This is a genomic window from Streptomyces sp. NBC_00076, from assembly GCF_045041235.1.
Lineage (GTDB): Bacteria > Actinomycetota > Actinomycetes > Streptomycetales > Streptomycetaceae > Streptomyces.
The window spans coordinates 7,931,600-7,987,860 of the sequence record NZ_CP108242.1; the positions used below are offsets into that span (position 1 = coordinate 7,931,600).

At 69.7% G+C, this 56,261-nt stretch carries 61 protein-coding genes, 2 other RNA genes and 1 pseudogene (2 of these 64 running past the window's edge); 55 read left to right on the plus strand and 9 right to left on the minus strand.

The annotated features are described in order from the left end of the window. From OHA64_RS35695 to OHA64_RS35850, 32 genes are all read left to right on the plus strand, one after another. Nucleotides 1-464, plus strand: the 3' portion of a protein-coding gene (locus OHA64_RS35695; RefSeq protein ID WP_405620292.1) for a phiSA1p31-related protein. The gene continues 292 nt to the left of window position 1, outside the view; only the last 464 of its 756 coding nucleotides appear in the window; its start codon lies beyond the left edge, outside the window; the stop codon is at nt 462-464. A gap of 74 nt (nt 465-538) precedes the next feature. After that, entirely contained in the window at nt 539-1,264 is a 726-nt protein-coding gene (locus tag OHA64_RS35700) for a phiSA1p31-related protein (protein ID WP_405620294.1), read from the plus strand. 69 nt (nt 1,265-1,333) lie between these two features. After that, a complete protein-coding gene (locus OHA64_RS35705; protein WP_405620296.1) occupies nt 1,334-1,687 on the plus strand; it encodes a hypothetical protein in 354 nt (117 codons plus the stop codon). Beyond that, complete coding sequence (locus OHA64_RS35710) at nt 1,684-1,878, plus strand: hypothetical protein (protein ID WP_405620298.1); 195 nt, start codon at nt 1,684-1,686, stop codon at nt 1,876-1,878. Before OHA64_RS35705 ends, OHA64_RS35710 begins: the two co-directional genes overlap by 4 nt. Further along, on the plus strand, nt 1,878-2,177 hold the full coding sequence (locus tag OHA64_RS35715) for a hypothetical protein (RefSeq protein WP_405620300.1): 300 nt from the start codon (nt 1,878-1,880) through the stop codon (nt 2,175-2,177). Before OHA64_RS35710 ends, OHA64_RS35715 begins: the two co-directional genes overlap by 1 nt. Further along, on the plus strand, nt 2,177-2,398 hold the full coding sequence (locus OHA64_RS35720) for a hypothetical protein (protein WP_405620302.1): 222 nt from the start codon (nt 2,177-2,179) through the stop codon (nt 2,396-2,398). Before OHA64_RS35715 ends, OHA64_RS35720 begins: the two co-directional genes overlap by 1 nt. After that, complete coding sequence (locus OHA64_RS35725) at nt 2,395-2,532, plus strand: hypothetical protein (RefSeq protein ID WP_405620304.1); 138 nt, start codon at nt 2,395-2,397, stop codon at nt 2,530-2,532. Before OHA64_RS35720 ends, OHA64_RS35725 begins: the two co-directional genes overlap by 4 nt. Before the next feature lie 5 nt (nt 2,533-2,537). Beyond that, the gene (locus OHA64_RS35730) at nt 2,538-2,792 is read left to right on the plus strand and encodes a hypothetical protein (protein ID WP_405620306.1); all 255 of its coding nucleotides are present in this window, start codon (nt 2,538-2,540) and stop codon (nt 2,790-2,792) included. Next, nucleotides 2,789-2,992, plus strand: coding sequence for a hypothetical protein (locus OHA64_RS35735; protein WP_405620308.1), 204 nt, complete (start codon nt 2,789-2,791; stop codon nt 2,990-2,992). Before OHA64_RS35730 ends, OHA64_RS35735 begins: the two co-directional genes overlap by 4 nt. A gap of 289 nt (nt 2,993-3,281) precedes the next feature. Then, entirely contained in the window at nt 3,282-3,440 is a 159-nt protein-coding gene (locus OHA64_RS35740) for a hypothetical protein (RefSeq protein WP_405620310.1), read from the plus strand. 82 nt (nt 3,441-3,522) lie between these two features. Then, a complete protein-coding gene (locus OHA64_RS35745) occupies nt 3,523-3,831 on the plus strand; it encodes a hypothetical protein (protein WP_405620312.1) in 309 nt (102 codons plus the stop codon). Next, complete coding sequence (locus OHA64_RS35750; protein WP_405620314.1) at nt 3,828-4,034, plus strand: hypothetical protein; 207 nt, start codon at nt 3,828-3,830, stop codon at nt 4,032-4,034. Before OHA64_RS35745 ends, OHA64_RS35750 begins: the two co-directional genes overlap by 4 nt. A 94-nt stretch (nt 4,035-4,128) precedes the next feature. Further along, a complete protein-coding gene (locus OHA64_RS35755) occupies nt 4,129-6,627 on the plus strand; it encodes a phage/plasmid primase, P4 family (protein WP_405620316.1) in 2,499 nt (832 codons plus the stop codon). Continuing rightward, the gene (locus OHA64_RS35760) at nt 6,624-8,552 is read left to right on the plus strand and encodes a DNA polymerase (RefSeq protein ID WP_405620318.1); all 1,929 of its coding nucleotides are present in this window, start codon (nt 6,624-6,626) and stop codon (nt 8,550-8,552) included. Before OHA64_RS35755 ends, OHA64_RS35760 begins: the two co-directional genes overlap by 4 nt. Before the next feature lie 101 nt (nt 8,553-8,653). Continuing rightward, nucleotides 8,654-8,959: an HNH endonuclease gene (locus OHA64_RS35765; protein ID WP_405620320.1), complete on the plus strand. Its 306-nt coding sequence runs from the start codon at nt 8,654-8,656 to the stop codon at nt 8,957-8,959. 597 nt (nt 8,960-9,556) lie between these two features. Beyond that, entirely contained in the window at nt 9,557-9,778 is a 222-nt protein-coding gene (locus OHA64_RS35770) for a hypothetical protein (RefSeq protein ID WP_405620321.1), read from the plus strand. 161 nt (nt 9,779-9,939) lie between these two features. Beyond that, nucleotides 9,940-10,710 (plus strand): sigma factor, encoded by a 771-nt coding sequence (locus OHA64_RS35775; protein WP_405620323.1) that lies wholly within the window; start codon nt 9,940-9,942, stop codon nt 10,708-10,710. A 34-nt stretch (nt 10,711-10,744) separates the two neighbouring features. Next, nucleotides 10,745-10,891, plus strand: coding sequence for a hypothetical protein (locus OHA64_RS35780; protein WP_405620325.1), 147 nt, complete (start codon nt 10,745-10,747; stop codon nt 10,889-10,891). 51 nt (nt 10,892-10,942) lie between these two features. Then, entirely contained in the window at nt 10,943-11,494 is a 552-nt protein-coding gene (locus tag OHA64_RS35785; RefSeq protein ID WP_405620327.1) for a hypothetical protein, read from the plus strand. 117 nt (nt 11,495-11,611) lie between these two features. Beyond that, nucleotides 11,612-11,899, plus strand: a complete 288-nt coding sequence (locus tag OHA64_RS35790) for a hypothetical protein (RefSeq protein ID WP_405620329.1) — start codon at nt 11,612-11,614, stop codon at nt 11,897-11,899. After that, nucleotides 11,898-11,961: hammerhead ribozyme type II (locus tag OHA64_RS35795), an RNA gene on the plus strand. Before OHA64_RS35790 ends, OHA64_RS35795 begins: the two co-directional genes overlap by 2 nt. A 12-nt stretch (nt 11,962-11,973) precedes the next feature. Further along, nucleotides 11,974-12,192, plus strand: coding sequence for a hypothetical protein (locus OHA64_RS35800; protein WP_405620331.1), 219 nt, complete (start codon nt 11,974-11,976; stop codon nt 12,190-12,192). Beyond that, an RNA gene (locus tag OHA64_RS35805) (hammerhead ribozyme type II) lies at nt 12,191-12,254 on the plus strand. Before OHA64_RS35800 ends, OHA64_RS35805 begins: the two co-directional genes overlap by 2 nt. A 12-nt stretch (nt 12,255-12,266) precedes the next feature. Beyond that, a complete protein-coding gene (locus OHA64_RS35810; protein ID WP_405620333.1) occupies nt 12,267-12,422 on the plus strand; it encodes a hypothetical protein in 156 nt (51 codons plus the stop codon). Nucleotides 12,423-12,544: 122 nt separating this feature from the next. Beyond that, nucleotides 12,545-12,685 carry a hypothetical protein gene (locus tag OHA64_RS35815; protein ID WP_405620335.1) on the plus strand — a complete coding sequence of 47 codons (141 nt, stop codon included), beginning with the start codon at nt 12,545-12,547 and terminating at the stop codon, nt 12,683-12,685. 5 nt (nt 12,686-12,690) lie between these two features. Then, on the plus strand, nt 12,691-12,846 hold the full coding sequence (locus tag OHA64_RS35820; RefSeq protein ID WP_405620337.1) for a hypothetical protein: 156 nt from the start codon (nt 12,691-12,693) through the stop codon (nt 12,844-12,846). Between the two features lie 94 nt (nt 12,847-12,940). After that, nucleotides 12,941-13,480 carry a hypothetical protein gene (locus tag OHA64_RS35825; RefSeq protein ID WP_405620339.1) on the plus strand — a complete coding sequence of 180 codons (540 nt, stop codon included), beginning with the start codon at nt 12,941-12,943 and terminating at the stop codon, nt 13,478-13,480. A gap of 71 nt (nt 13,481-13,551) precedes the next feature. Beyond that, entirely contained in the window at nt 13,552-13,761 is a 210-nt protein-coding gene (locus OHA64_RS35830; RefSeq protein ID WP_405620341.1) for a hypothetical protein, read from the plus strand. 255 nt (nt 13,762-14,016) lie between these two features. After that, nucleotides 14,017-14,463 carry a hypothetical protein gene (locus OHA64_RS35835; protein ID WP_405620343.1) on the plus strand — a complete coding sequence of 149 codons (447 nt, stop codon included), beginning with the start codon at nt 14,017-14,019 and terminating at the stop codon, nt 14,461-14,463. An 82-nt stretch (nt 14,464-14,545) separates the two neighbouring features. Continuing rightward, a complete protein-coding gene (locus OHA64_RS35840; protein WP_405620345.1) occupies nt 14,546-15,193 on the plus strand; it encodes a DUF2637 domain-containing protein in 648 nt (215 codons plus the stop codon). 9 nt (nt 15,194-15,202) lie between these two features. Further along, a complete protein-coding gene (locus OHA64_RS35845; protein WP_405620347.1) occupies nt 15,203-15,619 on the plus strand; it encodes a hypothetical protein in 417 nt (138 codons plus the stop codon). After that, entirely contained in the window at nt 15,616-15,858 is a 243-nt protein-coding gene (locus tag OHA64_RS35850) for a hypothetical protein (RefSeq protein ID WP_405620349.1), read from the plus strand. Before OHA64_RS35845 ends, OHA64_RS35850 begins: the two co-directional genes overlap by 4 nt. Before the next feature lie 367 nt (nt 15,859-16,225). Here the strand turns inward: OHA64_RS35850 and OHA64_RS35855 are convergent, their stop codons facing one another. Further along, nucleotides 16,226-16,441: a DUF397 domain-containing protein gene (locus tag OHA64_RS35855; RefSeq protein WP_405620351.1), complete on the minus strand. Its 216-nt coding sequence runs from the start codon at nt 16,439-16,441 to the stop codon at nt 16,226-16,228. Beyond that, entirely contained in the window at nt 16,438-17,292 is an 855-nt protein-coding gene (locus tag OHA64_RS35860) for a helix-turn-helix domain-containing protein (RefSeq protein WP_405620353.1), read from the minus strand. The genes OHA64_RS35855 and OHA64_RS35860 overlap by 4 nt, the downstream gene beginning before the upstream one ends. Before the next feature lie 679 nt (nt 17,293-17,971). On the opposite strand from OHA64_RS35860, the gene OHA64_RS35865 reads away from it, so the two are divergent. From OHA64_RS35865 to fxsT, 8 genes and pseudogenes are all read left to right on the plus strand, one after another. Further along, on the plus strand, nt 17,972-18,190 hold the full coding sequence (locus OHA64_RS35865; protein ID WP_405620355.1) for a hypothetical protein: 219 nt from the start codon (nt 17,972-17,974) through the stop codon (nt 18,188-18,190). 786 nt (nt 18,191-18,976) lie between these two features. Beyond that, nucleotides 18,977-19,810: pseudogene (locus OHA64_RS35870) on the plus strand (LLM class F420-dependent oxidoreductase); the annotation flags it as partial. Between the two features lie 86 nt (nt 19,811-19,896). Further along, entirely contained in the window at nt 19,897-20,781 is an 885-nt protein-coding gene (locus tag OHA64_RS35875; RefSeq protein ID WP_405620357.1) for a DUF4232 domain-containing protein, read from the plus strand. 129 nt (nt 20,782-20,910) lie between these two features. After that, the gene (locus OHA64_RS35880) at nt 20,911-22,380 is read left to right on the plus strand and encodes a 3' terminal RNA ribose 2'-O-methyltransferase Hen1 (protein WP_405620359.1); all 1,470 of its coding nucleotides are present in this window, start codon (nt 20,911-20,913) and stop codon (nt 22,378-22,380) included. Further along, nucleotides 22,377-24,932, plus strand: coding sequence for a polynucleotide kinase-phosphatase (locus OHA64_RS35885; RefSeq protein WP_405620361.1), 2,556 nt, complete (start codon nt 22,377-22,379; stop codon nt 24,930-24,932). Before OHA64_RS35880 ends, OHA64_RS35885 begins: the two co-directional genes overlap by 4 nt. A 177-nt stretch (nt 24,933-25,109) precedes the next feature. Beyond that, nucleotides 25,110-26,657: an effector-associated domain 2-containing protein gene (locus OHA64_RS35890; RefSeq protein WP_405620363.1), complete on the plus strand. Its 1,548-nt coding sequence runs from the start codon at nt 25,110-25,112 to the stop codon at nt 26,655-26,657. Next, nucleotides 26,654-27,718, plus strand: a complete 1,065-nt coding sequence (locus OHA64_RS35895; protein WP_405620365.1) for an AAA family ATPase — start codon at nt 26,654-26,656, stop codon at nt 27,716-27,718. The genes OHA64_RS35890 and OHA64_RS35895 overlap by 4 nt, the downstream gene beginning before the upstream one ends. After that, nucleotides 27,719-32,320 (plus strand): FxSxx-COOH system tetratricopeptide repeat protein, encoded by a 4,602-nt coding sequence (fxsT, locus tag OHA64_RS35900; RefSeq protein ID WP_405620367.1) that lies wholly within the window; start codon nt 27,719-27,721, stop codon nt 32,318-32,320. It abuts the gene before it with no gap. A 390-nt stretch (nt 32,321-32,710) separates the two neighbouring features. Here the strand turns inward: fxsT and OHA64_RS35905 are convergent, their stop codons facing one another. Beyond that, a complete protein-coding gene (locus tag OHA64_RS35905; protein WP_405620369.1) occupies nt 32,711-34,060 on the minus strand; it encodes a cation:proton antiporter in 1,350 nt (449 codons plus the stop codon). Between the two features lie 152 nt (nt 34,061-34,212). On the opposite strand from OHA64_RS35905, the gene OHA64_RS35910 reads away from it, so the two are divergent. The 6 genes from OHA64_RS35910 to argF all read left to right on the plus strand — a co-directional run bounded on the left by OHA64_RS35910 (nt 34,213) and on the right by argF (nt 41,163). Beyond that, entirely contained in the window at nt 34,213-35,409 is a 1,197-nt protein-coding gene (locus tag OHA64_RS35910) for a hypothetical protein (protein ID WP_405620373.1), read from the plus strand. 14 nt (nt 35,410-35,423) lie between these two features. Further along, nucleotides 35,424-36,554 (plus strand): effector-associated domain 2-containing protein, encoded by a 1,131-nt coding sequence (locus OHA64_RS35915; protein WP_405624252.1) that lies wholly within the window; start codon nt 35,424-35,426, stop codon nt 36,552-36,554. Between the two features lie 107 nt (nt 36,555-36,661). Next, nucleotides 36,662-36,892 carry a hypothetical protein gene (locus tag OHA64_RS35920; RefSeq protein WP_405620375.1) on the plus strand — a complete coding sequence of 77 codons (231 nt, stop codon included), beginning with the start codon at nt 36,662-36,664 and terminating at the stop codon, nt 36,890-36,892. Between the two features lie 72 nt (nt 36,893-36,964). Then, complete coding sequence (locus OHA64_RS35925) at nt 36,965-38,743, plus strand: aKG-HExxH-type peptide beta-hydroxylase (protein WP_405620377.1); 1,779 nt, start codon at nt 36,965-36,967, stop codon at nt 38,741-38,743. Between the two features lie 106 nt (nt 38,744-38,849). After that, on the plus strand, nt 38,850-40,073 hold the full coding sequence (locus OHA64_RS35930; RefSeq protein ID WP_405620379.1) for an arginine deiminase: 1,224 nt from the start codon (nt 38,850-38,852) through the stop codon (nt 40,071-40,073). A gap of 82 nt (nt 40,074-40,155) precedes the next feature. Then, entirely contained in the window at nt 40,156-41,163 is a 1,008-nt protein-coding gene (gene argF / locus OHA64_RS35935) for an ornithine carbamoyltransferase (protein WP_405620381.1), read from the plus strand. Between the two features lie 58 nt (nt 41,164-41,221). Here argF and OHA64_RS35940 read toward each other — a convergent pair whose 3' ends face one another. Next, on the minus strand, nt 41,222-41,680 hold the full coding sequence (locus tag OHA64_RS35940; RefSeq protein ID WP_405620383.1) for an ATP-binding protein: 459 nt from the start codon (nt 41,678-41,680) through the stop codon (nt 41,222-41,224). Nucleotides 41,681-42,055: 375 nt separating this feature from the next. On the opposite strand from OHA64_RS35940, the gene OHA64_RS35945 reads away from it, so the two are divergent. Next, nucleotides 42,056-42,883 (plus strand): enoyl-CoA hydratase family protein, encoded by an 828-nt coding sequence (locus OHA64_RS35945; protein WP_405620385.1) that lies wholly within the window; start codon nt 42,056-42,058, stop codon nt 42,881-42,883. Further along, a complete protein-coding gene (locus OHA64_RS35950; protein ID WP_405620387.1) occupies nt 42,868-45,252 on the plus strand; it encodes a bifunctional salicylyl-CoA 5-hydroxylase/oxidoreductase in 2,385 nt (794 codons plus the stop codon). Before OHA64_RS35945 ends, OHA64_RS35950 begins: the two co-directional genes overlap by 16 nt. A gap of 128 nt (nt 45,253-45,380) precedes the next feature. On the opposite strand, the gene OHA64_RS35955 is transcribed toward OHA64_RS35950, so the two are convergent. After that, on the minus strand, nt 45,381-46,208 hold the full coding sequence (locus OHA64_RS35955) for a PaaX family transcriptional regulator C-terminal domain-containing protein (protein WP_405620389.1): 828 nt from the start codon (nt 46,206-46,208) through the stop codon (nt 45,381-45,383). Between the two features lie 15 nt (nt 46,209-46,223). Then, nucleotides 46,224-47,840 (minus strand): AMP-binding protein, encoded by a 1,617-nt coding sequence (locus tag OHA64_RS35960; protein ID WP_405620391.1) that lies wholly within the window; start codon nt 47,838-47,840, stop codon nt 46,224-46,226. A 148-nt stretch (nt 47,841-47,988) separates the two neighbouring features. On the opposite strand from OHA64_RS35960, the gene OHA64_RS35965 reads away from it, so the two are divergent. Together OHA64_RS35965 and OHA64_RS35970 are read left to right on the plus strand one after the other, a co-directional pair. Further along, nucleotides 47,989-49,218, plus strand: coding sequence for an acyl-CoA dehydrogenase family protein (locus tag OHA64_RS35965; protein WP_405620393.1), 1,230 nt, complete (start codon nt 47,989-47,991; stop codon nt 49,216-49,218). Then, complete coding sequence (locus tag OHA64_RS35970) at nt 49,215-49,613, plus strand: RidA family protein (RefSeq protein ID WP_405620395.1); 399 nt, start codon at nt 49,215-49,217, stop codon at nt 49,611-49,613. The genes OHA64_RS35965 and OHA64_RS35970 overlap by 4 nt, the downstream gene beginning before the upstream one ends. Before the next feature lie 34 nt (nt 49,614-49,647). Here OHA64_RS35970 and OHA64_RS35975 read toward each other — a convergent pair whose 3' ends face one another. After that, on the minus strand, nt 49,648-49,842 hold the full coding sequence (locus tag OHA64_RS35975) for a DUF5999 family protein (RefSeq protein WP_405620397.1): 195 nt from the start codon (nt 49,840-49,842) through the stop codon (nt 49,648-49,650). Between the two features lie 226 nt (nt 49,843-50,068). On the opposite strand from OHA64_RS35975, the gene OHA64_RS35980 reads away from it, so the two are divergent. Then, nucleotides 50,069-50,506, plus strand: coding sequence for a DUF6299 family protein (locus OHA64_RS35980; protein WP_405620399.1), 438 nt, complete (start codon nt 50,069-50,071; stop codon nt 50,504-50,506). Nucleotides 50,507-50,581: 75 nt separating this feature from the next. On the opposite strand, the gene OHA64_RS35985 is transcribed toward OHA64_RS35980, so the two are convergent. After that, complete coding sequence (locus tag OHA64_RS35985; protein WP_405620401.1) at nt 50,582-51,034, minus strand: flavodoxin family protein; 453 nt, start codon at nt 51,032-51,034, stop codon at nt 50,582-50,584. Nucleotides 51,035-51,362: 328 nt separating this feature from the next. Between OHA64_RS35985 and kdpF the strand changes: the two genes are divergently transcribed. Genes kdpF through OHA64_RS36005 form a run of 4 tightly spaced genes read left to right on the plus strand, consistent with a single transcriptional unit; the run spans nt 51,363 to nt 56,011 of the window. Next, nucleotides 51,363-51,452 (plus strand): K(+)-transporting ATPase subunit F, encoded by a 90-nt coding sequence (kdpF, locus tag OHA64_RS35990; protein ID WP_037655415.1) that lies wholly within the window; start codon nt 51,363-51,365, stop codon nt 51,450-51,452. Nucleotides 51,453-51,484: 32 nt separating this feature from the next. Next, a complete protein-coding gene (gene kdpA, locus OHA64_RS35995) occupies nt 51,485-53,185 on the plus strand; it encodes a potassium-transporting ATPase subunit KdpA (RefSeq protein WP_405624254.1) in 1,701 nt (566 codons plus the stop codon). Between the two features lie 29 nt (nt 53,186-53,214). Then, complete coding sequence (gene kdpB, locus OHA64_RS36000; protein ID WP_405624255.1) at nt 53,215-55,320, plus strand: potassium-transporting ATPase subunit KdpB; 2,106 nt, start codon at nt 53,215-53,217, stop codon at nt 55,318-55,320. Nucleotides 55,321-55,342: 22 nt separating this feature from the next. Then, nucleotides 55,343-56,011, plus strand: a complete 669-nt coding sequence (locus OHA64_RS36005; RefSeq protein ID WP_405620404.1) for a potassium-transporting ATPase subunit C — start codon at nt 55,343-55,345, stop codon at nt 56,009-56,011. A gap of 241 nt (nt 56,012-56,252) precedes the next feature. Here the strand turns inward: OHA64_RS36005 and OHA64_RS36010 are convergent, their stop codons facing one another. Continuing rightward, nucleotides 56,253-56,261, minus strand: the final stretch of a protein-coding gene (locus OHA64_RS36010; RefSeq protein WP_405620406.1) for a DUF1775 domain-containing protein. It continues 729 nt past the right edge of the window; the window shows 9 of its 738 coding nt (coding positions 730-738); its start codon lies off the right edge, out of view — the gene reads right to left on this strand; the stop codon is at nt 56,253-56,255.

Consider the following 56,261-nt stretch of genomic DNA (forward strand, 5'->3'; position numbering starts at 1 on the left):
TGGAGTGCGACGGCAAGCACGCCACCCCGCGGGAGTCGACGCTCACGAAGGTCACCGACCTGGAGCCGATCAAGGTCGGTGACCGGGTGCGGGTGACGGACGACGACGGGGGCGGACGAAACCGGTTCAACGGTCGGATCGGCACCGTGAAGGAGCTGCACGGTTCCGACTTTCTTCCCTACCTCGTCGAGTTCGGCGACGGACGAGGACGCCACGGCGACCTGAGCGGCCGTTGGCATTGCAAGGCCGTCGAGCGAGTCGAGGACGAGAACACCTACACCCATGACGGTGTGACGTACGACCTGTCGGCGCTGTACCGCGACCGTGACGGCGACGTGTGGCGGCTGAAGCGGGTCGGCACTGCTGTCCGTGCTCGCACCGACGGCGATACCCCGACGGGGGACAGCCTCTCTCTGCCGCACGTCGCTGACCACTGGGGCCCCCTCACTCGCGTCACCACCTGACCAACCCCGCCCAACGGCCCCCGGACACCGACGATCCGGGGGCCTCCGCACGAGCCACTCACGGAGGAGACAGCATGGCAGCGACGTTCAAGGTTGGCGACAAGGTGGAGCACCGCACGTTCGGCGCGGGGGAAGTAGCCTTCGGCCCCTTCGAGCACCACACGGACGCGGAGAGCTACCTGATGAAGGAGGCCGGAAGCGAGCGTCACGCGCTCGTACTCGGTGAGGCACTCTCGCCGGCCGCGAAGTTCAAGGTTGGCGACAAGGTCACGGGCTCGCACTCCGGCAACGAGTACACCATCGAGGCCGGTCCCTTCTTCAGCCCGAACGAGTGGTACGCGACGAAGAGCACCGCGGGGTACGTCACCAGTAACCGCGCGTCGGTGCTGCACATCGTGGAGGCGGAGGCCGCCGACGAGCCCGTCAAGGTTGGCGACGTCGTCCGCATCCTGGAGGACAAGGCGTTCAGCGCTAACGTCAGGCGTGGCGATCTTTTCGAGGTGAAGCGCCTCGCTGGGTACGCCGGGCGCATCAAGGTCGACGCGGCCCCGGGTGCGCACATGGCGCAGTGGACCTTTCGCCCGGAGGACTTCGAGAAGGTCAGCGCCGACATGGTCCACGTGCACGACGGCAAGGTCTACGACCTGACTGCCTCGTACCGCGACCGTGACGGCGACGTGTGGCACTTCGCACGCTTCGGCAGTGAGGTGCGCGCCAACATCGGCAGCAAGCCAGAGAGCCAGTGGGATGGCGACAGCTTCCGCATCGCTGCCGGCTACGGCCCCCTGACGCGCGTCTGACAGCCCCTTCAGCCCCCGGTGACTTCGGTCCCGGGGGCTTTCGGCGTAGGAGCTACGAGGGGAGAGAGCATGTTCTTCGAGTACAACCAAAACAACAGCGGTGGGGGCTTCGACTTCGACGCGGACCGCGGAATCACGCACTACGTGATCGTGGAGGCGGACGACGCAGAGCACGCGAACTACCGGGCGGAGCGTGTCGGCCTCTACTTCGACGGTGCGGGCGACTGCTCATGCTGCGGCAACCGGTGGTCCGAGCAGTGGGGCTCTGACAAGGGCGACGACGTCCCGAGCATCTACGGCGAGCCGATCCAAGACTTCGACTTCGGGCACAAGTGGATGGCCGCTGACAGCCCGGAGGCGTTCGTTCACTTCGCTGACGGTCGCGTCCAGGGCTATGGCTTCGACACGAAGGTGCTGGCGTGACCGCACTCCACGTCATCGACGACGCCAACGCGCCCGCACTGGGCGATGTCCGCGACGCTGGCCCCAGAGATCTGATCTACATCCGCCCCGTGGCGACGAGCCGCCGCGACTTCCCGAAGTACTGGGAGGCCGCGGGAGTTGCGTTGTCGAGGGGCGCGCAAGTGGTTGTGATGAACCGAGAGGAGAGCTAGTGGCAACCCGAGAGTTCACCCGCGAGCAGCTCGACGAGTGGGACCTCCCCGGAGCGTGGGCGGACGACGCCCCGGAGATCCTGCACCGCGAACAGGTCGACTCGAAGCGATGGGCGTCTGTCCACGAACTCGTGTTCCGCGCCCCGGACGACGGCAAGGCGTGGCGCGTCTACTACGAGCGGGGGCTCACGGAGCACCAGGACGACCACGACCCATGGGACTACGACCGCACCGTGGAGGCCGACGAGGTGGAGCGCGTCGAGGTGACCACGACGGAGTGGCGGAAGGTGGCGGGCTGATGGGCATCTTCGACGGCGGAACCTACTGCGTCAGCGCGTACCGCAAGGGCAGCGAAGACCCCGAGGACGAGTACACGGACAACCCGAGCGCGCTCGTCGAGTCGCTCCGCGCGGACCCTGAGGTGAGGGCCGTGGAGACTCACACGGTCCACTACGTCACGGGGGCCTATCAGCGCGACTTCTCGTTCGGGAACCGCGACGAGGAGGACGAGGACGAGTGATCCGTGAACCGGACACCGTCGTCGTCCGCGCCTTCCCCGACCCGATCCCCGTCGAGTTCGACAAGCCGCGATGCGTGTATGCCTCGTGGCCGTGGCTGACGGAGGAGTTCATGAGGGAGTTGGAGTCAGAGTGACGAGCATGGCAGAGCAGTGCGCCCTGTATTACTCGAAGCTTCGAGTAGAGGTATTCGCGACGATCATCCCGGACCGTCGGCCGGCGGTGAAGTGCCACGCGGGTCTAGGACTGGCGAAGCACGCCGTGGCGTGGCCGGAAGGCTACTCCGGCGTGCGTGGGGGCGAGATCTACAAGCGCACCGAGAACGGGTGGGAGCTGCTGTTCCGCGTCGAGTCGGGGACTCCGACCGACGAACTGCCTTGGAGGGAGAGCCAGTGAGCCGCATCTACGCGCACAAGGTCGAGACGACGGAGGAGTCAGGCGGCCAGGATCAGACGATCATCCCGCCCGTCCACGAGGGCAACCGAGTGTTCAACCGACGAGACGGTGAAGAGCTGAGCGCAGCGGCGGCGATCATTCGTCTCCTCGACGACCTCGACAACGGTGAGGCGCTCGTCATCGTTCGAGACCTCTGGTGACGTCATGCAGCAACTCCTGATCGCAGCAACGCTCATCCCGTCAGTCGTCGCCCTGGCCTCCCTCATGCTCCTTTGGGTCTGGGCGACGGTGCACAGGGACGAGGAGACCGCGCGTCAGACGTCTGACGACCCGTCCACACCCCCCGCACATCTGTGAAAGCCTGGTGAACACGAGTAACCCGTACACCTGTTCGCGCGTTAGTTGACTCAGACCTCGGTACTCGGGTAAGCCGAGTTGCATATATGCGCGGTGGCGGGGGTCGCCGGGCGGGGAGAGGACTGATCGACGATGGCTGACGAGCAGAGCAGAGACGACGTGGGCACTCTGACCTACGGAGACCGGACGTGGAAAGTCGAGTCCGCGCCTGTCGTCGTCGACACACACGACGGCCTTGACCTCGTAGAGGTCTGGGTGGAAAGAGGTGAGGACGTCGGCGAATCCGGCTAAGGCGAAGGGGACCGCATGGGAAACCCTCTGGACCAATTACATACGCGAGAACCACAACCCGGCGGCCCATCGGAACGTTCAGATGGGTCGCCTCGACATCGGTGACGTCGCCGGCTACTACCTCCACGCCGCGGAGCTGAAGGCGGAGAAGACGATCACTCTCTCCGACTACATCGCGCAGGCGAACCGGGAGGCGATCCACGCCGACCAGCCCTTCGGCTGTGCGGTCGTCAAGCGGCGCATGAAGGGCGTCGAGGACGGCTACGTCGTGCGGGATGTCCGCACCGATGTACGGCTCCTCAACCGGCTCCGGGACATGGAGGATGCGCTTCGTGCGGCAGCGCCAACGGCTTACGCACTGATCGACCATCAGCACCGGGAGGCAGCGTGAAACAGGCAGTCATCAAATTCTCAGGCACGCTCACCGTGTACCCGGACGGCGACGAGTACGACGGCGGGGAGATGCCCCTTGAAGACGCGCGCGGATGGGTCGGTCACGCCATGGCTCGCGGCGACAAGCACGCGGGCAACTACCTGACGTCCGCCGGCCCGGACGGTCCCATCACGTACGAGGACTACGACGAGGACGAGTAGCGCAAAACGCTTCACGCACTACAACCGCATAGCACTGACACAAGGGGCGTCCTCCCGGGGGCGCCCCTTCCGCTGTATGACGAGGGGAGAGACCTTGCGACTGACAGAGATCTTGGGGCGACTGGAGGGGGTCGAGCCTGATCACGACGGCTACCTTGCGCTCTGCCCCGCGCATGCAGACAGGAACCACCCGTCGCTGAAGCTGACCCTGAAGTCGAACGGCATGCTCCTGCTCGTCTGCCGCACCGGATGCCCGAAGCCGGAGATCCTGGCGAAGCTCCGCGTGTCGGAGTCGGACCTCTTCGACGTCGACGGCCAGGGCGCGAAAACCATCAGCGCGAAGGCTCCGGAGTCCGTAGGCATCGCGGAGATCGCGGGTCTACGGATGGCCGTCGAGCAGTGGGCGGACGCACTCCAGGATGCGGAGGGTATGGCGCCCCTCTCCACGGAGGCGCTGGACTACGCGGCTCGTCGCTTCGGCGTCACTCCCGAGATGTGCGCGGACCTACGAGTCGGCGTGTCGACGCAGGCGGAACAGTCGCGGCCGTGGCTCTCCCGCTCTTTCACCCGCTACCCGCGCCTCACTGTCCCGCTCGTCGGCTTCGACGGCGTTATCCGCGGGCTACAGGGGCGCGACCTCTCCTGCAAGTGCCCCGCGCGGTGGATGTCCCTAACGAACGTGGATGGGAGGACGTGGTCGAAGTACGGCGTCCTCTCCGCGGGCACGGGATACGACACGATCCTCATCACTGAGGGTCCCGGAGACGGGCTGACGTCGGTTGGCGTCGGATATGACGCGCTCATCATCCGTGGCGCCGCCCTGGCCAACAACGCCGCGCTTCTGGCGGAACTAGTCGAGCATCTGGCCGGCCGTGACGTGGTCATCGCGTTCGACCCCGACGCCGCAGGAGAGCGGGGGACGAAGGCTCTCGCGAAGGCTCTCGTCGAGGCGGGCAACCCTCCGCGTCAGCTGTCCTTCCCCAACCGCGGAGAGGACCTGACGGCGTGGCGGGAGCGGACACCGGAGACGTTCGCCGGAGAGATGCATCTCGCTGTTCGGGCCGCGTCCGTCGTCGAGCTGGAGACGCCGGCCCCGGCTCCCGCCCCCTCGACGGAGACGGAGCCGGACCTCTCCGCTACGGACGCCGCCCTTCAGACGATGGGTGTCTCCGCTCGCGAAGCCTTCGACCAGACGGACGCAGGTATTGCGGTACGGCTCCGCGACTACATGTCTCGCAACGGCGGGGGAGTGCGCTACGCCCCGGGGCTCGGCTTCCTCGTCTGGGACGGCGCCGTGTGGTCGCCCGGTAACGACGAGGTCAGGTCGGCCCTGATCCAGATGGGCGCAGAGCTGATCGCGTCGGGAGACGACGGCTCGCGGAAGTTGGCGCTGAAGGCTCTGACCAACCGTGCGATCGAGGACGTCATCAAGGTCCTGCCGTCCGTCCCCGGAGTGCCGGCACAGGCAGGGGACTTCGACGCCAACCCGGAGCTTCTGTCGGTCCGTAACGGCACGGTGAATCTCCGTACTGGACAGCTGCACCCGCACACTCCCGCGGACATGGTCACGAAGCGTCTCGACGTTGCGTTCAGGCCGGACGCGGAGGCGGTGAGGTGGGAGCAGTTCCTCGCGGAGATCTTCCCCAATCACCCTGAGCTTCCGGGGTACATGCGACGCCTCGTCGGCTACGGAATCACGGGGTCGACGTCTGAGCAGTGCTTCGCCTTCCTCCACGGAGGAGGAGCGAACGGGAAGAGCGCATTCCTGGACGCGATCCTCTACGTCTTCCGCGGGATCACGAAGTCAACGGAGTTCTCGACGTTCGAGCAGCGCGTGAACGTGGGCCAGGCGTCGCCCGAACTCGCGTCGCTCCGTGGGGCGCGGCTGGTGACGGCGAGCGAGACGGAGAAGTACAGCCGTCTCGCGGAGGCCCTCGTCAAACAATTGACGGGTGGCGATCCGGTGACGTGCCGCTTCCTGAACCAAAACCCGTTCACCTACGTCCCGAACTTCCTGCTCATGGTGGCCGGCAACTACAAGCCCGCGATCCTCTCGCAGGACTTGGGCGTCTGGCGACGGGTGAAGTTGGTTCCGTTCGAAGCTACGTTCCGCGGCTCGAAGGCTGACACGTCCCTCCCCGCGAAGCTACGCGACGAGGCGGAGGGCATCCTCGCGTGGGCCGTGCGAGGGGCGTCTGAGTGGTACGAGAGCGGCCTCCAGGAGCCTGCCTCCGTCCAGGCTGCGACGCAGGACTACCGGGAGTCGGAGGACCGCCTACAGGAGTTCCTGACGGCCCGCTGCGTACAAGAGCGTGGCGCCCGCGTCGCCCCCATGGCTGTCCGTCGCGCCTACGCGGAGTGGGCGGAGGACGCGGGACTGAGCCGCAAGGAAGTGCTGAGCGGCTGGGCTCTGGGCGTCGAGCTGGAGAGCCGCAACTTCCAGAAGGACAAGCGCGGCGGTCGATGGGGCTTCGACGGACTTCGACTCGCAACCGACGAGGAGCGGGAGATCGCGAGCCGCGCAGAGGAAGAGCCCGATGCATCGACTGACGGGCCGACAAACATCTTCGGAGAGCCTAAGGAGGCTGCATGATCACGCACAGCTTCCCCGTACTGGGGCAGCGGATACCCGTCTACGTGCCTCAGAACGACGACGACCTCCGGCTCTTCCGCCAGTACGTCACCGACGCCGCTAGCCGCGGAGAGCGCGTAGCCCTGGACACAGAGACGACCGGACTCGGGACGTTCACCAAAGGGTTCCGCATCCGCACGGTTCAGTACGGCACGCCGGATCAGGCATGGGTGCTCCAGGTCGAGAAAGGCAAGGCACTCACGGAGCACGCCGCGTGGGCCGCGAACACGCTCCCTGCTCTGTCGATGCAGAACCAGAACTTCGACCAACTCGCGATGGACCGTCACATCCCGGGCGTCACGCTGGAGGACCTGGCCCCGAAGACCCTGGACACGTACATCCACCTCCACCTGTCGGACCCGCGCCGGAAGGACCAGGGAGGCCCCGGCAACAAGCTGAAGGAGGCAGCGGAGCACTACGTCGATCCGTCCGCGCCGGACACCCAGAACGGGCTGATCGAGGAGTTCCACAAGATCGGCCGGACGAAGGATGACGGCTGGGCGTACATCGACATCGACAACCCGTTGTACCTGAGCTACGCCGGCGGGGACGTGATCCTCACGTCACGACTCCTGCCGAAGGTTCAGCAGCGCGTCAGAGAGCTGGGCATCAACCCCGCGCTCATCCCGTTCGAGCACCAAGTTGCTTTCGTCTGCGCCCTCGTGGAGCGGCGGGGGATGCGCATCAACCGTGAGTACACGACGCGCCTGTCTCAGGAGCTGCTGGAGGAGTCCGCGCGGTGGGCCGCGGAGGCGAAGAAGTACGGCGTCGAGAACATCAACAGCACGCGCCAGGTGTCTGAGGCGCTGCTCGGTATGGGGGAGGTGATCCCGGAGCGCACGGACGGCGGAGCCGTCCAGGTCGACGGTAAGGTCCTGAAGCGTCTGGCCGACGTCGACAAGGACTGGGAGCCGATCCAGTCGCGCACTCCCAACCCGCTCGCGATGGCGATCCTCCGCAGTAAGCGCGCGTCGAAGTGGCGCACGAGCTACGCGGAGGCCATGCTCCGGACGGCCGACGAGAACGACCGAGTCCACCCGAAGATCGGGGCACTCGCGGCCCGGACGGCTCGCATGTCCATCTCTGACCCGCCCTTCCAGCAGCTCCCGTCGGGCAAGTGGGAGGTCCGGCACTCAGTCATCGCGGACGAGGGACACCGCATGATGTCCATCGACTACTCGTCGGTGGAGCCGCGCGTCATGGCGGCTCTGTCCGGTGACGAGAAGATGACGGCCGCGATCCTCCGCGGAGCGGACCTCCACAACCTGACGGCGTCGTCCGTCTACGGCCCTGACTTCACCACCGGTCAGCGCAAGGTGGCGAAGGTCGTACAGCTCGGGGTGGCCTACGGCGGAGGGGCAGCGACGATTGCCGCTCAGACGGGTCTCAGTCTCTCTGCCGCACAGGACGCCGTCCGCGGGTACAAGCGCACCTATCCCCGACTCGCGCGCTACATCAAGCAGCTTCAGGGGAAGGTGATCCGGAACGGCTACACCCTGCGGACTCCGTCCGGACGCCGGCTCGTCTTCGACCGGGATGCGGCGTATGCCAGCTTCAACGGAGAGATCCAGTCCACGGCCCGGGACATCTTCGCTCAGGGCATGTTGGAGATCTACGACCGCGGACTCATCAATCGCGTCTTGCTTCCCGTCCACGACGAGATTGTGGCGGACGCCCCCGAGCGTGAAGCGGAGACCGTCGCAAAGGAGATCGGGGAGGCCATGGCGACGACGATCCGCGGGATTCCGATCGACACCGACCCCGACGTGGGCGGGCAGAGCTGGGGATCCCTCTACATGAAGAAGGCGAACACCATGATGCAGAACGATCCTTGGTACGCGGCGCACCCTGACGAGGCGCGTGCGGCGGAGGAGCAGCGCAAGTGACACCCGCGCGTCTCGTGCCCCCGAGTGCGGGACGCGCGACCACAGTTGCCCGTGCGGTGGCGGGATATCGCCCCACTGCCGCGCGGTCGGTCCCGCGTCCCATGCACATCACGCCCTCTCTGCGACCCCCTGAGCCGCCGCTCTATCCGTCCCGACGTGACTGTCTGCGACGGTGGGCGGAGCTGGAGGTGTGGTCATGTGTCTACTGTGACGCGGACTTCGGGCAAATGGTTGTACCGGAGGTGGACCACATTCGTCCGCTTGCACATGGTGGTCTTCACGAGTGGTTCAACTTGGCCCCTGCCTGCGCCCTCTGTAACCGCCTGAAGGCTGACCGGGACGTAGTTGAGTGGCTCTCAGAAAGCACAGGTGAGAGCTTCACAGCCGGAGTTGACATGGCTACGTAGCGGAGTTCGGTGACGTGTGAGTGACCTACACAAGTCCTTCACATGGTCACGAGTTAATAACGCCGAAACATGCCCCCTGAAGTTGTGTCGGCCGACATAACTCCAGGTGAGATTGGGTGGCCGACATAAACAGGTCGATCACCCCGTACGTGATAGTCGGACAAGCAGGGACATAGGGGTGCGGATAGCGGAGCTGATCCCGCCACTTGGTCATTGCCCGTGGAGGATGTGTGACTTACAGTCCTGATCAGGTCGCAGACGGATTGCGAATGATCGAACTACTCGATGCACTTGAGCACGCGGTGTCCGAAGTTCGTCAGTTCGTGAACGTATACGACGACGCAGTAACCATGCCTGGCCGCCGACGGTCAGGAGTGGATGCGGACGGGGGCCGGCAGGCAGCGACCGGCATATCCCGCCCGACGGAGGCGACGGCACTCGATGACCGTCGCCAGGCTCTTCGAGAAGAACTGAAGAATGGCGTCCGATGGCTGCCCTACGCGGTAGCGGCAGTTCAGGGCGTCTCCGCATCCATGGATCGCGCCCTCACTCGTTGGGAGGGCGAAGAAACGATCCCGCTCTCAGGGGGAACAACAGTTGATCATCATAACGGGGCCGCAGAGCACTAGCGACGAGCTGGAAGCTCTCGACGACGTGGCGAGCATCCTGAACGCCGTCCCCGCGTTCAGCGCTGCGCTTCAGTGGGCCGTAGCAACTGCCCTGTACTGCATGGCGGGCTGGGAGTCCTGCCCGCTGGCCGTGGCTGACGTGACGATTGCTGAGGCATTCGGCCTGGCAGTGCATTACCTCTCTGTCTGAGCACCGCAAAACGTTTGTCGGACTGAGCCCCCGTTCCTTCGAGGGACGGGGGCTTTTGTCTCCCTGAATCACTGTGTGACCCACGTCACTTAATCTCCAGCGTCACATCACCCCTGGATTACGACACAACACAAGCACAAGCCACACACGGAGGAGTCCACATGAGCCGCGAGACGATCACCGCAGAGCAGATCCGTGCAGCACAGGCCGGCGACACTGACGCCATGTGGGCGATCGTCCAGGGATGCGACGCCATGCTCCGCGGGATCGTCCGCAGCGTGGCGCCCCGAGCCAGCGCGGAGGACGCGGAGGACTACCTCCAGGAAGCGCGAGCAGTGCTGATCCAGCACGTTCGTGACTACCGGTCGGAAGCGTCGTCGGCTCAGCTGACCTCGTACGTCTACCGGGCGGCTCGACGGGCCGTCGCGGAAGCTCACATCAGCAGCTCGTGCGCCGTGGCCATCCCCGCAACGGCCGCAATCGTCGTCCGTCACCTCCTGTGGCGCCACGGTGGCGACGTCGAAAAGGTGTGGAAGGAGCTGGAGGGCGAGAAGAGCGCCACGCACCGGATCTCCCGGGAGATGTTCGTCTCGATCCTCGAAGCACTCGCGGGCACCACGAGCCTGGACGCGCAGGCAGGCAGCCACGACGCCGACGGATCCAACCTCACTCTCGCCGACGTGATCGAAGACCCCTCCTCCGACGTCACCGACTCTGTGGAGCGTTGCGACCTGGCCCGGTGGCTCATGACGCAGATACCGCAGCGCCAGTCCCTCGCGCTCCGTGCCTTCTACGGCGTCGGAATGACCAAGCAGGACGACCAGCAGACGTGCGCCGACATGGCCATCAGCGGCGTAGCCCTCCGCCGGCTCCGCGTCCGCGGGGTCGCAAGTGCCCGCGCCGTGGCCGACGCCAACGGCCTTGCAGCGTAAGTAACTCACTCTTAAACGAACTGGAGCACCGACCATGAACCGACTTCCCTCCCTCGACGAGTACGACGTTCAGGGCGTTCGCCACGACGAGGCCGCCTTCTGGGGCGACGAAGTGATGTACGCCGTGGAGGCCCGGAGTGACGCCACATGGCCCGAGGGTTTCGCCGTCGAGTCCCTCTGACTGACGAGCGCTAAACGTTTTGCGCTCCACCAATCACACACGAGGAGAGACATGACCGAGTACACGCTCAAGTGCGAGTCCGCCACGTTCGATGGTGTCGACGACATCACAGCAAGCCGCGACGGCTCGTCGGTAGGGTTCGTGGCGCGCAAGCGGAGTGAGTTCGCCATGGACGCGTACGTGAGCCCCAACGCCGCCCGCGCCTTCGCCCGCGGCATCCTGGCCCTGGCCGACGAGATCGACGGGGGAGAGGTGGAGGCGGAGGAGACGACGAAGTCCGCTCCCATCAAGGTTGGCGACAAGGTTCAGATCGTCCGAGCGGAGGCGTGCAGCAGCCACATGGCGGGCCGCACGGGCACCGTCGGCGTGGTGGACAGCGACGATCCGCACCTTCCCTATCGCGTCGTTGACGAGCGCGGCGACTACATCGCGTGGGCGAGGGAGGTCCGCAAGGTCGACGAGCCGGCCACCCTCCCGGGGCGCGTCCCCGTCGTCAGCATGCGCGGCGACATCGTGACGCAGGCGAAGGCACTCCTCGAAGGTATGGAGCACACGGCCGCGGACATCATCCGCCTGGCGGAGTTCCTCGACGCCGGCAAGTAGCGACAAACGTTTTGCGCTACTGGGTTGTGGTGGCCGACATAGCCGTGCCATAGTCATCACAACGCAAGGCACACACGCGGGGCGCCTCACACGGGGCGCCCCAGGGGAGGGGACGAGATGGCTGCTATCGACATCATCGAGTCGGGGGACGTTGTCACCGCGACGGACGACTTCGGCCACACGTACACGGGCGGCATCGTCGCGTGCGGCCCCTGGCGTGATGGCGAAATCCGCCCCCGTGGCGTCGAGAGCGCCGGTCCGCTGACCTACATGCTCGAATTCTCGTTCGTCCAGGGGAGCCGGCGCTTCTACAGCTCCGTGAACGTGCGTGAGGAGCAGATCACCACGGTTGTTCGCGACGGCCGACGTATCTACTGGCGCGGCCACCGGCTCCGTTGGTCGTAGCCGAAACGCCCTCAGGGGCGTCGTCCGGGATTGGTCTACCGGGCCTGAGGAGGCAGACCACAGGGGAGGAAGCCATGGGCTACAACGTGTTCGTAGACGACAGCATCAACGGTCGGAACCTGGCCACGTTCAGCATGCCGTGTGCTTACGACGCGTCGGCCGTGGCCAACCACTTCGTCGATGCCGGCTTCCGCGTCGATACGGACCTGTGGGGCGACGTCATCCCCGACGCCATGATGTCGCCGGAGGTCGCGGCCCTGGCGGAGGCGACGCTCCCCGTCCCCGCGCTGTAGCCGAAACGCCCTCCGGGGCGTCCGCGGGACATGGCCTACCCGCGCTGAGGAGGCAGGCCGTAGGAGGAGAGACCATGCCGCACGAGTGTCCCAACGGAAACATCGTCTGCTTCTACGACTCCCCGTGCCCGGAGTGCATCGACGACGAGGAGCGGCAGGAAGAGCAGATCTCGCGACACGTGAAGAACTGCACCGCTGACGGGTTTTGCTACATCTGCCAGTGCCTTTAGCACCACGCCCCGTCTAGGCATCGCCCGAGATGACGACCCGGCACCCCCAGTGCCGGCGGGCGCGCGGTTCGAATCCGCGGCGGGGCTCCCAATCGAGCAGGCACGAGGCTTAGGAGGAAGCTGTGATCGAGATTCAGAGGCAGATCGAGGCGGAGCGGCTCGCCGCCCGACGCCGCTACTACGTCGAGCGCTCGGAAACGGCCCCGGTCCTGGACGACTACGACGACGGATTCGACTACAGCACGGACGACGAGACGGAGTAGGGAACGTGCGACGAGCCCCCAACGACTCCGCCGTCCGCGCAGCTTTCGACCGCTTCCACACCACGGCCCCGACGAACCGCAAGTCGGCCGTCGAGCAGCTTCACAAGGACATGAAGCGTGCCGGCGGACCGGTGCCGCAGGACGAAATCGAGGAGCGCTAAACGTTTTGCGGTCATGGGTTGTGGTGGTCGACATAACTGTGCGATAGTCATTCACGTGAGGGACACACGGTTCCTCGAAGCCCTAGGAGGGGTCATGGCGATCAGCGCCGAAGTTGAGGTCACGCCGCTGGCGGAGGTTGTCGAGACTCCCGAAGCGGAGAGCGAGCGACTCGAACTCGTCATGTCGCGCCTCCGCCGCATCCACCCTTCCGAGCGCACGGAAGAGCAGCGGCAGGAGCTGCGTGACGCCAACGCACGTCTCGTCGCGCTGTACTCCGTACCGCCGGAGGGGTACTCCACGCCGAAGGCTGTGACCGACCTCCTGTCCTTCGCGGAGTCGCACGGGTGGGCGACGTCCGCCACGTGGACCGCATTGGGGTACGCGGGGGAGCCGTTCCTTAACGTCAAGGTCGGTCACCTCGTCCCCGAGGAGGAGCGCGAGAACTACCGGGGTGACCGTTGGGTCTACTCCCTGACGTGGCACTCGCGGGACTGTGCCCCCGGGAAGACGCGTCGCTTCGGGCAGGGCACGGCCGTGACGCCGGACAACCCGGCGACGCACGGAGCCCCGTCCGTCAAGGCCATCCGCGACGTGATCGCGAAGAACCCCGCGGCCGTGAGCGTCGCAGCCTAACCACCCTTGGAGCCCCTGCGAATTGCGGTCGCGGGGGCTCCTCCGTTTCGCGAGTCACACACGGAGGAGCCATGACCTTTCAGATCGAAGAGCACATCACCGCCCGTCAGATCAGACGAGGGGACGTCTTCGTCCTCCACGGCCACGTGCGGACGGCTGACAGCCCCGCCTGGCCTTCGTTCGACGGGCACGTCCACATCGGCTTCGTGGGCGGGGGAGACGCCACCGTGCCGGCTGACAAGCCCATCACGGTCACGCGCACCGTGGCGGATGCCGCGTGATGTACCGACTGACCTTCGAGTGCGGAAGGTCCTCCGTCATCGACGACGTGGCGCATCGTCATTTCCTCCGCCAGGCCCTCCGGCGCCGGCACGAGACGACGAGGGTCCGGGGCGGGTACGTGGTGACACTGCCGAGTGGGCGACTCGTGGCGCTGCTTGCGGAAGGAGCGCAAAACGTTTGTCGCTAGGTGTTGTGGTGGCCGACATAACTGTGTCATAGTCGGAGCAACGCAAGGCACTGACGGAGGAGCAGACATGAACAAGGTCTACGAGCGCACTGAGAACGGCGTCACCACCATCGTCAGCCGGGGGGAGGGACTCGCGGAGATCAACGAGGCGATGATGGGGCGGGTGGTCCGGGAGCGTTCCACCCGGACCATGTCGTCGATCAACCGGACGGACTACAGCATCGTCTACCGGGACGGCCGCGCGGTCACGCTGAAGCTGGTCGACGAGCCGGCCAAGGTGGAGACGGACAGCAGGGGCCGCCGGATCGTCACCGTCAAGGGCAAGCGCTACATCGTCGGCACCATTACGCCCGCCGAACCCCGTACCCCGGGCGCGAAGTCCTGGATCCCCGAGGCATTCGTCTGCTACTGGTCTGAGCGGAACGGCGAGACCTTCGGCGCCACGCGGTCCGCCTGCGGGAGCCAGAAGCCGGGCACCGTCGGACGCGCCATCTGGGACGCCGTGAACCGCTGAACCACCCGTGGAGCCCCTGCCAATTGCGGTGGCGGGGGCTCCGCTCGTAACTCACGCACACCACAAGCACACTGAAGGAGCCATGAGAGAGAAGCTTCGGGACCCGATCCTGATCCAGGCCGTCATCGCTGCCGCCCTCTCCTTCGCCCACATTCACGACATCGCGGAAGCCGCAGGGCAGGGCGGATGGAAGGCTTGGGCGTACCCGGTCAGCGTCGACTTGCTGATGGTCATGGCCTGGAAGCAGATCCGCACCGACGACGGCTCGTCGAAGGCGGCCCCGTGGGTGTGGTTCCTCGTCTCCCTCGCGGCCTCCCTCGGGGCGAACATCGCGACGGCCGGCGTCCTGAACCTGGCCAACCTCCCCGTCGGTCTGCGCGTCCTCGTCGCAGGTTGGCCGGCGATCGCGTTCCTTGGCGGCTCGCTACTCGTGCACTCGCGCAAGACACACGCGGAGGAGCCGCAGGAGCCCGCTGGAGAGCCTGAGGCGGACGAGGTGGAGGAAGTGGACCCGGAGCCCGTGAACGAGGCTCCTGCGCGCGTACTCGTGTCGTACGCGGAGGCTGCGGGAATCATCGGCGTCGCGCCGGAGACGGTCCGAGGTGCCGCGAACGGCGACAACCCGCGGATCCGTAAGTTCTACCTTGAGCCGGGCAACCCGCGGTCCGTCCGCGTCGACCTGAACGAGGCCCGCAAGGTCATCAACAACCGTCGCCCTGTGGGGGCGTGAGGGGAAGTCATGGAAGCCAGGTTTACCGACGAGTACGGCGAAGATCTGTACGTGCTCGACAGTGAGAGCAGTGTCCAGACGTCCGTGTTCGGTCGTGGGACGCGGCACACCCCCGCGCAGGCCCGGGAGATCGCGGCGGCTTTCCTTCGCGCGGCGGACGAGGCGGATTGGGCGGCAGGCGTGAACACCTACCCGGACGTGCCTGCGGAGGAGTTGCGCGTCGGTGACGTCCTCCGCCCGTCTGTCGACTACCGCGGAGACGACAACGACCAGACGGCGACGTGCACGGCGGTGATGAAGCGCACCGACGCCCCGTACCTGCGTGTGACGTGGCGGATGCTGGAGTCAGGCGAGACATGGACGTCGACGATGCACGAGAGGGAGTCCGTGTGCCTCATGCGTCGAGGACCGGTGAACGGACGATGACGCAGCCCACGGAAAACACCGACGACGCCCCGCCGGTCGTCGATGCGGAAGACTTGCGGGTCGGCGACGTCATGTTCGACACAGCCATGCATGACATCGAGGTTGCGGACGTCTTGAATCTGTTCGGCCGCAGCGTGGTCGTTACCTGGCGTCGCGGAGGCGTCAACTGGGTGCACACCTACGGCCTTCATGACCGGGTCCAGCTCCTCCGCCGCGGACAAGAGGCGGAGGGACGGTAATGGCCACGGAGACGGGTTACGAGCCCGGACAGTGCGGCCGGCGGTGCCACCCCGTTCGATACCGCGTCGTCCCTGTCTGGCGTGGCATCGTCCGCCGATGGGGTGTTCACGACGAACACCTTGACGTCAAGCTCCGAAAGACGGAACCGTCGCGATGGCGGGCGGACGCGTGGTGTGGCGTGCTGCTGCGGATGGAGATGGCCGAACGTCGAGCGTGGGACCTGGCTCCCTAACTCGCGGCATAGTCCCCTAGATGCGGCAATGCTGAAGAGGCCAGCGTGTAACCGCCCCTGCACAGGGCACCCGAGCATCACCCCCCATGAGAGAGCCCCCGTCGCATCACGCGGCGGGGGCTCTTTGCGTTGTACTAGGCGACGTCGCCACGCTTCAGGGCGTCGACGAAGACACCCCACGTGGTGTCACCGAAGACGACCGCCGGCCCGGCGGGACGCTTGCTGTCACGCACGGGCAGAGCCGCGGGAACGGCGCCGTGAGCGACCTCGATGCAGTTGTTGTTGCCTCCGCTGTAAGACGACTTCGTCCACTCGAAGCCTGGCGCGGACGAGTCGGTGATCCTGGTCATTTGATGTTGTCCTTAGATCGTTCAATGAGGTCGGCCGATTCGTCGAACGGCAGCGCTGCCGCGCGAAGATGCTCGAACGCGGTGCCGTATCGACTCACTTCCGCAGCGTCCTCGACATACAGAGCGGACGTCAGATGCTCCAGGAGAGCGACGTCAAGATCAGACGTCTCTGGGAACCCGACGACCGTGAAGCTACCGCTCATGCCCACGTGGGGTGGCGCGTCGAGCGGCAGGACCTGTATCGAGACGTGCGGAAGCCTTGCAATGTCTAGCAGCTTCTGAAGCTGCTCTCTCATCACCTGCGGGGCGCTCTTCACCCTCGGGCGGAGCGCAGCCTCGTGGATGACGGCCCACAGCTGGAGAGGCTGCGGGCGAGTGAGGACGGACTGACGCGCCATGCGGACTTCGACGAGGGCGTCAACCTCACCGTCGGTCGACGTCATGTTGATCGCCCTGATGGTCGCACGTGCGTACGCCGACGTCTGAAGGAGTCCCGGGATGAGCGTCGACTCGTACGACCGCATGTCGGCCGCGTCAGCCTCCAGGCTGATCAGATCGGCGTAGGCGGGTGAGATGACGTCGCGGTAGGGCTGCCACCATCCGCGGGTACGGCCGTGGCGGGCGAACGACTGGAGCGCATCCCGCTTCTCCAGGTCGTCTACGCCGTAGACGTCGAGCAGGCGGCTCAGGTCGTCCGGCTTGATACCGAGAAATGCCTTCTCGACACGACTGATCTTCGACGGCGGGAGGTTGACGCGCTCTGACACGTCGTCCAGCTTCAACCCTGACGCCACCCTGAGCCGGCGCAATTCCGAGCCCAGCCTTCGCGTTCGAACTGTCGGTTCAGCCATCGTCACCCCCTCGGATGCCCATTCTCGACGCCCGGCGCGTCTCGTGGCTACAGCTTTCCACAGCCATCGAGCCATCGAAGCACTCCGACTGCAATTTTGCAGATCTGCGCGCTTCGCTTGCAATTCCGGCTGAACAGTCGCCACACTGGCAGTGCCATTCCGCGCACAGCAAGTGACGATACGCGTCGGGACGGCGCTGTACTGCTATGTGCCTGTATCCAGTGAGGGAGGTGCAGAGGTGGCATTAAGGCGAAGGACGAGGGTCGTGCATCCCCCGAATCCGACGTGTGCCACTCCAGAGCCGACGCCCGGGTGTGACGATTGCGCCGCCCGTGCTGCGGAGTGGAAAAGGGCTACGAACCCCAAGAGCCCCGAGTATGACCTTTCGAGAGCGTCGGATGTGGTCGTCATGCTGAAGCGCCATCAGAGGAGGCAGCATGGCGGGGGCTGACTCGGAGGGGCTGCCTGCCGTCGGAACCCCCATCGTCGACACCACCAAGAGCGTTATCGGAAAATTCCAATACGAATACGCAGGGCGGTACTACCTGCGCCCCCAGGGTGGCGGACGAGAGTGGGACGTGCACTCCAAGTGGTGCCGCGTGGCGACGGACGAAGATCTGAGCAGCGAGGTACTGACGTCAAGGCGGATCCGGTGGCGTGACGAGGACAGGAAGCCCTCATGACGATCCTGCCCATGGCGCCGACCATGACGCTCAAGCCCTCCGGGATTCCTGTCAATCAGTTCATCGAATGCGCCCGCTGCCTGGCCCACAGTGCGGACGACAGCAGCGCTCAGGAGTGGGCGGAGGGGCACCACACCGAGCGTCCCGGTCACGACACGTTCCGCACTGTCAGTACGTCGAGTTGGCGACTTACGCCGAAGAGAAGTACCCCCTGAGCCCGCGCCCTGACGCCCTGTGGCGTTGGCGCGCGGTGGGCGCGGCAGGGGCCGGTGAGTCGAGTGAGGTCGGCCTCTCCCGGTTCCTGCTCGCGTCCGAAACGCAAGGTCTGCAAGTCCGCTGACCGACTTTGACCGAAGTCGGCAGACGAGTAGAGGAGGTAACCAATGCTCAGCAAGCTTGGAACCGTCTGGACGTGGCCGCCCGTGCCGAAGCCGGACGATGACCCGCCCACTCCGTCCGAGAACGACTAGGAGACGAACCATGGCCTCTAGCAGTCGCAACCGCGTTCCCACCACACGTGATCTTGCGGAGGAGGATCTCCTGATGGACACGTTCCGGGGTCGCCGGCACTGTCCTGCGCATCCGACGCAACAGATGATCCCGCTGGGTGTGTCGGACGTCTGCCCGCTGGAACACGGCGCCGCAGACAGCCAAGCGGACGACCGCTAGAGGTGAACTTCTCGTCCCCATGCTCCTCGTTGCTAGGGGACGAGGCGCCGCCCGTCGGTGGAGTCCGTAACGTCACGGACTGCCCGGGGCGGTAGCGGTGCCCCGTCCGTCCTCTACCCCCGTGGAGGATGGGCGGGGTCTCTGCTCTGATGACCCTCCTCGCAAGTGGCCGTGGCTCCTTCGGCCTGGCGAGGAGTCCCGCCCGAGGTGCCGATCCCCAACCGCAAGGGGCTCGGGCGGATGAAGCCCCGTTCACTGCTTTCACCGTGGCAGTGGGCGGGGCTTCTTCGTTTCCGCAGGTCAGAGCATGCGATACACTGAGGTAGCAATCAGACCAGATCTTCCGTTCCGACCACTATCTGAGGATGGGTGACGGGGACGGCCTGCCCGGCCCCACCGACGCCTGGATCACCCTCGCCGGCCTGGCCCGCGAGACCAAGCGCATCCGCCTCGGCACGCTGATGACCGCGGGCACCTTCCGGCTGCCCGGCGTGCTCGCCATCCAGGTCGCGCAGGTCGACCAGATGTCGGGCGGTCGCGTCGAACTGGGCCTGGGCGCCGGCTGGTTCGAGGAGGAGCACGCGGCGTACGGCATACCGTTCCCGAAGGAGAAGATCGCCCGTCTGGAGGAGCAGCTGGCGATCGTCACCGGCCTGTGGGCGACGGAGCCCGGCTCCACCTTCGACTTCCACGGCACGTACTACGACCTCAAGGACTCGCCCGCGCTGCCGAAGCCCGCGCAGCGCAAGGTGCCCGTCCTCATCGGCGGCCAGGGCGCCACCCGTACCCCGCGACTGGCCGCCCGCTACGCCGACGAGTTCAACATGCCGTTCGGCTCGGTCGAGGACAGCAGGCGCCAGTTCGACCGGGTCCGTGCCGCCGCCGAGGAGGCCGGCCGCGGCGCCGACGAGATCACCTACTCCAACGCCCTCGTCGCCTGCGTCGGCAAGGACGACGCCGAGGTCGCCCGCCGTGCCGCCGCGATCGGCCGCGAGGTCGACGAGCTCAAGGCCAACGGCCTGGCGGGCACCCCGGCCGAGGTCGTCGAGCGGATCGGCCGCCACGCCGAGGCCGGCTCCGAGCGGATCTACCTCCAGATCCTCGACCTCTCCGACCTGGACCACCTGGAGCTGATCTCGTCCCAGGTGCAGTCGCAGCTGTCGTAGGCCGTAGAGGTCACCGTGACAGGCCTGTGACCGGAACTATGGCCTCCGCCACGGCGGGGCGATCCAGGTGCTGATGAGGTGGACAGATGCGAAGAGCCACCTCACTTCTGCCCGCCCTCGCCGCCGTCGCCCTGCTGGTGACCGGCTGCGGATCGGAACGCGCCGGTTCCCAGGGCGGCGGAAACGGTATGTCGTCCCCGGTCCCCGTCACCGATCCGGGAACGGACGGCGTCCGGATCACAGGTCTGACCCTCCCGTCTCCCACCGGCGCGGCCGGGGTCTCCGCCGCCTACGAGGTCACCAACGACAGCACCGAGACGCTGACGTACACCGTCCTGTTCGACTTCACCACCGCCACCGGCGAGGTGATGACCAACCTGCACCAGACCGTGCGGGACGTCGGCCCCGGCCGCACCGTGCGGGGGACGGTCGACATGCCGCCCCCGGCTCCGGGGACGGCTGACGTCACCCGGGTGCGCGTCGCCGAGGTCACCAGCGTCCCCGCCGCCGAGGCACCGGCCGAACCCGGTGACTGCCCGCGGTCCGGGATCCGGGTCACGGCCGACCGGGGCGACGCGGCCATGGGGCTGCGGGTGGTGGGGCTGTGGCTGGAGAACTGCGGAACCAGCGCCTACCAGGTCGACGGCTACCCGCGGCTGACCCTCCTCGACGACGACCGCGAGCCGGTCGACGGCGTGCGGATCCTCCGGGGCAGCGGCGGCATCACCACCGCGGTGACCGGGATCGACGAGCCGCCCCGGCCCGTGACCCTGAAACCGGGCGACCGGGCGCGGGCCAGTCTGGTGTGGCGCAACACAGTCGAGGCCGGCACCGCCGTGGATGTTCCCCATGTCAGGGTCCGGGCGCGGACCGGCGCACCGCCCGTCACGGTGTCACCCCACCTCGACCTCGGGACCACCGGGAAGCTGGGAGTCGGCCCCTGGCGGGCGGAGGAGGACCGACCCGAATAAACGAACGCGCCGGTCGGCAGGGGTGTGGGATCGTATGACGGTCGTCGTGCCGAGCCCTCGGGAGCACCGTCCCTGGGGGCTTTCGCACGTAAGGCACCACCACGTCCACCGGCCGGAGAGGCCCTCCGCATGTTCCTGACGATCAGTACCACCGGCACTCCCGAACGCCCCGCCACCGACCTCGGCTACCTGCTGCACAAGCATCCCGAGAAGGCGCAGGCGTTCTCCACGTCCTACGGCAGGGCGCACGTCCTCTATCCCGAGGCGGACGCCGAGCGCTGCACGGCGGCGCTGCTGCTGGAGGTCGACGCGGTGGCACTGGTCCGGCGCGGCAAGGGCAAGGGGCGCGGCGGCGCCCCCGACGCGGCGCTCGCGCAGTACGTCAACGACCGCCCCTACGCCGCCTCCTCGCTGCTCGCCGTGGCGCTGAGCGCCGTGTTCTCCAGCGCGATGCGAGGCGTGTGCAACGCCCGGCCCGAGCGTGCCGCGCAGCCGTTGCCGCTGCGCATCGAGGTACCCGCGCTGCCCGCCCGAGGCGGCCCGGAGCTGGTACGACGTCTCTTCGAGCCGCTCGGCTGGACGGCGACCGTCGAACCGGTGGCCCTGGACAGCGCGTTCCCGGAGTGGGGCGACTCGCGGTACGTGCGTCTCGAACTGGAGTCCCGGACGCTGACCCTCGCCGAGGGGCTGCGACACCTGTACGTCCTGCTGCCCGTGCTCGACGACGCCAAGCACTACTGGGTGGCGCCCGACGAGGTCGACAAACTGCTGCGGGCCGGCGAGGGCTGGCTGCCCGAGCACCCGGAGCAGAAGCTGATCACCAGCCGATACCTGTCCCGCCGCTGGTCGCTGACCCGGGAAGCGATGGAGCGACTGGAACTGGTGCGGCTGGCCGAGGCCGACGACAGCGAGGTCGAGGAGATCGACAACGCCGTCGAGGCGGAGACCGAGGCCGAGGAGAAGCCGACCCCGCTCGCGGTGCAGCGCCGGGACGCCATCGTCGCAGCGCTCAAGGAGTCGGGTGCCGCCCGAGTCCTCGACCTCGGATGCGGGCAGGGCCAGTTGGTGCAGACGCTGCTCAAGGACCCGCGGTTCACCGAGATCGTCGGCGTCGACGTGTCGATGCGGGCCCTCACCATCGCCTCCCGGCGACTGAAGCTGGACCGCATGGGGGAGCGTCAGGCCTCGCGCGTGCAGCTCCTCCAGGGCTCGCTGGCCTACACCGACAACCGGCTCAAGGGATACGACGCCGCCGTGCTCAGCGAGGTCGTCGAGCACCTCGACCTGCCCCGGCTGCCCGCCCTGGAGTACGCCGTGTTCGGCGCGGCCCGTCCGCGCACGGTCCTGGTGACCACCCCGAACGTCGAGTACAACGTCCGTTGGGAGAGCCTCCCGGCGGGCCACGTCCGGCACGGCGACCACCGCTTCGAGTGGACCCGCGCCGAGTTCCGGTCCTGGGCGGACACGGTGGCCGAACGGCACGGCTACGACGTGGGGTTCGTGCCGATCGGACCGGACGACCCCGAGGTGGGACCACCGACCCAGATGGCCGTGTTCAGTATCAGGAACGTGAACGAGAAGGAGGCGAAGGCGGCATGACCGACACCCAGGTTTCGCGGAACCAGGGGCGGGTCCTCCCCGTCACCGACCTCTCCCTCGTCGTCCTGATCGGTGCCTCCGGCTCCGGCAAGTCGACCTTCGCCCGGCGGCACTTCAAGCCGACCGAGGTGATCTCCTCGGACTTCTGCCGCGGTCTGGTCTCCGACGACGAGAACGACCAGAGCGCGACCCGGGACGCCTTCGACGTCCTGCACTACATCGCGGGCAAGCGCCTGGCGGCAGGCCGCCGGACCGTCGTGGACGCCACCAGCGTGCAGCAGGACGCCCGGCGCCAGCTGATCGACCTGGCCAAGCAGTACGACGTGCTGCCCATCGCCATCGTGCTCGACGTCCCTGAGGAGGTGTGCGCCGAGCGCAACGCGACCCGCGACGACCGTGCCGACATGCCTCGGCGGGTCATCCAGCGGCACACCCGTGAACTGCGGCGCTCGCTCAGGCACTTGGAGCGTGAGGGCTTCCGCAAGGTGCACGTCCTGCGCGGCGTCGAGGACGTCGAGACCGCCACCGTCGTCACCGAGAAGCGCTTCAACGACCTGACCCACCTCACCGGCCCCTTCGACATCGTCGGCGACATCCACGGCTGCGCGTCCGAACTGGAGTTGCTGCTGGGCAAGCTGGGCTACGTCGACGGCGTCCACCCGCAGGGCCGTACCGCGGTCTTCGTCGGCGACCTCGTCGACCGCGGCCCGGACAGCCCGGGCGTGCTGCGCCGGGTGATGTCGATGGTCGCCTCGGGCAACGCCCTGTGCGTGCCGGGCAACCACGAGAACAAGTACGGGCGTCACCTCAGGGGCCGCAAGGTCCAGCACACCCACGGGCTCGCCGAGACCATCGAGCAGATGGAGGGACAGACCGAGGAGTTCCGCGGGCAGGTACGGGAGTTCATCGACGGCCTCGTCAGCCACTACGTCCTCGACGGCGGCAAGCTGGTCGTCTGCCACGCCGGACTGCCGGAGAAGTACCACGGCCGCACCTCGGGCCGGGTCCGCTCGCACGCCCTGTACGGCGACACGACCAGGGAGACCGACGAGTTCGGGCTGCCGGTGCGCTACCCGTGGGCGGAGGACTACCGGGGCCGGGCGGCGGTCGTCTACGGGCACACCCCGGTTCCGGAAGCCAGTTGGCTCAACAACACCATCTGCCTGGACACCGGCGCCGTCTTCGGCGGCAAGCTGACCGCGCTGCGCTGGCCGGAGCGAGAGCTGGTCGACGTACCGGCGGAGCGGGTCTGGTACGAGCCGGCCAGGCCGCTGCGGGCCGAGGCGCCCGGCGGGCAGGACGGACGTCCGCTCGACCTCGCGGACGTGCACGGCCGCCGGGTCGTCGAGACCCGGCACCAGGGCCGCGTCGCCATCCGCGAGGAGAACGCGGCGGCCGCCCTGGAGGTCATGAGCCGCTTCGCGGTCGACCCGCGCCTGCTGCCGTACCTGCCGCCGACCATGGCCCCGACGGCCACCTCCCGCGTCGAGGGCTACCTGGAGCACCCGGTCGAGGCCTTCGCGCAGTACCAGGAGGACGGCGTCGCGCGGGTCGTGTGCGAGGAGAAGCACATGGGCTCGCGGGCCGTGGTGCTGGTGTGCCGGGACGCCGCGACCGCCCAGAAGCGGTTCGGCGTCGGGACAGGGACCACCGGGGCGCTGTACACCCGCACCGGTCGTCCCTTCTTCGACGACGAGTCGGCCACGGAGGAGATCCTGGGCCGGGTCCGCACGGCGATCGACGAGGCCGGCCTGTGGGCCGAACTCGACACGGACTGGCTCCTGTTGGACGCCGAGCTGATGCCGTGGTCGCTGAAGGCCATGGGGTTGCTGCGCGGTCAGTACGCGGCTGTCGGCGCCGCCGCCGGAGCGGTCTTCCCCGGCGCGCTGGCCGCCCTCGAGGGCGCGGCGGCGCGAGGCGTGGACGTCTCGGACCTGCTGACCCGCCAGCGCGAACGAGCAGACGCGGCCTCGGCGTTCACGGACGCCTACCGCCGCTACTGCTGGACCACGGACGGCCTGGACGGCGTACGCCTGGCCCCGTTCCAGCTCCTCGCCGTCCAGGGCCGCAGCCTCGCCGCCCTGCCGCACGACGAGCAACTCGCCCTCCTCGACCGACTGGTGAAGCACGACGCGAGCGGCCTGCTGCAGACGACCCGTCGCCTGTACGTCGACACCGGTGACCCGGAGTCGGTACAGGCCGGTGTCGACTGGTGGCTGGAGATGACCGGACGCGGCGGCGAGGGCATGGTCGTCAAACCGGTGGGTGCCGTCGTGCGCGGCGCGGAGGGCCGCCTGGTGCAGCCCGGCGTCAAGTGCCGCGGCCGCGAGTACCTCAGGATCATCTACGGTCCGGAGTACACCCGCCCGGACAACCTCGCCCGGCTCCGCGGCCGCTTCCTGAATCACAAGCGCTCGCTCGCGATCCGTGAGTACGCGCTCGGTCTGGAGGCGCTCGACCGGCTGGCCGAGGGCGAGCCGCTGTGGCGGGTGCACGAGGCGGTGTTCGGTGTGCTGGCGCTGGAGTCGGAGCCGGTCGACCCGCGGCTGTAGCCCACCGCCGGGCCCCGCGCGGGGGCCCGAGGATCGATTTCCGGCCGAGTTGCCCCGCCGGGGGCGCACGGCCGGACTTCGCGCCCCGCGATCTCACTTGTCCCTGGTGAACCGCCGGTCGCCGTGCTAACTTCGCAGGTCGGTCAGGCAGGCATACCGGCTCATGGGGGACAGTCGGTGGAGACAGGCACGGGGTTGGACAAGCTCGTCGACGATGCCGTGCGCCCGCGGGGACTCCAGGTCATGGTCGAGCTGACCGACGGCCTGTGCGAACTGAGCTGCACGGAGGACGCCCAGGCGCGCATCCAGTTCGCCGCCATCCTCGCGGAACAGCTCGGCCGGCCGGTCGACCTGCGCGGTGTCCGCCAGCGCGAGGACGTGGCCGCCCTGGTGCGCGCCGCGCTGAACGTGGCGGGCGGCGAACACGTACTCGTCGACGTGGTCCGCATCCTCGAAGGCACCCCGGCGGGCGACGAACTCGACCGGCTGATCGCCCCGGAAGCGCCCGTCGTGCCCGACCTGCCGTGGGACCCGCCCGGACCGCTCAGCCGTGACGACGAGAACAGCGCCCGCGCCGTCCTGGCCAAGGGCGAGCTGCCCGCGAGCCGGGTCAGGGACGACCTCGTCGAGGAGTTGAACGGCCTCGACCTGCCCCTCGGCCTGGCCCCCGACCAGCTGTTATCGCACCTCCTGGAGTGGAACACCCAGCCCGACGGCCTGCCGCCCGCGGTCCTCCTGATGGACCGCGCGGCCCGCCTGGCCGCCACCCCCGCGCACCGCGCCGCCCTGGCCGGCTGGGTCGACGACTGGGCCGCCCGCGCCGCCCTGACCGAGGAACTGGACCGGCGCCGGGGCGCGCGCGCCGAGGCGGTGAGCGACCCCGACATTCCGCGCTGTCTGATCATCGCCGTCGAACCCGCCCGGGACGGCAGCGGCGAGGTCGTCGTGCGCCCCTGGCTGAACACCGTGCCCGGCCACTGGAACCCCCAGCCCGGCGCACCGTCCACCACCACCCTCGACGACCTCGAAGCGGCCGTCGACCAGGCACTGCGACAGGGCGCCCGGCTCTGGGTCGCCCCGCGTGAGCCGGAGCCGGGCGGACGCGTCCAGCCGCCGCCGTACATCGAGTTCGTCCTGCCGTACGAGCTGCTGAACCACGACGTGGCCGGTCTGACGCACCGGATCGGCGACGGACTGCCGATGCCGCTCGGCCTGAAGTACGGGGTGCACCTGCGGAGCCTGGAGCGCATGCGCAGCGACGACGCGCAGGTGCGGGAGCAGTGGCGGGAGCGTTGGCGCACGCTGCGGCAGCACGGGGTCACGGTGCACGGCTGGAGTGAACCGGACGGTCCGCGCCTGAACGCATGGCAGGCGGTGCTCGCTGGGGAGAACAGACATACGGCCGTGGTGCTGGACGCCCCGGCCGACCGTCTGGCCATGGAGGCGCTCAAGGCCGCCATCGCCGAGGGGATCGGGTTGGCGGTCTGGGACCGCAGAGGGGTTTTCGACGAGGAACGCCGAGAGGTGGTGACCGCCGTGTTCGCCGCTGTGCCGACGCCCGCGCAGATCCCGATCGCCATTCACCGGCTGCGACAGAACGCCGAATTGCACACGCAGGGACCTGCACGGTTCCTCGGCCGCAACATCGGCTTCCTCTGGGACGACCCCACCCGACTCGTTGACATCGACCCCGGCGACCTCGCCGGCGAGGAGGCACCGGCATGAGCGCGCAGGAGCAGACGTCCCCGAACGGCTGGCGCGTCTTCCACGCCACCGGCAACGCCCCCGCCGTCCCGCCCCGGCTGCCGGAGCCCCCGCCCTGGCGCCGGTTCCGCGGCGCCCCCGCCCAGCCCGCCCCGCCGGACGACCCCGAGGCCGCCCAGCGCCGCCTGGGCCCGCACGACATCACCCTCCAGCTCGGCCAGGACGAGATCGACACCGTCAACGCCGCCCTGCTGCTGCGCCGGCCACTGCTGATCACCGGCCCGCCCGGCGTCGGAAAGTCGACCCTGGCCTACCTGATATCCCGGGAACTGGGCCTGGGCCGGGTCCTGGAGTGGAACATCGTCAGCCGTACGACGCTGCGGGACGGCCTGTACGTGCACGACGCGATGGGGCGTGCCCAGGCCATAGCCGCCTGGCAGGCCGGCCTGCGGAACGCGCCGGAGGCGGACGTCAACTCCGCTCCCGAGTCAAGTGATCGTCAACTTCCCCCGGTCCTCGGCGACTTCATCACCCTGGGGCCCCTCGGGACCGCGCTGCTGCCCTACGATCGTCCCCGTGTGCTTCTCGTCGACGAGCTCGACAAGAGCGACATCGACCTGCCGAACGACCTGCTGCACGTCCTGGAGAACGGAAGCTATGACGTCCCGGAACTGGTGCGTGACGCCGCGGACACCGCGCGCGTCCACAACAGCGACCCCTCCGGCCGCGCCACGGTGGACGGCGGACGGGTCGAGTGCCGGGAGTTCCCCGTCGTGGTGATCACCAGCAACGGAGAACGCGAGTTTCCGGCCGCCTTCCGTCGGCGCTGCCTGCCACTGGAGATGCGCACACCCACCCGCGAACAGCTTCTGGCCATGGTGGAGGGACACCTGGGCACCCGCCCGGAGAGCACGGAGGACCTGGTTGAGCTGTTCGTACAGCAGGTCCAGGCCGGCGGTACACACTCACTGGACCAGCTACTCAACGCTGTCCAGATGACTACCGCGGGTGGTTTCCAGGTCCATGGTGACGGGCGTAAGCTCGTGGAAATGCTGCTCCGCGACCTCGCGAAGGGCCGCTGAATGACCGGCTTTCCCAGGGAGCGTGCGTCCAGGCTCGGCGACGGAGGTCCCGTATCGGGGTCGTCGCCTCCTTCGGCGTTCCACGAGTCCGTCGAGTACGGGCGTGAGCACGGAGCGCGGCTCCCCGCCGACCTGGAGCAGACCGCACCGGCCCGCAATGGCCCGCACGCCGAGGAACAAGCGGCACCACGCTGGCAGGAGGTCGCCGACGCGGTGTGGCTCGCCGCGTACTGGTCCCGCCACGGCCGCCCGGTACCCGGTCGGCACCCGGGCCCGGCCCCCGAACCAACCAGGGACCCCGAGGACGCACGACCCCCGGGCCAGCCCCCGCCCCCGACCCCGGCCGACGGGGAGCCCCCCGCGGCCCCACCCGTCCCCGACACCGATGCCGTACGTCTGACGCGGCCACCCCGCGCCGACCCCACGGACGACCGGACACCCGGTGCGCGGATCCCGGCCCCGGACAGCACACGCCGGCCCGGCCCGGCGCCGAGCGACGCCCCTGGCGGACCGGCGGCACCGGCCCAGTTGTTACCTCACCCCGAAGGTCCCTACGCGCTGCACGTCGGACGCCCGCTGCTGCCCGCCGACGACCGGCCCCAGCACGGGCCGGGCCGGGCCACCGCCCTGCTCGCGCGCGCCCTGCACCGGCTGGCCCGGCGGATCCCCTCCCGCGACACCCTCGAACTCGACGAGGACACCACCGCCGAGCAGGGAGTCGTCGACGGCATGTGGCTGCCCTTCCTCCGCCCGGCCCGCACGTCCGCCTTCGACCTGGTGCTGCTCATCGACGACGCGCCCACCATGCGGATCTGGGAGGACGCCGCGGCCCGGCTCGCCGAGGCCGCCGAACACAGCGGCGCCTTCAGGGGGGTGCGCACGGTCCGCGTCAACGTGCCCCGCACCGGCGCCGCCACCCTGCGCTGGACCACCGGCCGCGCCGCCGCGGACCCCGCCGAACTCCTCGACGGACGCGGCGGTCGCGTCTTCCTCGTCGTCACCGACGGACTCGCCCACGGCTGGGCCGCATCCGCCGCCGACGACCTGCTCGGCCGGCTCGCCCACGCCGGCCCCACCGCCCTCGTCCACCTGCTGCCGCCGCATCTGCGTCACCGCTCCTCCCTCTACCCGTACCAGGCGGTCCTGGAGGCCGGTGGTTTCGGCGCCCCCAACGACGGCCTGGCGCACTGGGCCCCGCCCGCCGGCCCGGACCCGCTGCGGCCGCTGCCCGCCACCGGCGACGGCTCCGTTCCGGTACCGGTCCTGTCCCTGAAGGCCGGCTCCATCGCGGCCTGGGCCGACCTCGTCACCGGGGAGCGCGGAGTACGCCGCTCGCTGCCCGTCGTGCTGGCCGGCACCCTCACCAAAGGCGCCCCGGCGCCCGGACTGCGCGCCCCGCGCTTCCCGCGCGCCGCAACCGCCGCAGTCCGCCGCTTCTTCACCCTCGCCACCCCGGCCGCGCGCCGACTCGCCACCCAACTTGCCGCCGTTCCCTTCGAGTTCGACCTCATGGAACAGCTGCGCCGACGCACCATGCCGGAGACCGGCCCCGACCATCTCGCCGAGATCCTGATGGGCGGCCTGATCGACTGGGACAGCGGCGGCCAGGGGCGTCCGGAGTTCGCCGACGGAGTTCGCGAGGCGCTGCTCGCGACCACCACCCGCAGCCAACTCGCCCGCACCGTCAGCGTGGTGGGCGAGCTGCCCGCGGCCGGGGCGCGGGGGGTCGCGCTGCGCGCCGCCCTGCAGGACCCGCTCGGCGCCCGGCTGCCCGACCCGGCGGAACACGGCTGGGCACGCAGTGAACTCGCGGTGATGCGCGCGTTGTCGGGGCCGTACTCCGAACGCGCGAAGCGCATAGAGCCCAACCTTCCCCGGCTCGGCACCGGCACGACCGAACGGGTGGCCGTCGGTCCCCCGGCCGGTACACCCACAGAGGTGAACCAGCCGGAGGGCGGGGGATCGCCCGAGGGAAAGGGCAGTGATCCAGCGTCGGACAATTACGACGAAACTGGAGAATCCGTGCCGAGCCAGGTAATCGACGAGACCCGACCCAATGCCTCGGAGGACGAGCAGCTCATGACGAGCACCACGACCAGGACGCCCGCCATCATGGTGAACGTTCCGCTCCGGAACACCTCGTTCGTCGGCCGGCAGGCGCTGCTGAGGGCCGTGGAGGAGCAGCTCGGCGCCCAGGACACCGCGGCCGTGCTGCCGCACGCGCTGCACGGACTGGGCGGCGTCGGGAAGTCGCAGCTGGCGCTCGAGTACATCTACACCCACCAGCAGGACTACAAGGTGATCTGCTGGATCCCCGCCGAGCGCGAGAGCCTCATCCTCGCCGCGCTCAGTACCCTCGCCGCCCAGCTGGGCGTGGCCCCCATGAGCCAGGAGAGTGTGGGCACCCCGACGGCCAACACCGCCGTGCCCGCCGTCCTGGAGGCGCTGCGCACCGGGGCGCCGTACGACAACTGGCTGCTTGTCTTCGACAATGCCGAGGACATCGATGTGGCGCGCAAGTACTTCCCGCCCAACGGCCCGGGGAAGGTCATCGTCACCTCCCGCAACCGGGCCTGGGAGCGGGTGGCCACCCCGCTGCCGGTGAACGTCTTCGAGCGCGAGGAGTCCGTCGAGCTGCTCCAGAGGCGCTCCCCCGACCTGGAGCCCGAGGACGCCGACCGGCTCGCCGAGGCGCTGGGGGACCTGCCGCTGGCGGTGGAGCAGGCGGGCGCGTGGCGTGCCGTCACCGGCATGCTGGTCGAGGAGTACCTCGACCTGCTGCGGCAGCGCAGCCTGGAGATCCTCGAACTCGACACCACCCCGGACTACCCGACGTCGGTGGCGGCCGCGTGGGACATCTCGCTGACCCGGATCGCGGAGAGCAACCCCGGTGCCCGGCAACTCCTCGACATCTGCGCGAGTATGGCTCCCGAGCCCATCCCGCGGTCCGTGCTGCGCGGCAGCCGGGGCGTCAGCATCACGCCCGACGTCGACCCACTGCTGCGCGAGTCGATCAAACTGAACCGTGCCATCCGTGACCTCAGCCAGTTCTCCCTGGTGAAGGTGGACCCGCGCTCCGACACCCTGCAGATGCACCGCCTGCTGCAGACGGTGCTCCTGGCCAAGCTGGGGCAGCAGGAGCGGGAGAGCATGCGGGGCGCCGCCCACCAGCTGCTGTCGGCCGCCAAACCCGGCATCTACGCCTCGTCCCTGGAATGGCGCGCCTACCAGGAGCTGCTGCCGCACGTCCTCGCCTCGCAGGCGGTGACCAGCACCGACGACTGGGTGCGCGAACTGGTCTACGACACGGTGCTGTTCCTCTACTACTGGGGTGACCACACCGGTGCCGCGAACCTCGGCCGGCAGGCCTGGAACGCCTGGCTCGCGGCCTCCGGCGAGGACGACCTCTACGTCATCCGCATGTCGAAGAGGTTCTCCTTCCTGCTGCGCCAGATCGGGCAGGTCGCCGAGTCCATCCCGCTCACCGAGAAGGCGCTGGAGGTCTCCCGTCGTATCGACGTCGAGGCCGAGGAGATGATCGACTCCCTGTGCGAGATGGCGGACGCCCGCCGCTACCAGGGAAGGTTCCAGGAGGCCCGGGATCTGGGGCGGGAGGCCACGGAGCTGGCGCGTCCCCAGTTCGGGCTGGAGGACCCCACGACACTGCGTGCCGCCCACAGCCTCGGCGTCGATCTGCGTCTGTGCGGCCAGTTCGGTGACGCGCTGGCGATGGACCAGGAGAACGCCCGGCTGCGCGACCAGATGTTCGGCTCCGCGAGCTTCTTCACCCTCAACTCCCTCAACGCCCTCTCCATCGACATGCGGGAGAACGGCGACTATCCCGGCGCGCGCGACTTCCAGGAGGACGCCTACCGGCGGGCCCGGACCGCGCTCGGTGAGGAACACCCGCTGACCTTGCGCATCGGCCGCAACCTAGCCGTCTGCCGACGCCGTGACGGGGCCCTCGCCGAGGCCGCGAAGCTCTCCGAGGAGACGCTGCGGCGCTTCGTCGCACGGTACGGGGCCGACCACTTCGACTCCGTGTCCACGGCGCTCAACTACTCCGTCGACCTGCGCCTCGCCGGCGACCTCGACAACGCCCGCACGCAGGGTGAGGACGCCGCGGCGCGCTACGCCGCACGCCTCGGCGACGAGCACGCCTACACGCTGCTGGCCAAGGCCAATCTCGCCGCGACGCTGCGGGCGCTGGGCTCGCTCGAGGCCGCCGGGGATCTGGAGGACGAGGCGGCCGAGCGACTGAAGGAGACGGTCGGGCCGCGGCACATCACCACGCTGACTGTCGCCATCGGCCAGGCCAACACGGCCTATGCCCGCCTGGACTTCGAGCGGGCGCACCGGATCGACGACGCCAACGTGCCGCTGCTGAAGGAGGTCGCGGGTGAGGACCACCCGCTGACCCTGTCGTGCACCGCGAACCTCGCGCTCGACCTGCGCGGCTTGGGCCGCGGGCCCGAGGCCGAAGATGTGCAGCGCAAGGCCGTGGAGGGGCTCACCCGGGTGGTCCGCGTGGACCACCCGTGGCTGCTCGCGGCCCGGCACCGCCGCCGCATCGAGTGCGACATGGCCCCGATGCCGCTGTAGTCACGCCGACGGGCGGGTCGCCCGAAGGGCGCGGTCCGGCTGGGCTGGGGCGGGGCGTTTCGTGGGCTCCCGCGTCCTGCGTCCTGGTCCGGCTGTGTCGAGGGTGTCCCGCTCGGGCCGTTCGGGTCTGGGCCATGTCGCGGGCCGGTCGGCCCGGTCGGCGAGGCGGACCGGGCTCCACCGCCGCGTGCCCCGGCCGGGGCGGGTGGCCGACGGTTCGGGCTCGTCAGCCGGTCGTATCGGGGTTCGGGGGACCGCCCGCTCGTTTCGGACGGCTGCTCTACGACGCGTTCGGCGCCGTCACCGCGGCGGTTCGGTGAGCCGCGCGGAGCCGGGCCCGGTGAGCCGGGTCCGTGTCCGCGGACCGTGCCCTGAACCCCGTGGGCCGGTTCAGCCCAGGTCCGCCACCGGTGTCGTCGTGGTTCCGTCCTGGGGGTGTTGGAGGGCCGGGGTCTCGGCTGCCCGGTCCGCCATCTGCTGCCGTTCGGTGCCCCGCCCCTCGCGTGCGGCGAGCCGGTCGACCAGGAGCAGCAGTGGCTGGGTGAGCAGGGTCGTGAGCAGGGCCATGAAGACCAGGACCGTGTAGAGGGGTTCGCTCAGCAGACCCGCCTGGAGACCCGCGTTGAGGGCGATCAGCTCGGTCAGGCCCCGGGCGCTCACCAGTACCCCCACGGTCCGCGCGTCGTCACGGTCCAGTCCGCTCAGGCGTCCTGCCACCGTCCCGCTGCCGATCTTCGTGGTGACCGCCAGGAACGTCACCACGGTCAGGGCGACCCACCCCGTGGAGTTCATGCTGTTCAGCGCGACGGACTGTCCCGAGACGACGAAGAAGAACGGCAGCAACAGCGAACTGACGTCGTGCAGTGGCCGCAACAGGTCCGGGTCCAGCGTCCCGCCCTGCTCGCGCGGCACCACGACCCCCGCGAGCAGCGCGCCGAAGATGACGTGCAGTCCCAGGGAGTGGGTCACCCACGCCGACCCGAGGGCGAAACCGATGAGTAGCGCCAGCCGCAGCGAGGGCTCCATCCGCGTCCGTGTCCCCCACAGCAGCCTGCGCAGCAGCGGGCGGGCCCCCACCAGCATCAGCGCGATGAAGCCGGCAGCGAGCAGCGCCCGCCACGGCCAGCCCAGCGCGGGCCCGGAGTGATTTCCGTTCAGCATGGTCCCGGCCAGGACCGTCCATCCGATCACGTCGAGCAGGCCGGCCGCGGACACCGCCACCACGCCGGGCACCGTCCGGGACAGACCGTTCTCCCGCACTATCGCCGTCAGCACGGGCACCGCCGTTATCGACAGGGCGATCCCGGCGAACACCACCATGCTGGGGCTCAGGTCCCGTGGCATACCCAGGTCGGCCAGCTGCTCCCGGAACAGCAGTGCGCAGCCGCTGCCCACCGCCATCGGCACGACGAAGGCCGCCAGCGCCACGCTCACCGCCGTGCTCGCCCGGTCACCCAGGACCTTGAGGTCGAGCTCGTACCCCACCGCGAACAGGAACACCACGAGGGAGAACTGGGCGAACCCGGTCAGCGCCGGAGACAGGCCCGCCGGGAACAAGGTCTCGTACGCGCCCGGCGCCACACTGCCGAGCAAGGACGGACCGAGAGCTATGCCCGCCGTCAACTGCCCCACGATGTACGGCTGCTTCAGTCGCCGGGCCAGCCACCCGGCGCCGTGCGCGGCCACCAGAATCAGGGCCGAGGCACCCACGAAGTGCATGACCATCGAGTCAGGGCTCACGGAGTCCCCCTGTGTCCACTGGTGAGGCCGGGGCTCGGCCAACGACGGAGGGTCCTCGCACAGGCGCTCGACCCCAACCTCCTTATGATACTGGTAACTTGACGTCGTAACGGAAGTCGTACACAAGGCAGCACGGGTGTCACGGGGGGCACATGACGGCGCTCGTCTTCATTCATGGCACAGGGGTACGCGAACCGGACTTCTCGAAGCTTGCGGGGAGGGTGGCGGCAGGCCTGACCGCACTGCGCGACGGACTTCGCATCGTGCCCTACTACTGGGCGGACGCGCACGGCGCCACGCTCGCCGCAGGTGGGGCCAGCCTTCCGGCGCACCCCGGCGGCACCGCCCGCGGCCTCGCCGAGACCCCGGCAGCATCCGAGGCCGCCCTCTACGCCGACGCCGATGGCGACGACACCGCCGCCTGGGCCGCCCTCTACGCCGACCCGTACGCCGAACTCGCCCTGGCCGCGGCCGGCACGGCACCCGTCGTCGAGCGCCCGCCCGGCTCCGTACCGCCGCAGCAGCGGCTCCAGGCGCGGCTGGCCGCGCTCGCCGCCCAAGGAGACGCGCCCGCCGCGGAGCTGGGACCCGGCCTGGCCCGTGCCGCCACCGGCCTGGCCGCCGACCCGCTGCTCGGGCCCGCCGCCGACGCCCTCGACCCCGACGACCTCGCGGTGCTGGCCGCCCGCAGCCTGACGGCCCGGATCGTCGCGGACGTCCTTGACGCCGACACGCCGCTCGTCCCGGTGGGGGACACCCGTGACGCCGTCGCCGGCCGGCTCGCCGAAGCCCTCGGCGCACCGCCCCGGGGCACCGAACGCGGGCTGCGCTCCCTGCTGCTGCGGACGGCCGGATCGGCCGCCTCCCGTGCTCTCGTACGCCGTCGCCGCGCCCTCACCGAGGCCGCCCATCCCGCCGCCGCGGACATCCTGCGCTACCTCAGTCGAGGCGAGGCGGTCCGCGCCGACCTGCGGAACCTTGTCGCGGGGCTCGCGCCGCCCGTCGTCCTCGTCTGCCACAGCCTCGGCGGCATCATCGCCCTGGACACGCTGATCGCCGCACCCCTGCCCCAGGTCCGCCTCCTGGTGACGGCCGGCTCCCAGGGGCCCTTCCTGTACGAGTCCGGCTCCCTGCCCACTCTGGAACACCCCGCCCCGCTGCCGGCGCACGTCCCCGCGTGGCTCAACCTGTACGACCCGCGCGACCTGCTCTCCTACGTCGGGGCGGGCCTCTTCCCGGGCCGGGTCACCGACGTCGCCGTCGACAGCCGCCAGCCGTTCCCCGCCGCGCACAGCGCCTACTGGACCAACCCCGAGGTGTACCGCCACATCGTGGACAGACTGCCGTGACCGGCGCCGGCCCCCTGGCGGGCGCCCTTCCGCCGCGGGTGGATCCCGCCCGGGTGCACGCGTTGATCGTCGGCGTCGAGACGTACGACGCCGGTTCCGGCTGGGAGCTGCCGGGGCCCGCCCGGGACGCCGTCGCGTTCCACCGGCTGCTGCGGGCGGCCGGGGTGCCGGACGCCCAACTCCGGCTCCATCTCGCTCCGTTGCCGCCGTACGTACCCGACGTCCCGTACCTGCCCGCCGACCACGCCACCCTGCGCCGGGTCCTCGTCCGTGAACTGCCCGCCGTCCAGGGCGACATCCTGTGGGTCTGGTGGGGCGGCCACGGCGTCCTCGACCGGGCCGGTCGGTTGCGGCTGTTCTGCGCGGACGCCCACGCCGCCGACAAGCTGGGCATCGACCTGGACTCCGCGCTCACCCGGTACACCGGGGACGCGGTGCCCGGCTTCGCCGAGCAGCTGTGGATCGTGGACGCCTGCGAGACCTTCGAGGAGGACCTCGCCTTCCAGGAGCAGTTGCCACCGGACGCGCTGCCCGTGGGGCGGCCGGACCTCGTCCACCGCCAGACCGTGCTGCGGGCCGCCGGGCGGGGCCGGGCCGCCGCCAACGACCCGGTGCGCGCCACCGGGCTGTTCTCCGACGTCCTGCTCGCCCTGCTGGCCGACCGGGCCGCCCTCCTGCCCGCCCCGCCCGATCCGGAGGAACTGTTTCCGGCCGTAAGGACACGCATCGCGGCCCTCAGGGAAGCGGGACGTACTCTGCAGCATCCCGAGATCCAGCTGCGCAGCCCCGAGCGCACGGAGTACCTGGCCCCGGTCGGTCCGGCCGCCGGGACGCGTCCGGTCTCGCCGTTGCAGCGGGCCGTGGAGGCCCTGCTGGCCTACCCGTTGATGTTCGATCCCGTCGAACGGCAGACGGTGGTCGCCACGCTTGACCCGCGGGTCACCGCGATGTTGCCCCGTAACACCAAGGCCCGCACGGATGCCGCCGGCATACTCAACTGGCTGGCCCGGTACCACCCTGACGCGTTGTGGGAGCTGTTCGACGCGGTGGTCGCCGTCGATGACGACCCCGGACGCAAGGACGAACTGGGCGTCGCGCTACGTGAGTTCGCGGCCTCGGTGAGGCGGCCGCGCGATCGGAAATGATCGAGTGGCGTGATCGTACGGTTTTCGACCCGGGCTGGAATGGCCATGATGGAAATGGGACACGGCCACGGGGCATCGCGTGCCACCGTGCGAGAAGGGGGACCATCTTGTTGGACCAGCCGCCCGCGCTGCGTCACGCCGAGGCAGCGGTACATCAGTCGGCCGCCGTTGCCGGGACCGACGTATGGGAGTCGGACCTGGCGGACGTCGCGGCACTGCCCTTGACCGCCGTGGACGGGCTCGCCCCGCTCGGCCCCACCGCGCGCCTTCTCGAGGAGGTCCTGCGCCCCCGGAGCAGTACCAAGGGGGGAGGTGAGCCCGGAGGCCGCGCCGAGTAGCCGATCGTCCGCTTCGACGGCAGGGCCCGGCCGGGTCCCCGTATGTCCGCCCACACACGGAGGTTCCCGGGAATGTCCAGCGAGCCGCGCCCTGCCCCGTTCCGGATACCCGAGGGGATCTTCGCGGAACTGGCCGCCGGCGGCGGCTCCGCGGCGGCCGTCGGGTTCCTCGTACGGGCGGAGCGGGCGCGCCGACTGCTGCTCCTGCGCACGCTGCTGGACCGGCTCGGGCCGCTGTCCACGCCGCTGACCCCGGCCGCCGAGGCCTGGCAGGCCCTGAAGGAGGCGGCCGCGCGGGCACCCGAGCCGGTCGACCGGCTGCTGCTCGCCCCCGCGACCGGCGGCTGGATCGCTCACCTGCTGCGGCGGACCCACGGCACGGCGACGGGCCCGCCGCTGTGGGCGGAGGCCGGTCACCTGTGCGCCCTGGCCGCGGCGGCGTCCCTGCGGGCCGGCACCCGCACCGACCTCGAAGTCCCCCTCTCCGACGGCTGCCTGGCCCTCCCCGGTCTTGGCCTGGCCCGACTCCCCGACGCCGAACCCGGGTTGACGGTGGGCCACGCCCGCACCGACGATGGACGACTGACCCTCACGGGACCGGCCCGCGACGGCGGCACCAGGACGCTGACGGTGCGTCCGGCCACGGAGCCACTGGAGGGCGAGACAGTCCCGGGCCGGGGATTCGCGCCGTCGGTCGGGGAGGACCTCGCTGACCACGGGCAGCCGTACGCCGCCTGGCTGCCCCTGCGCACGCTCACCCACTCCACCCCCACCGGATCCGTCGCCATTCCCCTCGACGACCTCGGCCCCTACCGCGACCTCGACGACCCGCTGCCGCCGGCCCGGCTGGACCCGGACGAGGCCGAGGCATGGCAGCGGCTGTTCGAGGAGGCCGCCGTGTTGCTCGCCGAGCCGGGCGGCAGCGGGCCCGGCCGGTTCGACCCGGCCGCGATCGGCGCCGTGGTGCCCTGGGGCAGCACCAGCACCGTGCCGCCCGCCCCGCCGACCGTGCAGGTCTCCGCGTCCAGTGGTGACTCCTTCGGCGCCATGGTGATCGCCCGGCCCTCCTCGGCGCTCGCCCTCGCCGAGACGCTCGTCCACGAGTTCCAGCACAGCAAGCTGGCTGCCCTCCTGCACCTCTTCCCGTTGCTCGACGACGACCGGCGGGAGCGCTACTACGCCCCGTGGCGCGCCGACCCGCGCCACCTCACCGGCCTGCTGCACGGCGCCTACGCCTTCACCGGCGTCGCGGGCTTCTGGCGGGACCGCCTGGCGGCCGCGCGGGACGACCGGACGGGAACCCGGGACGACGGCGCGGCCGAGCCGGCCGGCTACCACTTCGCCCTGCGACGTCTGCAGGCCCGGCTCGTGGTCCGCACCCTGCTCGCCGAGGGCCGTCTCACCCCGCAGGGCCGCGCCCTGGTGTCCGGCCTCGCGGGCACCCTGGACGGCTGGCTGCGCGAGCGGGTCCCTCCGGCATCCCTCGCCCGAGCCCGTACGGCCGCCGCGCTGCACCGCACCGAGTGGCGGCTGCGCAACGTGGTCCCGGCCACCGACCCCGACCACCCGCCGGACAGTCCCCGCTTCCGCCCCGACCGCACCCCCTGGCCGGACGTGCGCACCCACGCCTTCGCCACCCGCCCCACCGCCCCGTGCACCGGCGACGAGCACCTCGCCGCCGGGAACCCGGCGGCCGCCCTCGCCCGATACGCCGACGAGTTGACCGCCGACCCGGCCGAACCGCACACCCTGGCGGGCTGGATCGTCGCCCGAGCCGCCCTGGACCCGGGCCGCGCCGCCCGCCGCATGCTGGCCCGTCCGGAACTGCTCGCCCCCCTGCCGAGCGGCTGACCGGGCCCGACACCCGCATCGCTTGTCGTCATGCCGACGAAAACAAGACGTCCCCGAAACGCGCGACAAACGGGTGAACGCGACCGCGGATGGTCAGGATGGAGGCATGGGATTCCATGTCGACTCCGAAGCCGGGCGGCTGCGCCGCGTCATCCTGCACCGGCCGGATCTGGAGCTCAAAAGGCTCACCCCCAGCAACAAGGACGCTCTGCTCTTCGACGACGTGCTGTGGGTGCGCCGGGCGCGCGCGGAGCACGACGGGTTCGCCGACGTGCTGCGCGACCGCGGGGTCGCCGTGCACCTCTTCGGCGACCTGCTCACCGAGTCCCTGGAGATCCCGGCGGCCCGCGGGCTCGTCCTGGACCGGGTCTTCGACGAGAAGGAGTACGGCGTCCTCGCCACCGACCACCTCCGGGCGGCGTTCGAGACACTGCCCGCCGCCGAACTGGCCGAGGCGCTCGTCGGCGGCATGACCAAGCGGGAGTTCCTGGAAGCGCACGAGGAGCCGACCTCCGTGCGCTTCCACGTCATGGAGCTCGACGACTTCCTGCTGGACCCGCTGCCCAACCACCTCTTCACCCGGGACACCTCGGCCTGGATCTACGACGGCGTCTCCATCAACGCGATGCGCTGGCCGGCCCGGCAACGGGAGACCGTGCACTTCGAGGCGATCTACCGGCATCACCCGCTGTTCCGGGAAGAGACGTTCCGGCTCTGGTCCGAGGGGCAGGCCGACTACCCGTCCACCATCGAGGGCGGGGACGTCCTCGTGATCGGCAACGGCGCCGTCCTCATCGGCATGAGTGAGCGCACGACCCCGCAGGCCGTCGAGATGCTCGCCCACAAGCTGTTCGACGCCGGGTCCGCGCAGTCGATCGTGGCGCTCGACATGCCCAAGCGCCGTGCCTTCATGCACCTCGACACGGTGATGACGATGGTCGACGGCGACACCTTCACCCAGTACGCGGGCCTCGGCATGCTCCGCTCGTACACCATCGAACCGGGCGTCGGCGAGAAGGAACTCAAGGTCACCGACCATCCGCCGGAGCACATGCACCGAGCGATCGCCGCTGCTCTCGGGCTGAACGCGATCCGGGTACTGACCGCCACCCAGGACGTGCACGCCGCCGAGCGCGAGCAGTGGGACGACGGCTGCAACGTCCTCGCCGTCGAGCCGGGCGTCGTCGTGGCCTATGAACGCAACGCCACGACCAACACCCACCTGCGCAAGCAGGGCATCGAGGTGATCGAGATCCCGGGCAGCGAGCTGGGACGCGGGAGAGGCGGCCCGCGCTGCATGAGCTGCCCGGTCGAACGGAGTGCCGTATAGGCGGACGGGCGTCTGTATAAAAATGCTGAACGTCGTATAGACTTCCGAGGGTTCCTGTCACTGCACCTCTGGAGACGCCCTCATGGCGACAGTTCCGACCGCCCTCGCCGGCCGCCACTTCCTCAAGGAGCTGGACTTCACCGGGGAGGAGTTCCGCGGTCTGATCGAGCTGGCCGCCGAGCTGAAGGCCGCCAAGAAGGCCGGAGCCGAGACGCGGTACCTGCGCGGCCGGAACATCGCGCTGATCTTCGAGAAGACCTCGACGCGCACCCGCTGCGCGTTCGAGGTCGCCGCCGCCGACCAGGGCGCGTCGACGACCTACCTCGACCCGTCCGGCTCGCAGATCGGGCACAAGGAGTCCGTGAAGGACACCGCGCGCGTACTGGGACGCATGTACGACGGCATCGAGTACCGCGGGGACAGTCAGCAGAAGGTGGAGGAGCTGGCCGCCTACGCGGGCGTGCCCGTCTACAACGGTCTGACCGACGACTGGCACCCCACGCAGATGCTCGCTGACGTGCTCACGATGACCGAGCACACCGCCAAGCCGCTCACCGACATCGTCTTCGCCTACCTCGGCGACGCCCGCTTCAACATGGGCAACTCCTACCTGATCACCGGTGCCCTGCTCGGCATGGACGTCCGCATCGTCGCACCCCAGGCGTACTGGCCCGCCGACGAGATCATCGGCCGCGCCCGCAAGCTCGCCGAGGCCAGCGGCGCCCGCATCACCCTCACCGAGAAGGTCGACGAAGGGGTCCAGGGCGCCGACTTCGTCGCCACCGACGTCTGGGTCTCCATGGGTGAGCCCGCCGAGGTCTGGGACAAGCGGATCGCCGCCCTCTCCCCGTACGCCGTGACCATGGACGTCCTGCGCGCCACCGGTAACCCGGACGTGAAGTTCCTGCACTGCCTGCCGGCCTTCCACGACCTGGGCACCAAGGTCGGGCAGGAGATCTTCCGGACCCACGGACTGGAGTCCCTGGAAGTGACCGACGAGGTCTTCGAGTCGGCCCACTCGGTCGTCTTCGACGAGGCGGAGAACCGGCTGCACACCATCAAGGCGGTCCTGGTCGCCACGCTGGCCTGAGCGGAGTTCGCGCCTGAGTGGAGCTCGCGTCTGACTGAAACTTGAGCGGCGTCGGCTCCTAGACGGGACGCCGCTGGGGCGGCACCGTCGGCAGCCTGAACCACACCGCCTTGCCGGACTCGGTCGGGCGGTGACCGCAGGACGAGCTGAGCGTGCGGATCAGCAGCAGGCCTCGCCCGTGCTCCTGCCAGGGGTCGGGCTCGATGTCCACCGGAAGCGTGAGATTGCCGGGAGGCACCGGGTCCGCATCGTGCACCTCGACCTGGCAGCCGGTCGGCAGCAGCTCCACCACGAGCTCGATCGGCGCGTCCCCGGTGGTGTGCTCCACGGCGTTCGCCACCAGCTCCGCCGTCAGCAGCTCAGCGGTGTCGCGGTCGGCCCCGTGGCTCAGCTCCGCCAGCGCGGTGCGCACCAGGGCACGGGCCACCGGCACCGCAGCGGCTGAGTGCGGCAGTGCGATGCGCCAGGAGGCGGAGGCCGAGGGGGAGGGGCGTTCGTGCAAGGCGGGTCCGTTCATGAGCAGGCTGTCCTGCTTTCAACCTTATGAATGGTAACGGCGCGCCCGGCGGAGGCGTCCGACGGGCACCGTGCGGGACCTTCGGCCCCCTGCCGGGCGGCTTACCCGGGTGAACGCCCCGCCTCGCACGTCTGCTCCCGCCGTTACCGGTATGTGGACGAGTCGTGACGGCTGTGACGCGGCCGGGTCACATCCGGAAGGTCCGCCTCGAGGGCCAAAGGCCAAAGGCCAAAGGTGTAAGGCGTAGGGCGTAGGGCGTACGGCATATCGCGCACTCGTGACGACAGTCACGGATGAGTGATAGCTTCGAAGGGTAGAGCCCTAGAGCCGCCCACTGAGGCAGTGCCCGCCGCTCCAACGAGGAGGCCGCACCTCGTGAGTCCCTTCATCGGCTCCGCCGCCCGCACCCCGCGCTGGGAGCATCTCCGCGTCGACCTCGCCGACGGGGTCGCCACCGTCACCCTGGCCCGCCCAGACAAACTCAACGCGCTCACCTTCGGCGCCTACGCCGACCTGCGCGACCTGCTCGCCGAGCTGTCCCGGGAACGGTCCGTGCGGGCCCTGGTGCTGGCGGGGGAGGGGCGCGGCTTCTGCTCCGGCGGCGACGTCGACGAGATCATCGGGGCCACCCTGGCCATGGACACCGCCCAGCTCCTCGACTTCAACCGGATGACAGGACAGGTGGTGCGGGCGGTACGGGAGTGCCCCTTCCCGGTGATCGCGGCCGTGCACGGCGTGGCGGCGGGCGCGGGCGCGGTGCTGGCCCTGGCTGCGGACTTCCGGGTCGCCGACCCCACGGCGCGCTTCGCCTTCCTCTTCACCCGGGTCGGACTCTCCGGCGGCGACATGGGCGCCGCCTATCTGCTGCCCCGGGTCGTCGGCCTCGGCCACGCGACCCGGCTGCTGATGCTCGGCGAGCCGGTGCGGGCGCCCGAGGCCGAGCGGATCGGCCTGATCAGCGAGCTGACGGACGAGGGGCAGGCGGACGAGGCCGCCCAGGAGCTGGCTCACCGCCTGGCCGAGGGCCCGGCCCTCGCATACGCCCAGACGAAGGCCCTGCTCACGGCCGAGCTGGACATGCCGCTCGCCGCAGCGGTGGAGCTGGACGCCTCGACCCAGGCACTGTTGATGAACGGCGAGGACTACGCCGAGTTCCACAAGGCCTTCCAGGAGAAGCGCTCTCCCAAATGGAGCGGACGGTGACCGCACTCACCCCAGGGGCGCGGGTCAGTGCCGACATGCGGCTCCGCCGCGGGGAGCGACCAGCCGCGGACTCGCACCAGCCGATGACGACCAGCCGTCCCCTACGAGTCGCGATCATCGGCGGCGGCCCGGGGGGCCTGTACGCGGCGGCGTTGCTCAAACGCCTCGACCCCGACCGCGAGATCACCCTCTGGGAGCGCAACGCCCCCACCGACACCTTCGGCTTCGGAGTGGTCCTCTCCGACGAAACCCTGGGCGGCATAGAACACGCCGACCCGGTCGTCTACGGGGCCCTGCAGCAACACTTCGTCCGCTGGGACGACATCGACATCGTTCACCGAGGCACTCGCCACACCTCCGGCGGACACGGCTTCGCCGCCCTGGGCAGACGCCGGCTCCTGGAGATCCTGCACGAACGCTGCCGCTCGCTCGGCGTGCAGCTGCGGTTCCGTTCCGAGGCGCCGTACCCGGCCTGGCTCACGGAGACCCACGACCTCGTCATCGCCGCCGACGGTGTGCACAGCACCACCCGCGAGGCCTACGCCCCTGTGTTCCGGCCCCATGTGGCCGCCCACCAGTGCCGCTATGTCTGGCTGGCCGCCGACTTCGCCTTCGACGCCTTCCGCTTCGAGATCGCCGAGACCGAGCACGGCGTGATGCAACTGCACGCCTATCCGTACGCGGCCGACGCCTCCACCGTGATCGTCGAGATGCGGGAGGAGGTGTGGCGGGCGGCCGGGTTCGCGGAACTCGACGAGCACGAGTCTGTGGAACGCTGCGCCAAGATCTTCGCGGACGCGCTCGGTGGCAGGCCGCTCAGGTCCAACAGGCCGGCCTGGACCACGTTCCGTACGGTGGTCAACGAGCGGTGGTCGCACGGCAACCTGGTGCTCCTCGGCGACGCCGCCCACACCGCCCACTTCTCCATCGGCTCCGGCACCAAACTCGCCGTCGAGGACGCGCTGTCCCTGGCCGCCTGCCTGGAGGAACAGCCGTCACTGGAGCGGGCGTTGGCGGCCTACCAAGCGGAACGGCGTCCCGTCGTCGCCTCCACCCAGCGCGCTGCCCGCGCCAGCCTGGAGTGGTTCGAGAACCTCGGCCTCCATCTCGGCCAGCCGCCCCGCCAGTTCGCCTTCAACCTGCTCACCCGCAGCCGCCGCGTCACCCATGACAACCTGCGGCTGCGTGACCCCCACTTCACCGAGGCCGTGGAGCGGGAGTTCGGCTGCCCGCCCGGGACGCCTCCGATGTTCACCCCGTTCCGGCTGCGCGGTCTGACCCTGCGCAACCGGGTCGTCGTCTCGCCCATGGACATGTACTCCGCCACCGACGGCCTCCCCGGCGACTTCCACCTCGTCCACCTGGGTGCACGTGCACTCGGCGGGGCCGGCCTGGTGATGACCGAGATGGTGTGCGTGTCCCCCGAGGGCCGGATCACGCCCGGCTGCACCGGCCTCTACACCGGCAGGCAGGCCGAGGCCTGGAAACGGATCACCGACTTCGTGCACGCGCAGGCGCCCGGCAGCGCGATCGGCGTACAACTCGGCCACAGTGGGCGCAAGGGCTCGACCAGGCTGATGTGGGAGGGTACGGACGAGCCCCTTCAGGACGGCAACTGGCCGCTCGTGGCCGCCTCCCCGATCCCGTACAAGCCCTCCGGTCAGACGCCGCGTGCACTCACTCGCGCCCAACTCACCGATATCCGTGAACAGTTCGCCTCGGCCGCCCGGCGGGCCGCCCGCGCGGGCTTCGACCTGCTCGAACTGCACTGCGCCCACGGCTATCTGCTCTCCGGATTCCTCTCTCCGCTGACCAACCTCCGCACCGACGCCTACGGCGGCTCACTGGCGCGGCGGCTGCGTTTCCCGCTGGAGGTCTTCGACGCCGTACGCGGAGCGTGGCCGCAGGAGAAACCCCTGACCGTCCGGATCTCCGCCACCGACTGGGCCGAGGGCGGCACCACGGCCCAGGACGCCGTCGAGATCGCCCGGGCCTTCGCCGCGCACGGCGCCGACGCGATCGACGTCTCGACCGGTCAGGTGGTGGCCGACGAACGGCCGGAGTTCGGGCGGTCGTACCAGACGCCGTTCGCCGACCGGATCCGCCACGAGGCGGGCGTCCCGGTGATCGCGGTCGGCGCGATCTCCTCCTGGGACGACGTCAACTCGCTGATCCTGGCCGGGCGTACGGACCTGTGCGCGCTGGCCCGCCCGCACCTCTACGACCCGCACTGGACGCTGCACGCGGCGGCCGAGCAGGGATACGACGGGCCGGGTACCGGCTGGCCCGCGCAATACGGGGCGGGCAGCCGACCGCCCCGGACGGGGCGCACGGACGTACCCAAGTCCCGGCTGACACTGGGGACTTGAGGCGGGTTTCGCCGCTACGGATGCACGAGCGACGCGGAGACCGGCCGACGCCCCGCACGTCGGTGTCGAGGCCCGCGCCCAAGGACCCGAGGCGCGCGGAGAGGAAGACGCGGATCTCGTCCGGGAACTCACGCACCCTCGGCGCGCACGCCGACGAACGCCGCCCCCGCGTCGCGCAGCCGCTCGTGCAGTCCCCGGAACACCGCCGCCGACCTGCCACCCGGCCAGCCCTCCGGCAGCAACGAGGCCGGCAGGCCGGGGTCGGCGTAAGGGAGGTGGCGCCAGGAGTCCAGGGCGAGGAGGTAGTCGCGGTACGCCTCCTCGGGCGGGGTGTCCGTGCGCCGCTCCCATTCGCGCAGCACACGCGCGTGATCGTCGAGGAACACCTCGTGCTCCTTGGCGATCGCGGCCAGGTCCCACCAGCGGGCGACCGCCTCCAGGGTCGGCGCGAAGCCGAGGTGCTCGCCGCGGAAGAAGTCGACGTACGGATCGAGCCGCAGCCGCTCCAGGGTGTGCCGGGCCTCCTCGTACAGCCATGCGGGGGCGAGCCACACCCCGGGTGCCGCCGTGCCGAAGCCGAGACCGGCCAGACGCGAACGAAGCACATGCCGTTTCTGCCGCTCCGACTCCGGCACGGAGAACACGGCGACCACCCAGCCCTCGTCCTCCTCGGACGGTGTGCCGTAGATACGCCGGTCACCGTCGTCGAGCAACTGGCGGGCGTCCGGCGACAGTTCGTATCCGGCCGCGCCCTGCGCCGTGCGCGCCGGCAGGAGCAGCCCGCGCCGTTTGAGCCGGGACACCGACGAGCGTACGGAGGGGGCGTCCACTCCGACCGCGGCGAGCAGTCGGATCAGCTCGGCGACGGGCACCGGGCCGGGCGCGAAGCGGCCGTAGGCGCCGTAGAGCGTGACGATGAGAGACCGGGGTGCATGGTGGTCGGACACGTTGATCATCTTAGGTCGTCGGTATCATGGCTGGTCACTGTGGGTGCCACCTTCGTCGCCGGATGCGGTGCGCAGCCTGAACCGCTGGAGCTTGCCGGTAGCCGTGCGCGGCAGCGCGTCCAGCAGGACGATCTCGCGAGGGCACTTGTAGGGCGCCAGTTCGGACCTGACGAAGGCGCGCAAGGACTCGGTGTCCCGTGCGGCGCCCTCCTCGAGGACGACGTAGGCCACCACGATCTGCCCGCGTGTCTCGTCGGACCGGCCCACGACGGCCGCCTCCGCCACGTCCGGGTGCCGCAGCAGGGCGTCCTCGACCTCCGGTCCGGCGACGTTGTACCCGGCCGAGATGATCATGTCGTCGGCGCGGGCGACGTACCGGAAGTAGCCGTCGGGCTCGCGGACGTAGGTGTCGCCGGTGAGGTTCCAGCCGTCGCGCACGTACTCCCGTTGCCGCGAGTCGGCGAGATACCGGCAGCCGACCGGCCCGCGCACGGCCAGCAGACCGGGTTCGCCGTCGGGCACCGGCTCGCCGCTCTCGTCCTGCACGCGCGCCTGCCATCCCGGAACGGGGACTCCGGTCGTCCCGGGCCTGATCCGTTCGTCGGCGGCGGAGACGAAGATGTGCAGCAGTTCGGTGGCGCCGATGCCGTTGATGATGCCGATACCGGTCCGCTCGTGCCAGGCCCGCCAGGTGGCGGCGGGCAGGTTCTCGCCGGCGGAGACGCAACGCCGCAAGGACGAGGTGTCGTGCCCGGCGAGTTCGCCGAGCATCGCGCGGTAGGCCGTGGGCGCGGTGAACAGGACCGAGACCCGGTGCTCGGCGATCGCGGGCAACAACTGCCTGGGCCCCGCCTGTTCGAGGAGGAGGGCGCTCGCGCCGGCCCGCATCGGGAAGACCACCAGGCCGCCCAGCCCGAAGGTGAAACCGAGCGGGGGACTGCCGGTGAAGACATCGTCGGGGTGTGGCCGGAGCACATGGCGCGAGAAGGTGTCCGCGATCGCCAGCACATCCCGGTGGAAGTGCATACAACCCTTCGGGCGACCCGTGGTGCCGGAGGTGAAGGCGATCAGCGCGACGTCGTCGGCGGCGGTCCGCACGGCGGGGTACGGCTGTTCGGGTGTCCTGCGGCGCAGCAGGTCGTCGGGGGCGTCACCGCCGTAGGCCGTGATCCTGAGCCCCGGGATCTCGGCCTTGGCGAGGTCGTCGAGGGCACGGATGTCGCACAGGGCGTGCCGCACCTGGGCGATCTCGCACATCGTGCTCAGCTCGTGCGGGCGCTGCTGGGCCAGCACGGTGACGGCGACCCCGCCCGCCTTCAGCACCGCCAGCCAGCAGGCGGCCAGCCAGGGGGTGGTGGGGCCGCGCAGCAGGACACGGTTGCCGGGGACGATCCCGAGGTCGCGGGTGAGGGTGTGCGCGATGCGGTCGACGCGGGCGCGAAGGTCGCCGTACGTCCAGGTCCCGCCGGAGGGCGTGTGGAACACCGGTCGGTCCGCGGCCGGCCCGGCGAGAAGGTCGGCGGCACAGTTCAGACGAGCGGGGTAGTCCAGCTCCGGCAGGTCGAAGCGGAGCTCCGGCCACTGGTCGGGGGGCGGGAGGTGGTCGCGCGCGAAGGTGTCGACGTGGGCCGAGGGGTTCATGGCGGTTCGCCCCCTTGCCTTGTGGGCATCGGTGGTGGGCATCCCGGGCGGGTTCGCGCAACGAGCGTATCGTGTTGGTGACGGCAGTCAACGGTACGCGATACCGTCGGGGGAGTGACCGCCCAGCCGCGGGGAGAGAGGACCGGCGATGCCCGCATTCTCGCTCGAACCAGCACAGGCCGCCCGGGGTGCGGAGCTGCGTGCCCTGGCCGCGGACCGGCTGCGCCCCCTGGCGGAGAAGGGCGAGCCGGGTCACGTCAACCGTCCGCTCGTCGCCGAACTCGGCCGACTCGGCCTGCTGGCCCGTCTGTTCACCTCCGGCGCCCTCGACCTCTGTCTGATGCGCGAGTCCCTCGCACACGGCTGCACCGAGGCCGAGACCGCCCTCGCCCTCCAGGGCCTGGGCGCCCATCCCGTCCACGCCCACGGCACCGGGGCCCAGCGTGAACGCTGGCTGCCCAAGGTGGCCGACGGCACCGCGGTGGCGGCGTTCGCCCTGAGCGAGCCGGGGGCGGGATCGGACGCGGCGGCGCTGTCACTGCGGGCGGAACCGGGACCCACCGACAGCGCTAGGCCCGCCACCGGCACGGGGCCCGCCGACAGTGCGAGGCCCGCCACCGACGCAGGGCCCGTCGCATCCCTCGACGCCGAGCCGGACGGCCCCGCCCGCTGGCGGCTCACCGGGGAGAAGTGCTGGATCTCCAACGCCCCCGAGGCCGACTTCTACACCGTCTTCGCCCGCACCACCCCCGGTGCCGGAGCGCGCGGTGTCACCGCCTTCCTGATCCCCGCCGACCGACCGGGACTGACCGGCACCGCCCTCGACATGCTCTCCCCGCACCCCATCGGCAGCCTCGACTTCGACGCCGTCCCGGTGACGGCCGACGACGTCCTCGGCGAGCCCGACCGCGGCTTCAGGGTCGCGATGAGCACCCTCAACCTCTTCCGCCCCAGCGTCGGCGCCTTCGCGGTCGGCATGGCACAGGCCGCCCTGGACGCGACACTCACCCATACCGCCCGACGGGACGCGTTCGGCGGCAAGTTGAGGGACCTCCAGACGGTCGCCCACCAGGTCGCGGAGATGGCACTGCGCACCGAGGCGGCCCGCCTGATGGTGTACGCGGCGGCGACGGCGTACGACGAGGGCGCACCGGACGTCCCCCGGCGCGCGGCGATGGCGAAGCTGCTCGCCACCGAGACCGCACAGTACGTCGTCGACGCGGCCGTCCAACTGCACGGCGCCCGCGCCCTGCGCCGTGGCCACCTCCTCGAACACCTCTACCGCGAGGTGCGTGCCCCACGCATCTACGAGGGCGCGAGCGAAGTCCAACGCGGCATCATCGCCAAGGAGTTGTACGCGAGCCTGGAGGACCGGTGACCACCGAGCGCATCAACCCGCCCGAACTCTCCCCGCCCACCGGCTTCTCCCACGCGGTCGTCGCCACCGGCTCCCGGACGGTGTTCCTGGCGGGCCAGACCGCCCTCGACGTCAACGGCAAGGTCGTCGGCGACAGCCTGCCCGAGCAGTTCGAGCGGGCGCTCACGAATCTGTTGACCGCGCTGCGAGCGGCGGGCGGCACACCCTCCGACCTCGCCCGCGTCACCGTCTACGCCACGGACATCGCCGCCTATCGCATCCACGCACCCGAACTGGGCCGCATCTGGCGGGAGTTGGCGGGCCGCGACTATCCGGCCATGGCGGTCGTGGAGGTCGTACGGCTGTGGGACGAGCAGGCGACGGTGGAGCTCGACGGCTTGGCTGTGCTGGCGTAGCTGCGCCTGCGCCTGTGAACCTGCCGGGCCATGGTCAGGCGGCGATCGTCAGCCGCTCCACGGGCACCCGGTGCGGGGCCACGATCCGGCCGTCCGGCAGCAGCTCGCCGGTGTCGTCGAAGACGATCGCGCCGTCGCAGAGCAGGTTCCAGCCCTGCTCGGGGTGGGCGGCGACGACGTGCGGGGCCGGGCTGTCGGCTGCGTGTGTCGAGGACTGGTGGGAACACATGGCGCACCTCCACGTCGGTAGGACCATCAGATCGGGTCCGTATGAACAGACCATCCTCTCGTCGTGAACTGATCGGAACGGCCCGCCGCGAAGCGTGACAACACGCGGACAACACCCGGACGGTTCCACGACCGTCGGTGCGGACTCGCCACCGAAGGGGTGACGATCACGGCTGTGGACGCTTATGCCCGGTACCAGTGGGGGCCCCACTTCAGGAGGTCTTCTCATGACTCTGCGCCATGTCCTCGGTGCCGCCGCCGGCGCCGCACTGCTCCTGTCGGCCGCGCCCGCGGCCTTCGCCGCCCCGCCGGCTCCCGACGCCCCGTCGGAGACCGTGACGGTCGACCCGACCGGACGTATCGCGTCCGACGGCAAGGTCACCGTCTCCGGCACCTACCGCTGCACCGCCGGCACCGGCCCGGTGCTCGTGAGCTCGTCCGTCGACCAGCCCTCCTCGCCCGTCCGCCACAGCATCGGAGGCAGCCGTGCGGTGTGCGACGGCCAGGAGCACACCTGGCAGAACAGCGGTAGGCCGTTTCGTGCGCTGCGCCCCGGGGCGGCGCACGTCGAGGTGACCCTGATGGAGCTGCACCCGCAGGGCGGCCTGCCGCTGCCCCTGTTCCACGCGGCCCAGCGGCAGGACATCACGCTGATCGAGGGCTGATGGAAGCCTGAAGGCTGATGAAGGCTGACCGCTGCGTCAGCCTTCAGCCGGTCAGCCGGTCAGCCGGTCAGCCGGTCAGCCGGTCAGCCCCGCGGCGACCGTGGCGCCCAGTTCCCAGCACGCCTCCACGTCCGCCTTGCCGGGCTCGCCCGTCACGGTCACGGCCTCGGCGGCCCGCCGCCAGCCGAGGCCCGTCGTGATCGCCTCGATGCCGCGGACCGCTCCGGTGACGTCGTTGCCGCCGTGCACGTAGTAGCCGAACGGGCGGCCCCGCGTCGTATCGAGGCACGGGTAGTAGACCTGGTCGAAGAAGTGCTTCAGCGCGCCGGACATGTAGCCGAGGTTCGCCGGCGTGCCGAGCAGCAGTCCGTCGGCGGCGAGCACGTCGGACGCCGTGGCGGCCAGCGCGGCCCGCCGCACGACGCGGACGCCCTCGATCTCCGGGGCCGTCGCACCGGCCACGACGGCCTCGAACAGTGCCTGGCAGTTCGGGGAGGGCGTGTGATGCACGATCAGCAAGGTAGCCACCCTCCTACCCTGTCACGACCCGTCACGGGCGGACGCGAATCCGCAGCGGGCGGTCGGCGGGGCGGTCGAGGGCCACGCCGGGCACGGCCTCCAGCCGGGGCCGGCCGCGGCGGAACGCGTCGGCCGTATGAGTTCCGTCAAGGGCGTACGGGCTGCCGTAAGGGACCCGTCAACGACGGCTGAATCCGGCCGGAGAGGGGTTTTGATCGAACTGTCCGTTCGATCCGCCCCTCATCTAGGAGCTCGCGATGGCCGACCTGGCCTTCGTCGTCACCACGATCGCGGTGTTCGCGCTGGTGGCCCTCGTCGCCAAGGGGGTGACGAAGCTGTGACCGCCGAGAACATCGCCGGCCTCGTCGTGGCCGTCGCCCTGCTGGGCTATCTCGTCCTCGCCCTGATCTTCCCGGAGAGGTTCTGACGATGACATCAGCTGCCACCGCAGCGGGTGGTATGGGTCCCGTACTCGCCGGTGTGCTCCAGCTGCTCGCGCTCATGGCGGCGCTGGCGCTCGCCTACGTCCCCCTTGGCACCTACATGGCCAAGGTCTACTCCTCCGACAGGCACTGGCGCGTCGAGAAGTGGATCTACAAGGGCATCGGCGCCGACCCGGACACCGAGATGCGCTGGCCCGCGTACCTGCGCGGTGTCCTGGCCTTCTCGGCCGTGAGCGTGCTCTTCCTCTACCTGCTCCAGCGGCTCCAGGGCCACCTGCCCGGCTCGCTCGGCTTCAAGGCGATCGACCCGGACCAGGCGTTCAACACGGCCGCGTCCTTCGTCACCAACACCAACTGGCAGTCGTACTACGGCGAGCAGGCCATGGGCCACGTCGTGCAGACCGCCGGTCTGGCCGTGCAGAACTTCGTCTCGGCGGCCGTAGGTATAGCCGTGGCGGTGGCGCTGGTACGAGGCTTCGCCCTCACGCACTCTCGGCTTCGCTCGAGCGGGGGGACCCCCATCCGCACCGGCGAACTGGGCAACTTCTGGACGGACATGGTGCGCGGTGTGACCCGCATCCTGCTGCCGCTCTCCGTCCTCGCCGCGATCGTGCTGGTCGCCTGCGGCGCCATCCAGAACTTCTCCGGCATCCACGAGATCGGGCAGTTCATGGGCGGGCACCAGCAGTGGAACGGTGGCGCGGTCGCCTCACAGGAGGCCATCAAGGAGATCGGCACCAACGGCGGCGGTTACTTCAACGCCAACTCCGCCCACCCCTTCGAGAATCCGACCCCGTTCACGAACCTCTTCGAGATCTTCCTGCTGCTGGTCATCCCCTTCGCGCTGACCCGCACCTTCGGCATCATGGTCGGTTCCGTCAAGCAGGGTTACGCGATCCTCGCCACCATGGCCACCATCTGGGTCGGCTTCGTCGCGCTCATGATGTGGACCGAGTTCGCGCACCACGGCCCGGCGTTCGACATCGCGGGCGGTGCGATGGAGGGCAAGGAGACCCGTTTCGGGCTCGGCGCCTCGTCGATCTTCGCGGTGTCGACGACGCTGACCTCGACCGGAGCGGTGGACTCCTTCCACTCGTCCTTCACCGGTCTGGGCGGCGGCATCACCATGCTGGGCATGCAACTGGGGGAGATCGCGCCCGGCGGTACCGGCTCCGGTCTCTACGGCATGCTGGTCATGGCGATCATCGCGGTGTTCATCGCCGGCCTGATGGTCGGCCGAACCCCCGAGTATCTGGGCAAGAAGATCGGCACCCGCGAGATCAAGTTCGCGGCCTGCTACATCCTCATCACTCCGGCGCTGGTGCTCGTCCTCACCGCCGCGGCGATGGCGCTGCCCACCCCGGGCCACTCGATGACCAACAGCGGCGCGCACGGATTCTCCGAGATCCTGTACGCCTACAGCTCGGCCGCGAACAACAACGGTTCGGCTTTCGCCGGGCTGAACGCGGACACGCAGTGGTTCAACAGCACCCTGGGACTGGCCATGCTGCTCGGACGCTTCCTGCCGATGGTGTTCGTGCTGGCGTTGGCCGGGTCGCTCGCCGAGCAGAAGCCGGTACCGGCCACCGCGGGCACCCTGCGCACCGAGAAGCCGCTGTTCACGGGCCTGCTGGTGGGCGCGATCCTGATCATCACCGGTCTGACCTACTTCCCGGCGCTGGCGCTGGGTCCGCTCGCCGAGGGGCTGGCGTCATGAGCACCGACGTAACGAATCAAGAGGACTCGATGTCCACAGCCACCCCGACCCGGGTGCCGCACAGTGACCTGCCGACCGGCCACAAGCCCTCAGAAGCGCGCGTCGGCGCCGGACTGTTCGATCCCAGGCAGCTGCTCAGGTCGCTGCCCGACGCGGTCCGCAAGCTGGATCCGCGGGTGATGGTCAAGTCGCCCGTGATGTTCGTGGTGCTCGTCGGCTCGGTGCTGACGACGGTGTTCTCCTTCAAGGACCCCGGTGACTGGTTCGGGTGGGCGATCAGTGCCTGGCTGTGGCTGACCGTGGTCTTCGCCAACCTGGCGGAGGCGGTCGCCGAGGGCCGCGGCAAGGCGCAGGCGGACACCCTGCGCAAGGCCAAGACCGACACCGTGGCCAGGCGTCTCGAGGGCTCCGACGGCTCCGCGGAGGAACAGGTCGCCGGAACCGAACTGCGCGTCGGTGACCTGGTCGTCTGCGAGGCGGGTGACATCATCCCCGGCGACGGTGACGTCGTCGAGGGCGTCGCCTCGGTCGACGAGTCGGCGATCACGGGGGAGTCGGCGCCGGTGATCCGGGAGTCGGGCGGCGACCGGTCGGCCGTCACCGGCGGGACGAAGGTCCTCTCCGACCGCGTCGTCATCAAGATCACGACGAAGCCCGGCGAGACCTTCATCGACCGCATGATCGCCCTGGTCGAGGGCGCGGCCCGGCAGAAGACGCCGAACGAGATCGCGCTGAACATCCTGCTGGCCTCGCTGACGATCGTCTTCCTGCTGGCGGTGGCGACCCTGCCGCCGTTCGCGGACTACGCGGGTACCCATCTGACGATGGTCGTGCTGGTGGCGCTGCTGGTCTGCCTCATCCCGACCACGATCGGCGCGCTGCTCTCCGCGATCGGTATCGCGGGCATGGACCGGCTCGTGCAGCGCAATGTGCTCGCCATGTCCGGCCGGGCCGTCGAGGCCGCCGGTGACGTGTCGACCCTGCTGCTCGACAAGACCGGCACCATCACGCTCGGCAACCGGCAGGCGGCGGAGTTCGTGCCTGTGCGCGGCACCACGGAGGCCGAACTCGCCGACGCCGCCCAGCTCTCCTCACTGGCCGACGAGACGCCCGAGGGCCGCTCCATCGTCGTCCTGGCGAAGGAGAAGTACGGCCTGCGCGAGCGCCACCAGGGAGAACTCACCGGCGCCGAGTGGATCGCCTTCACCGCGCGGACCCGGATGTCGGGCGTGGACGTCGACGGGCGCGAGATCCGCAAGGGAGCGGCCGGTTCGGTCGTCGCCTGGGTCCGGGAGCGGGGCGGCGAGGTGTCCGAGGACACCGGAAGACTCACCGACCGGATCTCGGAGGCGGGCGGGACGCCGCTGCTCGTGGCCGTCGAAGACACCGAGGGCGCACGGGTGTTGGGTGTCATCCACCTCAAGGACGTCGTCAAGGCGGGCATGCGGGAGCGGTTCGACGAGCTGCGCCGGATGGGCATCAGGACCGTCATGATCACGGGCGACAACCCGCTGACGGCCAAGGCGATCGCCCAGGAGGCCGGAGTCGACGACTTCCTCGCGGAGGCCACCCCCGAGGACAAGATGGCCCTCATCAGACGGGAGCAGGCGGGCGGCAAACTGGTCGCGATGACCGGTGACGGTACGAACGACGCGCCGGCGCTGGCCCAGGCCGACGTGGGGGTGGCCATGAACACCGGTACCTCGGCCGCCAAGGAGGCCGGGAACATGGTGGACCTGGACTCCAACCCGACCAAGCTCATCGAGATCGTCGAGATCGGCAAGCAACTCCTCATCACCCGGGGCGCGTTGACGACGTTCTCCATCGCCAACGACGTGGCGAAGTACTTCGCGATCATCCCGGCGCTGTTCGCGGCGGTCTACCCGGGCCTGGACAAGCTCAACATCATGCACCTGGCCTCGCCCGACTCCGCGATCCTCTCCGCGGTCGTCTTCAACGCGCTGATCATCATCGTGCTGGTGCCGCTGGCCCTGCGGGGCGTGCGATACCGCCCGATGAGCGCCGACCGGATGCTCCGCCGCAACCTCGGGATCTACGGCATCGGCGGACTGATCGCCCCGTTCATCGGCATCAAGATGATCGACCTGCTCATCTCCCTCATCCCCGGGCTGTAATTCCTCGAAAGCGTTGATCACCATGAACAACTCGGTCATGAACACCGCCCGGTTGCTCTGGGCCGGCCTGCGAGCCCTCCTCGTGCTCACCGTGGTCACGGGCATCCTCTACCCGCTCGCCGTCACCGGCGTCGCCCAGGCGATCTTCCCCGGCAAGGCGAACGGCTCGGAGATCAAGGCGGACGGCAAGGTCGTCGGCTCCTCCCTGATCGGACAGTCCTACGACCTCCCGCTGAAGAAGGGGCAGGAGACCCCGGAGCCCGACCTGAAGTGGTTCCAGGGGCGCCCGCAGAACGGCCTCGGCACCAACAGCGTCAACACCCGGTACAAACTGATCCTGTCCGGCGCCACCAACCGTTCCGGTGACGACAAGGACCTGATCGCCTGGGTGACCGCCGCCAAGAAGGCCGTCATCAAGGACAACTCGGTGAACGGCTACACGGTCGGGCCCTCCGACGTACCCGCCGACGCGGTGACCTCCTCAGGCTCCGGCCTGGACCCGGACATCTCCCCGACGTACGCCGACCTCCAGGTCCACCGGATCGCCGAGAGGAACGGCCTGTCCGTCGCCCAGGTGCGGAAGCTGGTCGACGAGCACACCGACGGCCGTACCCTCGGCTTCATCGGCGAACCACGCGTCGACGTCCTCGAACTCAACATCGCGCTCAAGGCCCTCGTGGCGAAGAGCTGAGGGCTTGCATGGGCCATGCGGGAGCCGAGCCACCGTCATTGGTCGCCCGGCGGCCGACGGCTCCCTGGACGGGAGGACACCGGCTCTCATCAATGCCCCTGCCCCCCGGCGAGTCGGTAGTCGCGGATGACAGGAGAACGTAGGGCGGTCATGGTGGCCCCTTTCGAAGACGGCTACCGCTACGACGCCGGTCGGCCCGACAACGTTCGGACCGACCGGCGTCGCTGCCGCCTTCGGGTGGTCAGCTCTG

Bases quoted from the DNA above. Each gene is read 5' to 3' on its own strand.
- OHA64_RS35930 (WP_405620379.1), top strand. From the start codon at position 38,850: ATGGGATTCCATGTCGACTCCGAAGCCGGGCGGCTGCGCCGCGTCATC.
- OHA64_RS35760 (WP_405620318.1), top strand. From the start codon at position 6,624: ATGATCACGCACAGCTTCCCCGTACTGGGGCAGCGGATACCCGTCTAC.
- OHA64_RS35810 (WP_405620333.1), top strand. From the start codon at position 12,267: ATGCCGCACGAGTGTCCCAACGGAAACATCGTCTGCTTCTACGACTCC.
- OHA64_RS35845 (WP_405620347.1), top strand. From the start codon at position 15,203: ATGGAAGCCAGGTTTACCGACGAGTACGGCGAAGATCTGTACGTGCTC.
- OHA64_RS35705 (WP_405620296.1), top strand. From the start codon at position 1,334: ATGTTCTTCGAGTACAACCAAAACAACAGCGGTGGGGGCTTCGACTTC.
- OHA64_RS35830 (WP_405620341.1), top strand. From the start codon at position 13,552: ATGACCTTTCAGATCGAAGAGCACATCACCGCCCGTCAGATCAGACGA.
- OHA64_RS35780 (WP_405620325.1), top strand. From the start codon at position 10,745: ATGAACCGACTTCCCTCCCTCGACGAGTACGACGTTCAGGGCGTTCGC.
- OHA64_RS35855 (WP_405620351.1), bottom strand. From the start codon at position 16,441: ATGACCAGGATCACCGACTCGTCCGCGCCAGGCTTCGAGTGGACGAAG.
- OHA64_RS35950 (WP_405620387.1), top strand. From the start codon at position 42,868: ATGGAGCGGACGGTGACCGCACTCACCCCAGGGGCGCGGGTCAGTGCC.
- OHA64_RS36005 (WP_405620404.1), top strand. From the start codon at position 55,343: ATGAACAACTCGGTCATGAACACCGCCCGGTTGCTCTGGGCCGGCCTG.
- OHA64_RS35800 (WP_405620331.1), top strand. From the start codon at position 11,974: ATGGGCTACAACGTGTTCGTAGACGACAGCATCAACGGTCGGAACCTG.
- OHA64_RS35885 (WP_405620361.1), top strand. From the start codon at position 22,377: ATGACCGACACCCAGGTTTCGCGGAACCAGGGGCGGGTCCTCCCCGTC.
- OHA64_RS35790 (WP_405620329.1), top strand. From the start codon at position 11,612: ATGGCTGCTATCGACATCATCGAGTCGGGGGACGTTGTCACCGCGACG.
- OHA64_RS35975 (WP_405620397.1), bottom strand. From the start codon at position 49,842: ATGTGTTCCCACCAGTCCTCGACACACGCAGCCGACAGCCCGGCCCCG.
- OHA64_RS35960 (WP_405620391.1), bottom strand. From the start codon at position 47,840: ATGAACCCCTCGGCCCACGTCGACACCTTCGCGCGCGACCACCTCCCG.
- OHA64_RS35850 (WP_405620349.1), top strand. From the start codon at position 15,616: ATGACGCAGCCCACGGAAAACACCGACGACGCCCCGCCGGTCGTCGAT.
- OHA64_RS35825 (WP_405620339.1), top strand. From the start codon at position 12,941: ATGGCGATCAGCGCCGAAGTTGAGGTCACGCCGCTGGCGGAGGTTGTC.
- OHA64_RS35965 (WP_405620393.1), top strand. From the start codon at position 47,989: ATGCCCGCATTCTCGCTCGAACCAGCACAGGCCGCCCGGGGTGCGGAG.
- OHA64_RS35765 (WP_405620320.1), top strand. From the start codon at position 8,654: ATGCACATCACGCCCTCTCTGCGACCCCCTGAGCCGCCGCTCTATCCG.
- kdpB (WP_405624255.1), top strand. From the start codon at position 53,215: ATGTCCACAGCCACCCCGACCCGGGTGCCGCACAGTGACCTGCCGACC.
- fxsT (WP_405620367.1), top strand. From the start codon at position 27,719: ATGACCGGCTTTCCCAGGGAGCGTGCGTCCAGGCTCGGCGACGGAGGT.
- OHA64_RS35925 (WP_405620377.1), top strand. From the start codon at position 36,965: ATGTCCAGCGAGCCGCGCCCTGCCCCGTTCCGGATACCCGAGGGGATC.
- OHA64_RS35785 (WP_405620327.1), top strand. From the start codon at position 10,943: ATGACCGAGTACACGCTCAAGTGCGAGTCCGCCACGTTCGATGGTGTC.
- OHA64_RS35775 (WP_405620323.1), top strand. From the start codon at position 9,940: ATGAGCCGCGAGACGATCACCGCAGAGCAGATCCGTGCAGCACAGGCC.
- OHA64_RS35835 (WP_405620343.1), top strand. From the start codon at position 14,017: ATGAACAAGGTCTACGAGCGCACTGAGAACGGCGTCACCACCATCGTC.
- OHA64_RS35895 (WP_405620365.1), top strand. From the start codon at position 26,654: ATGAGCGCGCAGGAGCAGACGTCCCCGAACGGCTGGCGCGTCTTCCAC.
- OHA64_RS35740 (WP_405620310.1), top strand. From the start codon at position 3,282: ATGGCTGACGAGCAGAGCAGAGACGACGTGGGCACTCTGACCTACGGA.
- OHA64_RS35940 (WP_405620383.1), bottom strand. From the start codon at position 41,680: ATGAACGGACCCGCCTTGCACGAACGCCCCTCCCCCTCGGCCTCCGCC.
- OHA64_RS35910 (WP_405620373.1), top strand. From the start codon at position 34,213: ATGACGGCGCTCGTCTTCATTCATGGCACAGGGGTACGCGAACCGGAC.
- OHA64_RS35700 (WP_405620294.1), top strand. From the start codon at position 539: ATGGCAGCGACGTTCAAGGTTGGCGACAAGGTGGAGCACCGCACGTTC.
- OHA64_RS35980 (WP_405620399.1), top strand. From the start codon at position 50,069: ATGACTCTGCGCCATGTCCTCGGTGCCGCCGCCGGCGCCGCACTGCTC.
- argF (WP_405620381.1), top strand. From the start codon at position 40,156: ATGGCGACAGTTCCGACCGCCCTCGCCGGCCGCCACTTCCTCAAGGAG.
- OHA64_RS35865 (WP_405620355.1), top strand. From the start codon at position 17,972: ATGACGATCCTGCCCATGGCGCCGACCATGACGCTCAAGCCCTCCGGG.
- OHA64_RS35860 (WP_405620353.1), bottom strand. From the start codon at position 17,292: ATGGCTGAACCGACAGTTCGAACGCGAAGGCTGGGCTCGGAATTGCGC.
- OHA64_RS35875 (WP_405620357.1), top strand. From the start codon at position 19,897: ATGCGAAGAGCCACCTCACTTCTGCCCGCCCTCGCCGCCGTCGCCCTG.
- OHA64_RS35745 (WP_405620312.1), top strand. From the start codon at position 3,523: ATGGGTCGCCTCGACATCGGTGACGTCGCCGGCTACTACCTCCACGCC.
- OHA64_RS35880 (WP_405620359.1), top strand. From the start codon at position 20,911: ATGTTCCTGACGATCAGTACCACCGGCACTCCCGAACGCCCCGCCACC.
- OHA64_RS35955 (WP_405620389.1), bottom strand. From the start codon at position 46,208: ATGATCAACGTGTCCGACCACCATGCACCCCGGTCTCTCATCGTCACG.
- kdpA (WP_405624254.1), top strand. From the start codon at position 51,485: ATGGGTCCCGTACTCGCCGGTGTGCTCCAGCTGCTCGCGCTCATGGCG.
- OHA64_RS35720 (WP_405620302.1), top strand. From the start codon at position 2,177: ATGGGCATCTTCGACGGCGGAACCTACTGCGTCAGCGCGTACCGCAAG.
- OHA64_RS35840 (WP_405620345.1), top strand. From the start codon at position 14,546: ATGAGAGAGAAGCTTCGGGACCCGATCCTGATCCAGGCCGTCATCGCT.
- OHA64_RS35730 (WP_405620306.1), top strand. From the start codon at position 2,538: ATGGCAGAGCAGTGCGCCCTGTATTACTCGAAGCTTCGAGTAGAGGTA.